This window comes from Frankia sp. CcI49 (assembly GCF_001983215.1).
In the GTDB taxonomy this organism is placed as follows: Bacteria; Actinomycetota; Actinomycetes; order Frankiales; family Frankiaceae; genus Parafrankia; species Parafrankia irregularis.
This window is the reverse complement of sequence record NZ_MOWP01000007.1, coordinates 57,672-114,213: the sequence shown is the minus strand read 5'-3', so window position 1 is coordinate 114,213 and position 56,542 is coordinate 57,672. Positions and strand designations below refer to the sequence as shown.

Below are 56,542 nucleotides of genomic sequence, written 5' to 3'. Positions count from 1 at the left end.
AGGCCGACCCGGGCCCGAGCGCTGGCTCGGACCCGGGTCGGAAGGTTGGTGGGTGGAGGAACAGGCGCTCGGAGCGCGGGCGCTCAGAAGCCCAGTGCCTGAGCGCGCCGCCGCACCTCCTTGCCCCGGTTCTCGACCATCGCGCTGACCGGCGTTCCAGGCAGGCTCGGATCCTCGCGGAACAGCCAGTCCAGTGCCTCGTCGTCGCTGTATCGGGCATCGAAGAGCACGGTGAGCAGGCCGGGCAGGCCCTTGAGCACCGCGCCGTCCTGGATGAACAGGGCGGGCACCTTCAGGACACCGTCGAACCGCTTCGCCAGAAGTGTGCGGTCGCGGACCATCTGGCGCACCCGCGTGACGGGCACGTCGAGTGCGTCAGCCACGTCGGGCAAGGTCAGCCAATCCATGGTCAAGAGTAAACACCCTGGAAGGGCCAAGTCAGGTCGGTGATACCTGGGTGCCGCCGGACGCCGCCGACCTGCGTGCCGCCTCCAGGAGCGACACCAGCGCCCGGGTTCGCTGCGCGCTGCCGTGCGCCAGCGGCCAGCCGGAGACCAGGTGGTCGGCGAACTCACGGTGGAAGAGCGCGGGGTCGGGGGCGTCGACGGGCAGCGTGACCCGCCGCCCGTCATGGCCGACGAGCACCGGCGAGCCCTTCGGCCGCGCGACCAGCGAGCCGGTCGTGCCGACCAGCTGGGTGCCGGGGCGCAGACCCGCGACGACGTCCGAGATCGTCACCTGCGCCTCGCAGCCGCCCGCGAACCGCACCAGGATCCGGACGTGATCAGCGTTGGTCACGTGATGCCAGACCCGCTTGTGCGCCGAGGCGCTGACCCATTCGACCTGGTCGTCGACAAGGTCGAGGATGCGCTCCAGCGGCGCGGCGCCACGGTCGAAGATCAGGCCGCCGCTGATCCGCTCGTCGTCATGCCAGCTGCCGGCGGGCCGCCGCAGCCCACCGGAGAAGATCTCGATCCACAGCAGCCCGCCGAGGTCGCCGCGCCGGACCGCCCCGCGCATCGCCCGGTGCGCCGGGTCGTTGAGGCCTTCGGGATAGCCGGCGAACACGCGGGACCGGCTGGTGGCGAGCGTGGTGAGCTCGTCCAGATCCTGGGTGCTCAGGCAGACCGGCGGGTGCACGAGCACCTGCTTGCCGGCCTCCAGCGCGCGCCGGGCCCACTCGACGTGGGTGTGGGTCGGGGTGGCGACGATCACCAGCCCGAGCTCGGGGTCGTTGACCAGGTCGTCCGGGTCGTCGACCCGCCGGGCGAACCGGTCGACGTCCTGGCCGGGGCCCGGGGACATCCCGCCGTCGCACAGCGCGGCCAGCGTCAGGCCGTCGACCGCGTCCAGAGCGGTGGTGTGCACCCCGAAGACATCCGGGGCACCGATGAGCCCGGCCCTGACCGACGCACCGTCGCGGACGCCGAGCGCGTGCCGCAGCCATCGCCCGACGAGCCGGTGGTAGCGGAGGTCGGCCAGCACCTGCGCGGAGGTGCCCAGGGTGAAGACACCGAGGCCGCTCGCGGGACGCCAGGTGCAGATCGGCTGATCGCTCATCTCGTGGCGGACGGTGAGCAGCCGTTCGACGTCCTCGGCGACCTTCTCGGGGACGATCCACGAGTCGCGCGGCGTGAAGGAGCCCAGCCGGGCGGCGACGGTCGCACCGTCCGGACCGGGGGCAAGCCGCAGCTCGTACGCGGGGGTCACCCGGCCGGGCGTGAGGCCGGACGCCTCGATGAGCGGGCTGTCCGGGGCCAGTGACCGGACCGTCGGCCCGGCCAGCAGCACCGGCACGGACTGCCGCGCGCGGTCGAGCAGGTCCTGTTCGACGTGATCCAGCGGCCGGTCGATCAGGACGAGCAGAGCATCGGCCGAACGCGCGGACGTGGGACCGAGACCGACCGCGCGAAGATGATCACCGAGCGCATTCACGCCAGGGAGGTTCGAAACCAGGTGAATGCTTGGCACGCCGGCACTTTAGTAGAAACTGCCTGGACGAGCACAGTGTGTGCATGTGGTACGCCCAGGCACTCACCGTTCCGTCCGGGCACACATCGCATCCATGCACACACTGTCCAGCAGCCACGCCTGCCGGGCGCGCGGCCACGCCGGGCCCGGCAGCTACGCCGGGCCCTCCAGCTGAACCAAGGCCTGCGACTACGCCGGCTGGGGGGCCAGCTCCTTCAGTGCGATTCCGGGGTCGCTGAACCTGGCGACGTCCGGCGCCGCGTCGGCCAGCAGCATCCGCCGGCCGGCGACCATGTCCAGCGGCCGGGCGACGGTGGCCAGGGCGACCAGGCGCCCGTCCGGCGCGAACCAGCCGGCGGACCAGCCGGGAGCCTTCTTGGCCCCGGGCGGGGCGACCGCGGTCGGATCGCCGCGCAGCACCAGGGTGCTGTCCGGGCCGGGCAGACCGGCGAACTGGATCATGCGCCCGAACTGCTGCGACCAGAAGTACGGCACCGGGTTGTAGATGTCGTCCGGCGACTCCGAGCTCGGCTGGCCGCCGGCGAGCGTCCGCAGCAGGGTGGCGACGGCGACCCGGGGCGACTCCTGGGCGCACTCCCAGTGCTCGACCCGCATCCGGCGCTCATAGCGGCGCGACCACCAGGCCGTGCAGTCACCGGCCCCGACGACCGACCCGGGCCGGTAGCCACCCGCGCCGCCGGCGCCGGGTACGGCCGACATCCATTCGTCGACGACGACGCCGCGGTCGAGCGCCAGCCCGGACGACTCCAGCCAGGAGACGTCGGGACGGACACCGACCCCGACGACCACGGCGTCGGCGGGCAGGAACTCACCGCCGGCGAGCTCCACACCGTCCGAACGGATCTGCGCGACAGCGGCACCGAGGCGCAGGTCGATGCCGGCGGCGGAGTACCAGGGCACGGTGTGCCCGCCGACCACCGGCCCGAGGGCCAGCAGCGGGCTGGCGCCGGCCTCGACGACGGTCACCGCCACCTCGTGCGCGGCGGCGTGCGTGGCGACCTCGGCCCCGATCCAGCCGGCGCCGACAACCACCAGCCGCGCCCCCGGGCGCAGCGTCTCCCGCAGCGCCCGGGCGTCGTCGATGGTGCGCAGCACCCGCTGGTCAGCGGAGCCCGGCAGCCGCACCGGGGCCGCACCGGTCGCGAGGACCAGCCCGTCGAACTCGATCGGGCCGCCGTCGGTCTCCAGCACACCCGGGCGCAGGCCCGTCGCGTGCCGGCCCAGCAGCAGCTCGACACCGTCGAGGTCGAACGGCAGGGTCGTGTCGTCCGTCCGGCCGGACAGCACCGCCTTGGACAGCGGCGGCCGGTCGTACGGCCTGTGCTCCTCGGCGCCGACCAGTGTGATCGCCCCGGAGAATCCCTGCTCACGCAGCTCGACGACGGTTCGCCCGCCCGCGAGCCCGCCACCGACGACAACGATGCGGTCCATCAGCCCACCTGATCCATGCATCCTGAAGCTATTGGCGCCTTTTCCTGGCGTCGCGCGGTAGTCGTTTCGACCACAGCGACGAGCGGCCCACACCACCGGGATATAGCATTTCCTGCCCGCCCGACGGTCACCGGGACGCGTCCACCAGCGGGAAGGCGTCCTTCCCTTACGCGGCCGACGCAGAGCAAGGTCAACGGCTCGACATCCTCTCCTACCTGCGTTTTTGACGTTCACAGCATCACTCCGGATCACACGGCTTTACAAGATCGTGCGGACTAAATGCGGACTGAGATCTTGGCACCGACCGCCCGGCACGCATCTCCGGCCGGCAACTACAGCGCGTTACCGCCACCGGAGCCGTGTAGGTCGGTCCGCGCACCCGGTCCGGGCCGGCTCGCCATCCACGCTTCGAAGGTCGACAGGCGCCACCGGGGGCGGTCCGGTACGGAGTCGTCATCCGGCGGGGGCAGACGCCCCTGACTGCGGTAGGCGTGGAGCGTTCCCGACTTCACGCCAGCGAGCCGCGCCATCTCTCCGTATCCGATCAGCGGGTCGTCGTCCTCTGCCATGGCCGAACCCTACTAGATAGCCCAGTGGGGTTGACTCTCATAGCCAGGCTAGTAAGGTTGCGCCGAAAGGCGGGCCCGCCTGGTGCTACCAACACCGGAACGGGCCCTCGATCCGATCCCCTGTGTCCTCAGGAGGCCCGAACCGTGCTGTCTACTGTCCCATCTCTCGTGTTCGCCGTGGCGCTGGTCGCCGCGGTGGTGCACCTCGTCCTGGCGCGGTGCGCGCGTCCGGTTCCGGCCGGGCCGGCTCCGTACGCGGTGAGCCGGTGCGCTGCCGGTGCGGTTGCGCCGGCGGTGCCGGTCGTCAGGCTCACCCCGACGGAGCGGGCGCGCGTGATCCAGCGCCAGGCGCAGCAGCTCGGCGACGGTGCGCCGGTGAGCCGTGCGCAGGTGCTCGCCGAGCTCCGGGCCGGCGGCGCCGGCTCTGCCGGTGACGGGCCGGTCAGCCCTCCCGTCACCCCCGACGCGGCCCCTGACGCGGTCGTCAGCTTCGCGGCGGCGGCCGCCGAGCTGCGGGTGTCGGTGGCCACGGTGCGCCGGTACGCGGCGCCGAGCTCGGGCAAGCTCGTCCGGCTCGGTGACGGCGTGTCCGCCGCGTCGCTCGGTGCCCTGGCGGGTGCCCGGTGAGCGCGGAGGACTCGTACCCGGAGCTGCCGGCGGAGTGCCGGCCGACCGAGGCCGACCTGACCAGGGTCCGCACGGAGTACGGCCGCTACCTCGACGACCCGAACGGGCAGCTCTACGCCGCGGCCACCGGCGCCCTGTACGGCGCCCTGCTCGATGTCATCGCCGGCCGGCCGCACTGCGAGGCCGGGGTCCGCTACGCCCTGGCGGTCCGCTTGGTCGCCACGGGCGGTGCCCTGTGACGGCCCCGGCCGGGGTGCCGGCCAGCCTGCTCACCCCGTCGGGCGCCGAGCTGGACGACGCGCGGGCGCGGATCGGCCGTCTCGCCGGCGACAGCGCGGACGGTGCGCTGTTCGCGCTGGGCCTCGAGGCCTCCGGCGCGGCGGGGAGGATCATCCGCGCCATGCGTCACGGTGACCTCGAGGCGGCCGCGCGGGGACTGCGCCAGCTGGCCGCGGTCGACCTGGCGGCCGCCGAGCGGCGCGCCGGCCGGCCGGTGACGGTGGTCTGCGCCGGCGGCCGGCCGGGTGATCCGGCGATCGGGGGTCTCGACGAGGAGATCGACCGCGGCCGGGACGTCGCCGGCGACCTGGCGGTGCCGGTGCGTACCCGGGACTACGCGGCCGGGTGGGCGGACGGCGCCGAGCGGGCGCTGTACGTGGTGACCGGCCGGCCGATCGCGGCCGGGGGTGTCCGGTGAGCGGCACGGCAGCTGGTCGGGCGTACGCGCGGCTCGCCGAGCTGGTGAACGATCCGCGCCCCGCGTACGCCCACGGCGCGGGTGACGCCTGCCGGGCCCTGGTCGACTGCGCACGCCGCTCCGACTGGGAAGCGATGCGCCACGGGCCGGCCGGGCTCGACGACCGGCCCGCCGACTACCAGGCGGGCGCGGTCGCGGCCGCGGGCGTGCTCCTGGACCTGATCGACGCGGTGCAGGCCGCCGACCCTGCCAGCGACCGCGCGGCGTGTGGTGCCCGGTGAGCGGCCCGGACGCCGGGGAGGACCTGGCGCGGCGGGTACACGTCGCCGCGGACTTCTCCGCGGTGGTCGGTGTGCTGCTGCGGATCGGAGAGCTCGACGGGCTGTCGCCGGCGAGCGTGGAACTGCTCGCCGGTCTCGGTGAGGTCGTCCACGGGATCACCCTCGGGTTGCAGATCGCGGACGAGGCGGCCGCGTACGCGGAGCTCGGTGTGGGCCCGCCACCGGCGCGCCGGCCGGGACTCGGCGGGCCGGCCGCGGCCAGGCTCGCCCGGCAGGTCTGGGCCCTGTACGCGGCCGCGGAGGATCGACGGTTCGGAGACGGGACGGTGCCGGATGCTGGTCGTTGAACGCGCCGACGCGCCCGGGGTGTGCGTCGAGGAGACGAACGAGGGCCTGGCCCTCGTGGTTCGGCCGGGCGTGCTCACCGCGCGGGACGTCCGCGCGCTCCGGGCGGTCCTGGCCTGCGTCGCCGGCCGGATCGTGGGTCCGCCCGCGACCGGCGGGGCGTAGCTCGCGTTCGTTCGTCCCGGAACGAACGGACGAACGAACGGATGCGGCGGGCTGGCCGGGCGTGGGACGCCCGGGCCCGGTCAGCTCGACGCGGCATCCCGCCAGCCGGGCCGGTGGGCGTCCATCCACGCTTCGACCTCGACGCGGCGCCACAGCCGGATCCGTGGCCGTTCGATCGCCGGTGCGGGGAACGTCCGATCCCTGCTGATCGCGTAGGCGCGGGAGCGGGACACGGCGAGCATCGCGCGAAGCTCGCTGAGGTCCACCCACTCGTCAGCCATGAGCAGGACTCTCGCTGTGAGCACGTGCTCTGAGTACGTTCTCTTCCCACGTACGCCGCGACTCGCTACCGTGCCCGTGAAGTCGCGCGCCGTACCTGGCGCCCCAGACGAAGACGGCCCCGCCCGGTGTGACGTACCGGAACGGGGCCCGGCCGGAGAGGACCCGACCATGACCGAAGTCTGCCCTGACCAGCCCCCGGACGACGAGCCCCCGCGCGGGGTGACCGTGCTCGCGAGAGACGGCGTCATCACGGTGACCGTCGATCGGGGCATCGAAGCCGGCGAGCTCGGGCTGAACCTCGCCTTCCTCGTGCCGTCACACGCCCGCCTGGACAGCGTCGACACCCTGCCCACGGGCGACGGCGCCGGCGGCGAACAGCCGATCCTGCGGTTCGTCTCCCGGCCGTCGTGACCACCGGCGCGTACCAGCTCGCGGGAGCACAGGGCCGGGCCACCGCAGCCATGGCCCGGCACCGGCCGGCACCGGAGCTGGTCGGACTGCTCGTGCTCGACGCAGAAGGCAACCCGTCGCGGATCGTGTCGCCGTTCGCGTCGGAGACGGTCGCGCGGCAGTGGGCGGCGGCCGAGCGGATCACCCTGTACACGCTGCTACCCGCGCAGATCGCGGGCCGGCGGCATTGAGCGGCCGCGTGGCCGTCGTCGATCTGCACCTGGCCGCGGGCATCGGCCGAGACGAGCTGATCGCCACGCTCCTCGAGCGGGTGCCGGCCGACGCACGGCTCACGCACGCGGCGACCTTCGGCGACGAACCGGACCACCTACTCACGTGGGAGACCGATCCGAGCGCCTGAGCCGGTCGCGCCAGCGGCCCGCCCCGCTGTCGGGACGGGCCGCTGTCCGCGTGGGACGTCAGACCTCGACGACGTCCCGCCGTGCGGCGCGCAGTCCGCGTACGGCGATGTGGTCGCCCGGGGCCGCGGCCAGGAAGGCGTCTACCCGCTCGACGACGGTGCGGGCCGGGGTGCCCATCGCCACCGAGGCCATGAGCGTCTCGTGCAGGATGTGCGCGCCCTCTTCCGGATCGGTGCGTGCCAGCACCCGGGCGTGACTCGCCCCCAGCGCGCGGGCGGTGTCCCGGCGCAGACCGGCCGGCACCGCCGTGACGGTCTCGTCGAGCACCGTGCGGGCGCGGCCGGCGTCGCCGATCCGGGCGTACACGTCGACCGCGGCCCGGGCCCACTCCAGCCGGGATACCGCACCTGGTGCGGGTGGGCCGACCATCGGCGCGGCGGCCGCGTCGACCAGGCGCTCGGCGGTGACCACCGCGGCCGCGGCCGCGTCGGTGTCGCCGCGGGCGGCGTGGGCTCGCGCGGCGGCCAGGTGCCCGCGCGGGTCGAAGGGGGAGATAGCCGCGGCCTTCCCCGCCGAGCTCGCGGCGGCGTCCGCCTGGCCCTCCTGCAACTCGACGGCCGAGCGGGTGGCGTACAGGTAGGTGAGCGCGTCCCGGTGCCCTGCCCGGGCTGACCGGGCCAGCGCACCGAGGATCGCGCCGCGGGCGGCCGCGGTCTGCCCGGCGTCGGTGAACGCCCGGGCCTGCAACGCCCCGATCCGTACCTCCAGCGTGAGCAGCTCGGCGCGGGCGCCCGACGTCATCCGCGCCGTGTCGAGCGCGAGCAGGCCGCGTAGGTGGGTGCCCGCGGTCGCGGCGGTCACGGCCAGGTCGCGGCCGCCGTAGCCGGCGAACAGATCGTCGATGACGTCGTGCGCGTGCTCGACGAACACGCCCCGCCCGCCTGTCATGAGCTCACCGGCCGGGACGAGGCCGAGACCGACCAGAGCCCAGAGCTTCCGCCTGCTGATGTCCACGGTGCACCTGCTGTCCGGAGGGATCGCCAGTACCCTCCGCACCCATCGTGCGCCCGGGATCGTCGTCCTGTCGGCCGTTCGCGCATGTCTCTCCCCGTGTCCGCCTGCCGTTCGCGCGGGACGGTAGCGGCGGGCGGATGTCAGCGCGGAGCAAACCGGTGAACAGGCCACGGCGAGCCCCGTGACGGCGCCGCACCCGGACAGCACACGACCCCCGTGATCAGCCGATCGCGGGGGTCGTGCGTGTTCCCGGGGCGGAGTCCGGTGCGGTCGCCCCTGGCGGCCGCGGGCGGGGGTCCTCCCCGGGACGTCTCAGGCGGCGGTGCAGATGACGCCCCCGTCGGGTAGCCGGCGAACAATCGTCCCGGCCGCACCGCTCACCGGGTGACGGTGGGTCGGTTCCGGCGGCGTCGACCGTGCGATCGGCGCCGGCCGGGCCGAAGGGCGCGCCAGCGACGGGCGGGCGGCCGCACGCTGGCGGGTGAGGGGACGTTCCCGGGCCGCACGGTCGCGCAACGATCGCAGGTAGGCCTGCCCGTCGAACGGCTCTTCCTCGCGGACATGGCCGGTCAGCCACTCCGCCCGCTGCTCCCGGTCGTGGGTGGCAAGGGCCCGGCTGAGCGCCGGGTCGTCCGCCAGGTCGACACCCCAGTCGGCGTCGTCGCGGCGACGCTGGGCACCCCAGCTCACCGAGGCGACGGAGACCGGCGGGCGCGGGCTGGCCATGTCGTGGGCCGCGRCCATCCGCGCGGGCGTGGCGAGGACCTCACACCGGTTGGAGCAGTACGGGCCGCCCAGCGGGTTGGCGTCCACCCCGCAGCCGCCACGGGCGCACCGGACCGTGGCCGAGCCCGGCGACCGGCCGTCCGCGCGGGCGAAATAGTCGCCGTGCCCGTCGTTGTAGTCCCACGTCATCGTGACTCCTCTCGCTGATGATCAGTGTGTCAGTACTCCGGGTCCGGGTCACCACCCGGCCACCACCCCATCGGAGCGGAGACAGCCCCCACCGGCTGCTCCGCTTCCGGTGGGGGCTCGGTGGCCGGCTGCACCGGAACAGCCAGGGCGGGCACCGGCGACGAGGCGAGGTCGACCGCGACCCGCCGAGGAGTGGCGCACAGCGGGCACGGCCGGCCCATCGTCGGATCCACCACCGACCCGCAGCCGAAGCAGGCATACGGCCCCCACGCGGAATCACCGATCGTGTCGACGTCGAGGTGCCGGCCGCATCCGTCGCAGGTGACCCGATCCACCACGGCGAGCACCCGCACCTGCGCGCCGCACACGCAGCGGTAGTCGCCCGACAGCGGGATCGGCCGGGCCCTCTTCGGCGTGGCGGCGATGGACGGCTTCGGCTCGCCGGCGTGCGGGGCGACCATCGGCCGCCGCGGCGCGCCGCAGGTGACACAGCCACCCCGCCCGGTCGACGTCGCCCCGCACACACACGTCAGGGTGCCGGCCGGAGGGTCGCCGAGCGTCTCCCAGGTGAACGAGTGGCCGCACCCCGGACAGTCCAACCGGGTCATGTCCGTACGGCGCACCGGCAGCGCCACCCCACACAGACAGCGGTAGTCCCCGGGCGCGATCCAGCGCGTCTCGGTCTCACTCACGGTCACAGCTCTCCTCCTCCAAAGTCGGTCCAGCAGGGTGCGCCGGACCCGGCCGGGCCGCGGCGGCGGCACGACGGGTCCGGTGTCGAGCTCGGCGGCCAGGCCCTCGAGCTCGGCGCCGAGAACGGCGTCGAGCGCGGCGAGAGCGGGCAGCGGATGGGGGCCCGCAGGGGCCGGCGAGGGCATGGGTCACGCTCCGTCAGGCAGGGCCGGCCGCTGTGGCGCGTCCCGAGAAAAAAAGAAGCCTGGCAGCGGGTCTAGGGGGTTGCCGGCTTCGCGATCGACCCGCGCGGCACCCGGCCCGCCAGGCTCCACGCAGCCGCACGAAGGCAAGCCGGGCGCCGACCCTCCACATGCGGAAGATGACCTTGTCTCACGGTCGCACTCAGCCCTTCGGATCATGCGTTGTTGATGTTGGGACACTGTCAGGCGTTGACCTCGACCGACACGGCGACGGTGACCGCGAGTGACGATCACGCGGACGCCTCCGGCCTGCCGTGGGGCGCGGCCCCCACGGCTTCCTCCCACACCGTGGCGAGCAGGTCGAAGGCGTGCGCACGCAGCACGCAGGCACAGCACGCCACCGACCGGCCGTCGTCGTCGTACTCCACCCCGGGCAGGTCATCGATCAGCGCAGCCACCGCCGTCTCCACCCCGACCCGGTATTCCGTCTGCCGTGCCTGGCGCCGCAGGTGGTGACGGTCCGGGGGCGGTGCCGGTGCGGCCGGCCGCTGCTTGCCACTGCCCTTCCTGCCCTTGCTCACCGGCCGCCACCCGCGCGCCGGCGGCCGGATCCACGCACGTGACGCAGCGGCCCGGACTTCGCCACCCGCAGCCACCCACGGCACCGCGGGCACAGCAACGCGAACAGCAGCAGCCGCCCGTGCCGGGTGCCGTACGGCGCGGCCCCGGCCTCCCGGCAGATCTCACAGCAGTGCGGCACCGCGGCCTGGCCCTCGACGTCGAGCGCACCCACGCACCGGCCGCACACGACCAGCCCCGGTTCCCAGGTCGCCGCGGCCACCGGCAGGCCGAGCCGGTAGGCCGGAGCGTGGTCGCACGTCCACACCTGCCCGTGCCGGTAGCGGGTCATCACCTCCGCCACCATCGCCCGGTACCACCGCGGCAGCCCCACCACCGGCACCACCGGAGGCGGGCGCAGCCCGGACGTCACTCGGCACTCTCCGCCCGCACGGCCGCGGCAACCAGCGCGTCCGCCAACGCCCGCGCGGCCGCAGGGCTGAACCACAGCGAACCCTCGCCAGCCATCGGGATCGCGTCCAGCGACACCCGCACCGCACCGCCCGCACGCACCGGTGCCACGATCGCGGTACCGCCACGCGGCCAGCCAGCATCCGAGTCCACCCGGGCAGGCTCCGCCAGCCGCACCCCGTCAACATCCGAACCGATCACGCTCTCGTCTCCTCCCTGCTCTCGTCTGCGCCACCACCGGCGAGCACCACAGCCCGCCCCATCACCGGGCACCTGGTCCCCCTCGACGTCCGTCCGGCCGCCGTCACCCGGGCCCGGCCGGTCACACGGGCCAACGCTCGACTCCCTGGTCCCCGTCGAGGTCCGAGCTCGGCGCCCGCGCCGCGGCCACAGCCGCCCGACACTGATCCGCCCACCACCGGTGCCGCGCCGCAGGCAGCCGCGGCCCGGACGAGGCCCACCACGGACGCGGCCCGCGTCGACGGGGCCGCTCGTCCTCGTCCGCCAGGCCGCCGAGCTCGGCACGCTCCCGGACGTCCTGCGAACTCGCCGGCGGATCGAACAGCACGCCCACCCCGCACACCTCCCGACATCGAACACACGTTCCCGATCGCCAGCATGATCGGAACCGTCGACACGGTCACGTGCCGGCCGGGACGGGCGCACCGTTGCTCTCGACGGCCAGCCAGGCGGGATCGGGCAGGTAGCCCGAGGAGTAGGCGTAGCCGCCATCCGCCCGCGCCGTCGGGTCGACCGCGCCGGCGAGAGCATCCAGTACCGCCCGGTGGAAGGTGTCCGCCGTCCGTTCCCGGGCCCCGGTCTCAGCCCACAGGAAGCGGGCGGCCGCCGGACTGTGCCGGCCGTCCGGCGCGGCCAGGTCAGCCGCCAGGGTGTCCAGTGCGCCGTGCCAGTCGCGGAGCATCCCGACGTACACCCGGACGACGTCCGCCAGGCCACCCGGACGCAGAGCGGCCTCGTCTCTGAGGCCGGCGGCATTCATCAGGTCGAACGAATCAGGAATGCCGTTCACCGCGTCGGAATACCCGCCGACGTAACCATGCTCTTCGATGGTCAGACCATCAGTGGAATACACGCGTCTTCCTTTCCTCGGTGATTCGCTCGGTGCGGCCGCGACGATGGCCGGACGTGGCGGTGGCGGGGTGGCCAGGGGTGGACGCCAGGGGTGGACGTTCAGGGGTGGCGGCCACCCCTGGCCCCACGAATCCGGCCATCTGCCGACACAGCCCACCATCACAACCAGGGACTTTCTGTGAGCAAGGGCCCGTCCAGCCCTGGCCAGGGGTGGACGCTGTCCACCCCTGCCACCCCTGGCCGTCACAGCCCCACACGGCGGTACTTCTTCCCCTGTTGACCTTGGTATTCGGTCTCTTCGACCTCGACCTGTCCGGCATCGACGAGGCGGTCGATGGCGTCGTCGAAGTAGTTCCGATGTCGCCGGACCGCGCCCCGTAGATCCGAGTGCGACACCCACGCATCGGCGCGCAGGAATCGGCGCATGATGGCGGCGCACGCGGCTTTCACGCCCTCGTCATCGGTGCGTCGTGTGACCACGACGGCCCGTTCTGCGTCGGCTTCGGCGCGCTCCCGGTTGCGGGCGGCCGCGGCCTGGCGGAGCGCTTCGACGATCGACCGGCGGGTCTGGTCGGACACGGCCATCACGACCCCGGCCAGCTGCCAGTCCTCCGCAGTGATCCGGGCGTGGCCGTCGAGCAGGCCGAGCGCGGCCGCCAGCTTCTCCCGGCACAGCAGCGCATGGCCGTCGAGCGCGTCAGCGTCCCCCCGCTGCCGCTTGCGGTGCGCTTCCCGGATCGTGGTCACCGCGACGTCGCAGACGTCGAGCACGTGCCGGCCCGATGTGAACGGGACGTCCTGCGGCCACCCCGGCCGGGCCCAGAGCATCGGCGCCGGCTCCGGCGGCGTGACGTCGGGCATGCCAGGGTCGGTGCCCGGCAGCCACAGGAACCGTTGCGGCGTACCCCCGGCCGTCTCCCGCTCGTTGAGCAGCGCTTCCGCCCGGCCGGGCTGGACCCCCACGACCAGGCCCATCCGGTAGTCGTGCGCGGACACCRTCAGCCGCTTGGACAGGTCGGCGTAGCCGAACCCCATCTCCTCGCCCATCCACCCCTGGCGCAGCATCGGCAGCAGCGTGGAGCCCTGGCGGCCGGTGAGCGCGGCGAACGTGTCGACCTCCGCGGAGGTGAACACCACCGACTCGGTGTGCCGGACGATCTCAGGTTCGCCGTCGCCGTCCCGGTCCCGGTGGACGTAGGACTTCAGCACCCCCTCACCCGACCCGATCCCCACCGTCGTGACGTCGCCGACGTCGACGGCGTCCCGGGCCGCCCCTTCCGCCGCGCCCTTCCCCCCGCCCGACGGGGCGACGATCGCCACGAACAGGTTCAGCGACACCTCCGACCCGATCACCGCGGGAAGGCGGTACGTCGGCGGGACCTGCGAGAGCACCCGGACCAGCACCACACCGAGCACCGCCCACGGGGACGCCATCCGGGCCCGGGCGAAATCCCGGACGTGCCGCAGCGCCTTGCGGGACGACCAGAAGGCATCCTCACCAGCCCCGGACAGCCCACCCGGGCCGGCGTCGACAGCGCCGACCCGACCGAGCTCCGCCGTGACCCAGGACGCGACAGCCGCCGCGTTCTCGCCGGCCGCGACCCGCGCGGCCGCGGCCGTCAGGATCTCCCCGCGCCGGCGGTCGTCCGCGGCCTGGCGCACCTGCGCCGCGTACCACCCCACACTCGCCGTGGTCGGGACCGCTTCGACGCACTCCGCCAGGTACACCGCTCCGACACCGAACCCGGGCGCGGCGTGCTCCGCTTCCGCTCGACGGTGCAGCTCCACGTGCACCGCGACCGGGTCTGTCGGGCCGTTCCGCGCCCACAGGTCACGCACGGCGTCGAAGATCGCCCGGTGTCCCTGGCGGTAGAAGTCCTCCCCCGACAGCACCCCCGCGGCCGCAACCACCGCGTCCGGGGTCGACATCATCGCGCCGAGGACCACCCGCTCGGAGTCGACAACCGGTGCCGTCACACACCCACCCGGCCGATCCGGGCGCGCTCGACGGCCAGGCGCCGGCCGGCACGTTCCCGCTCGCCTACCGCCGTCCGCAACGGTCGACCCGCGGCCGCGGCCAAGTGGCGCAGGCGCGCACGGGTCCGCTCCCGTTCGATGCGACCGGGTGTCCACACCGGCCAGGGCGACGGGCTATCCTCGTCCCGATCGATGCCGCCTGCAGCGTGTTGATCACCAGCCCCGGGGGACGTCAGCCCCCGGGGTTTCACGTTCTGGACCATCAGGCGGCGCCGTCCAGCTCGGCGTGCTCCTGGTCGGCAATCCACTTCTCGACCACCGACCGGCGGTAGCGGACAGTGCCCCCCATGGCGAAGCCGCGGGGACCAAACCCCCGATGTCTCCACTGGCGCAAGGTGCCCACCGGAATCTTGAGCATCGCGCCGACTTCGGCGGTCGTCAGGAACTCGTCCGACACGATCACTCCTCATGTGTACGTGCGTCCCTTAGCTGGGACGCACAAGAGCTGTATCGCCGTTCGCTGGCTGCCGTCAAGAGTCCCAAGTTTGGGACGCCCGCTGTATCGTTCGTCGCGTGACGGAAGTGCGGCCGTTCCGAGCGGTCATCGGCGAAGGGGTCCGCCGAATGCGCGAGTCGGCAGGCATCCGGCAGGACGACGTGAGCGCAGCGGCTCGCATCCACGGTCTGACCTGGTCTCGCGCCAAGGTGGCCGCACTGGAGGCAGGCGAGAAGGCGATCAGCGGTGAAGAGCTGATCTTGCTGCCCTTGGTCCTCACCGAGGCCTGCCACCGGCCGGTGATGCTGTCGGACCTGGTCTCCCCGGATGCTCGCGTAGCCCTCTCGCCGACGATCTCGGCAGCGGGCTACGTCGTACCGAAGATCCTCGCCAGCGAAGATCTCGATCAACTGCCAGCCGCCGATCTCGACTTTCCGACGCTGGCCGATCGGGCTTATCCCGGCCAGCCCCCCGAGGTCGCGGCCGGGAAGGTTCGCGCAGTCTGGGAGCGGTTCACGGCGGCGCAGGATCGACTCCACCAGTTCATCCCGGACGRCATGACGGCTGGTGAATTCGGCAGGCTCTTCGAAGGCGTGCCGTCCGAGGCCGAACGCAAGGCGGCGAAACGGCTCACCGAAGACCCTCACGTGATCCTCGGTCTGTCTCGCCTGCTATGGGGCCGGTCGCTCGCCGAGGAGCGAGACCGCCTCGTTGACAAGCGCGCGGACGCAGGTGCCGACTCGGCCCGGCTACGAGCCTTGCGCGGACGAGTGACGAGGCAGCTCGTCGAGCAGCTGGCCGCCGAGATCGACCGGCGGGCGGTGCAGCCGTGAGCGTCAAGAAACGCACCGACGGGACGTGGCGGGCCCGGTACCGCGACGCGGCCGGCAAGGAGCACGCCAAGCACTTCCGGCGCAAGGTCGATGCTGACGCCTGGGAGCGCGACCAGCGGGCCGCTGTCGACCGTGGCACTCATGTGGACCCTGCCGCCGGTCGGGAGCTGGTGCGCGTCTACGGCGAACGCTGGCGCGCTGCTCAGGTGCAGCATCGGCCGGCGACGGCCACCAAGGTCGAAGTCCTCACGCGCCTGCACATCTACCCGGTGCTCGGCGACCGGAGGATGGCCAGCATCCGCCGGTCGGACGTGCAGTCGCTCGTGACGTCCTGGACCACGAGCGCGAAACCCCGGTCGGTGGCGCTCCGGTACGCCTACCTGTCCGCGATCTTCAACAGCGCCGTTGCTGACGGCGTGATCGGCAAGTCCCCATGTTCGCGGATCAAGCTCCCGGAGATCACGAAGAAGGCAGTGATCCCGATGTCGGTAGACCAGGTGCTCGCGATCCACGACGCGATCGCCGAGCCGTATCGGCCCGCGATCCTGGTTGGTGCCGGATGCGGCCTGCGGATCTCCGAAGCGCTCGGTCTGACCAAGGACGAGGCGCGTTTCCTCACGCGAGATCTGGACATCCGGCACCAGCTCTCGGCGCGCAAGCCGTGGGCGCTGGTGCCGGTGAAGTCGAAGAACGGAGTCCGGAAGGTCCCGGCACCTCAGTTCGTACTCGACGCGCTGTCGCTGCTGACACCCGGGGAGATGCTCGGCACTCTGCTGCACCGCGGCGAGGCAGCGAGGGGTGAGCCCGTCGGAGCGTCGATGCTGCACGCCGCGTTCGCGGCCGCGGTCGCAGTGGTGAACGCGGCAGCCGAGAAGCGGACGCGTGATCGGAAGGCCAAGCGGACGACGGAGCCGGAGCTTCCATCCGTGCCGGCCGGGACGACGTTCCACGACCTTCGCCACACGTACGCGAGCACGCTGATCGACGGTGGGGAGTCCGTGACGGTCGTCGCGGCTCGGCTCGGCAACGACCCGGCCGAGACACTGGCGACCTACTCCCACATGTGGCCCGACAGCGAGGAGCGGACGCGCCGGATCGTGGACGCCGCATGGTCCCGTGAAGATCATGCGGACAAATTGCGGACCTCCGAGAACGGGGAGGCCCGCTGACCTGCGGCTATGCCTCCACGAGCGGGAAGGCGTCCTTCCAGACCGGCTCGTAGCCGGCCGCCACCAGCATCGCCGCGATGTCCGCCGGGGAGCGCTCGTCGGAGATCGAGAACTGTTCCTGGGCGGTGCCGGGCCGGCCGTAGCCGCCGGGCTCGGTGGACGAACCGGCGCTCATCGTCGTGACCGCGATGCGGGCCAGCCCGTCGCGCAGCGCCGCCGGCTCCCTCGTCGACAACGAGATGGCGACATCCGGCTCGAACAGCCGCAGCGCCGCGTGCGCCTGGACGAACTGGGCGTCGGAGACCACCACGGTGGGCGGGAAACCACTGGCACTCGGCTTGATCCTGGGCAGGGCCACGGAGACCTCCGTCCGCCAGAAGCGGCGGCTGAGGAACGAGGCGTGCGCGGCGAGCGCGAGGATGTCGGCCCGCCAGTCCGGTGCGAGCCCGAGCAGCACCCCCAGGCCCAGGCGCCGCACCCCGGCGCGGGCCGCCCGCTCGAACGAGGCCAGCCGGCGGTCGAAGTCGCGTTTCCAGCCGGCGACGTGGACCTCGGCGTAACGCGCCCGGTCGTAGGTCTCCTGGTAGTGGATGGCCCCCTCCAGGCCGGCCGCGACCAGCCGGGTGTAGGTGTCGTCCGACCAGGTCTGGGTCTCGATGCTGATCGAGGGGACGAACGGGCGCAGCCGCTCCACGACATCGACCAGGTAGTCGGCGGAGACCTCGATCCGGTGCTCGCCGGAGACCAGCAGGAGATGCCGGAAACCGAGGTCGACCAGCAGGCGCGCCTCCCCGACGGCCTCCTCCGGGGTCAGTGTGCGCCGCGCCACCTCCAGGCCCTTCGCGAAGCCGCAGTACGTGCAGGACGACAGGCAGGCGTTCGACACGTAGAGCGGGGCGAACATCCGCACCGCCCGCCCGAAGCGCCGCAGTGTGGTCGCCTGCGCGAGCTGCGCGAGCTCCTCCAGCCGGCCGGTGGCGGCCGGCGACAGCAGCACGGCGAGATCGGCGAGGCCGAGACGGCCGCCGGTGTCGCCGTGCGCGCCGCCACCCCGGCCAGCGGCGGCCGCCCGGCGCAGCACCGCGTCCACCTCGGCCGGGCCCGCCTCGCGGGCGGACCGGGCCAGGCCCGGGATGTCCGACGCGGCGAGCTCGTGGGCGAACAGGCCCGGCGGGCTGGCCATCAGGCGCCCCCGCCAACGCCGCTGCTCACGGTGCCGCTGCCGACCGCGCCACTGCTCACGGCGCCGCTGCTCACGGCGCCGCTGCCGACCGTGCCACCGGCGCCGTCGTCGGTGAGCGAGCCGAGGAAGCCGGTGAGCGGGGAGGACGCCGCGGCCACCGTCGCGCTACCCGGCCGCGCGCGACCGGCGAGATACCCCAGCCGCCCCGCGGTGGTCGCGAGCGCGAACGCGCGCGCCATCGTGACCGGATCGGCGCTGATCGCGATCGCGGTGTTGACCAGCACCGCGTCGGCACCGATCTCCATCGCCTCGGCGGCGTCGGACGGCGCGCCGAGGCCCGCGTCGACCACGACCGGGACGCCGGCGGTCTCGACGATCGCCTCGATCGCGTCCCGGGTCCGCAGGCCGCGGTTGGAGCCGATCCAGCTGCCGAGCGGCATCACCGTGGCACAGCCGGCCTCCTCGAGCCGGCGGGCGAGCACCGGGTCGGCCGAGCAGTACGGGAGCACGGTGAACCCGTCGGCGACCATCAGCTCCGCCGCGCGCAGCGTCTCGATCGGGTCGGGTGCGAGGGTGCGCGGGTCCGGCGTGACCTCCAGCTTCACCAGCGCGGTGCCGGTCGCCGCGCGGCCGAGCCGGGCCAGCCGCAGCGCCTCGGCCGCGTCGACCGCCCCGGAGGTGTTCGGCAGCAGCGTCATCCCGGCCGGGACGAAGTCGAGCACGTCGCCCTCTCCCGCCCGCGACAGGTCCACCCGGCGCAGCGCGATGGTGACGATGTCGGCGCCGGAGGCGACCAGGCTCGCCCGCATCAGCTCGTGGCTGGCGAACTTGCCGGTGCCCACCAGAAGCCGGCTGGCGTAGGCGGTGCCGGCGATCTGGAGGGGGTCCTCCCCGAGGCCGGCCGCAGCGGCCGCACCGGCCGTGCCGGCCGGACCTGCCTTGATGGCAGGACCCGTCGGCGTGATCTGTTGTGTCATCGAGCGATTCCTCCCCACGCGCGCATGACCGCGATCGGGTCTGCGGGTCGCCGACGGCATCCTGATCGGCCTCTCAGCCCGCGTCCGCGGGCTCCCCGGTCACGCCACAGTGTAAGCACCAGAAGTGGAGGTACCCAGCCAGTTCCCGCAGCTGGCGGCGGGGACGGCGGGGAAAGGGTGTGAGCCGCGCCGCGCCGGCCGAGGTGGGCCGCCCGCGCGGGCGTCGAGATTTCGCCCGGCCCAGAAGAAAATCCGCGACTGATCGCGCCACTCCGGCGCAGATTCGCCACTTTGTGACGAAAGTCCCGCCCGTTTGGGCGCCACTCCGACGGATTTGCGAAGTAAGACCACTGTCCGACGGTCGGAACGGCCGATCGTAAACTGTCCCCGTGGATGCCACGGTGACCGACCCTGTCATCGGTCGTCTTCTCGATGGGCGGTACACCGCCCAGGAGCGGCTTGCCGTCGGCGGGATGGCGACGGTGTACGTCGCGCACGACAACCGCCTCGACCGTTTCGTCGCGCTCAAGATCATGCACCCGAACCTCAGCCACGACCCCGAGTTCGTGGCCCGGTTCCACCGGGAGGCGAACGCGGTCGCCCGGCTCAGCACGCCACGCGTCGTGTCGATCCTCGACCAGGGTTCGGACCGGACGACGGCCGGCGTCCTGCACTACCTGGTCATGGAGCTGGTGCGCGGGCGGTCGCTGCGCGAGTACCTGACCACCCGCGGGCGGCTGACCGTGCCCGAGGTCGTCGAGATCTTCGAGCCCGTCGCGGAGGCGCTCGCCGCCGCGCACGCCGCCGGGATCATCCACCGCGACATCAAGCCGGAGAACATCCTGCTCGGTGACGACGGCCAGGTGAAGGTCGCCGACTTCGGGCTCGCCCGGCCGGTGTCCCAGCCGACCCAGGCGGTGACCGGCGGCGTCGTCATGGGCACCGTCGGGTACCTGGCACCCGAGCAGGTCACCCACGGCACCGCCGGCATGCGCAGCGACGTCTACGCCGCCGGCGTCATGCTCTTCGAGATGATCACCGGCCAGCTCCCGCACAACGGTGAGACGCCGATGTCGGTGGCCTACCAGTCCGTCCACGGTGACGTGCCCGCGCCGTCCTCGGTCGTGTTCGACGTCCCCGCCGAGCTGGACGCGCTCACGCTGCGGGCCACCGCACGCGACCCGAACCACCGGCCGGCCGACGGCGCCGCGCTGCTCGCCGAGCTGCGGGCGATCCTGCCCTACCTTCCCGCGCCCGGTGACGACGAGGAGTACCACTCCGGGTTCACCGGCCCGCTGCAGTCGCCTACCCCGCCGCGGGGCCCAGGAGCGGGGGCGTACCCGGGCGCCCTGCCGGCGCAGCCGCCTCGGCCACCGGTCGCGCCGACCAGCATGATCAGCACCGGCTCGGGCCAGGGCCGCCGCCGGCGGCCGCAGGAGGCCCGGTCCGGGCGGCTGCCCGCCGGCCCCGCGGTCATCGCCGGTGTCGTGGTGGTCTGCCTGGTCCTCGGCGTGGTCCTGTTCCGCGCGCTGCTGGGCGGCACCAAGCCCGAGGTGCCGCTGCTGCTCGGGCTGACCAAGGCGGCGGCCGAGAAGAACCTGAACGAGGCCGGCATCAGGTTCAAATACGGCCAGACGCTCGCCAGCGACACGTACGCCGAGGGCCAGGTCGCCGAGCAGGACCCGGAGACCGGCGCCAAGATCAGCGACGACACCGTCGTGACGCTTCGGCTGAGCAGCGGCACACCGAAGGCGGTCGTTCCTGCTCTCGCCGGGAAGACCGCCGAACAGGCCCAGGTCGAGCTGACCCAGGCGAAGCTCACGGTCGGCGGGCGCAACGCGGAGGCCAACGACACCGTCCCCGAGGGCCAGGTCATCCGAACCGAGCCGCAGGCCGGCACGGCGGTCGAGCGGAACACACCGGTGATCCTGTACGTGAGCTCCGGGCCGTCGACGGCGGAGATCCCCGGCGACCTCGTCGGGCTGACCTACGACGAGGCCAAGGCGAAGCTGGACGCGCTGGGCCTCAGCCTCACCGTGAAGCAGTCGCTGATCACCGACGACAGCGTGGAGCCGGGCCAGGTCGCGCGCACCTCGCCGAGCCCCGGCCAACGGGTGAACGCGGGTGCCACCGTCACCCTCTTCGTCGCCAAGGACTCCGACTCCGATTCCGACTCCGGTGGCGGCGACGGCAGCGGGGTCATGGTGACCGTGCCCAACGTCGTGGGCAAGTCCTGGTCGGACGCCGAGCGCATCCTGAACCGCGTCGGGCTCAAGGCTGCCCGGCAGGACTGGATCGCCAACAAGGTGAAGTCCCAGAAGCCGAAGGCCGGCAGCAAGATCGAGCGGGGAAGCACGGTCCAGCTTCAGATGGAGTGGGGCGTGACCAACTGACCCGGCCGGGCTGACCTGCCAGGCCGGGCGCCGCGCCGTCGGGAAACAGTCGGCGTCACCGCCTCCGCGACCCGGATCGGGTACATTCGATCTTCACTCGGGCCGTGAGCCGCGGTCCCGGAGTACCGGAGCCAGAACGCGGGGGGCGGCGTGGTGGCGAGTGGTGGGCCGCGCCGGCGGAGCGCGCGGGCAGACCGTGCCGCCGCGCTGCTCGACGGTGGGCGTCCCCCTCGTGACGAGTACGAACAGCAGCTGGCCCGAACCATCTCCACCCTGCGGGCGCTGCCCGTCCCGGCGATGTCACCCGGCACCCGCGCGGAGACCCGCGCCATGCTGCTCGCCCGCCTGAGCATCGCCGGTCTCACCGACGCCGCCGGCCCGGCCGTGACGACCGGCCCGATCAGCGCGCCCGAGCCGGTCAGCGCGACCAGCCCAACCGGCGCGCCCGGCCCGGCTGACACGGCCGACCCGGCTGACACGGCGGGTACGGCTGACACAGCGGGTACCGCCGGAACGAGGGGCACCGGCGCCGATCCGGCCCACCGGGCCACGATCGTCACCCGCCCCGACCGGGCACCTCTACGCAGAGCGGTGCGCTCCGCCCGTCCCGCGCTGGTCGGAGCGCTGGCCGCGTCCGTCGCCGCGGTCGGCGTCGCGGTGAGCTCCACCGATGCACTGCCCGGCGAGTTCCTGTACGGCGTGAAGCGCCATGTGGAGCAGCTCCAGGTCAGCCTCGCGGCCAGCCGGGTGGAACGGGCCAAGGCCCAGCTGGCGGTGGCCCGGACGAGGATGGACGAGCTCACCGCCGTCCTCGGTCAGGCCACCTCGGCCACGGGGGACGCCGCCACCGGCGCGGGTAGCCGAACCGGTTCGGGTCACGGCGACGCCGCGCGGCCCGGCTCCGCCGACGACCCGGTTGCGGCTTCGGAGGATGACCCGCTGGCCCGTCCTGGTGCCGGCGAGGCGGGGCTCGGCCCGGCGCTCGGGCAGCCCTGGCCGACCGGCACACCGGCGGCGCGGCCAGCCTCCCCCACGGCGTGGCCAGGCGCCGGCTCCGGCGCTGCCGGCGCACCGACGTCGGGCGGGCAGACCGCCGCCACGCCCCCGGCGGCACACGCCACGGCCGGCGGCGGGTCCGTCCGGGCGCGCGACCTGACCACGGCGGCTGCGTTGCTGCACGACTGGTGCACCGACGCGGCCGCCGGCAGCGAGGTCCTCATCGAGGAGATCCGTTCCGGGAACACGGACGCCTGGAAGACGCTCAACGAATTCAACACAGACCAGTCGACGCGCCTCGACGCACTGCTGGGCGTGCTCGGGAGCAACGCCGGCCCTGACGCGACCGAGGCACGCCGCATCATCAGCGACGTCGGCTCGGTACTGACCTTCACCTCCGCGCATTCCGGAGGGGCTCCGGCATCGGTCGGCTCCGGGAGCGGATCCGCCCTCGGGCCGGGCACCGCCACCGCGGGCGACGGGAACACCTCGGCGGGAACAGCGACGGCGGACCCCGGGCCAGCTCCCCGTCCCCCACGGGCGAGCACGGTCGGGCCGCCCCAGTCGCAGGCCGCCACACAGCCGGCACAGACTTCCCCGGAAGCGCCGGCGGTCGACGCCGCGGCCAGCGGCATCGCTCCCAGCCTGCCGCTGCCGGCACCGCCGTCAAGCTCAGCCGCTGACGCCGGTGCCGACGCCCGTACCGGTGCCGGTGCCGGGGCCGGTGCCGGTGCCGACGTCGGTGCCGACGTCGGTGCCGCCGGAGCAGAAGCGTCGTCCGGATCGGAGCCGGCGGCGCAGGCGAGCACCGACCCGGTGACGCCGCAGAGCGCCACCGCCACCCCGCAGGCTTCCGCCGGCCTCGACGCCGCGGCCTGGGCGGGAGCGCTGGAGACCGCCGGCCTCCTCGACGCCTCCAGGGACCTGGTGTCCTACGTCGGCGTCGGGTTCGGCGTCAGCTCCGACCCCGACGCGGGCTCCACGGGGGCCTCCGCCGACGGCACCGTGCAGACGGCCTCGCCGCATTCCGTCGCGTCCGACGGCGCCGCGGCTCAGGCGGGCGGCAACATGGCGGGCAACGTCGCGGCAGGCAGCGCGGAACCGGCGCCCACCACTGAACCGGCGCCCGCCACTGAACCGGCGCCTGCCACGGAGTCGGGGACCACCGTGCTCGGAGCTACGACCTCATCCGCCGACGCACCGGGCCAGACGCAGACGACCCCCGCCGAATAGTCGTCGGCAGGGGTCGTCGTCGGCCGGCACCGCCGCGCGGGCCGGCGCCGCTCAGCGGTGGTGGCGGGCGTCCCGATCGGCACGGGTCTGCTGGAGCATCTCCGCCACCAGGAAGGCCAGCTCAAGTGCCTGCCCGGTGTTCAGCCGCGGGTCACAGGCGGTCTCGTAGCGGCCACCGAGATCAGCCTCGCCGATCTGCTCGGCACCGCCGAGGCACTCGGTCACGTTCTCCCCGGTCAGCTCGATGTGCAGCCCACCCGGGTGGGTGCCCAGGCCCCGGTGCACCTCGAAGAACCCGAAGACCTCGTCCAGGACGTCGTCGAAGTGCCGGGTCTTGACCCCACTGACGTCCTGGGTGTTGCCGTGCATCGGGTCGCAGGACCACACCACGGGATGCCCGGCGGCGTTCACCTTGTCGATGATCGGGGGCAGCACGTCGCGGACGCGCTTGGCGCCCATCCGCGCGATCAGCGTGAGCCGCCCGGGGATGTGCTCCGGGTTGAGCCGCTCGGTGAGGGCCAGGACGTCGTCCGGTGAGGCGGTGGGGCCGACCTTGCAGCCGATCGGGTTGCCGACCCGGGACAGGAAGTCGACGTGCGCGCCGTCGAGGTCACGGGTGCGCTCGCCGATCCAGATCATGTGCGCCGACAGGTCGTAGACCTCGCCGGTCGACTCCTCGGTACGGGTCAGCGCACGCTCGTACTCCATGAGGAGGCCCTCGTGGCTGGTGAAGATCTCCACGCCGGTCAGCGCCGCGGTCCGCTCGAGGTCGATCCCGCAGGCCGCCATGAACGCCAGCGCACGCTCGATGTCGACAGCCATCAGCTCGTACCGGCGGCCGGCGGCCGAGTCACGGACGAAGGCCTTGTTCCACTCGTGCACCTTGGACAGATCCGCGAAGCCGCCGGTCGCGAAGGCCCGGACCAGGTTCAGCGCGGCGGCGCTCTGGTGGTAGGCGGCGACCATCCGCTTCGGGTCCGGGCGGCGGGCCTCCGGCGTAGCCGCGATGTCGTTCACCGCGTCGCCCCGGTAGGAGGGCAGCCCGGTCGACGACTCGATGTCGGCCGAACGCGGCTTGGCGTACTGCCCGGCGATACGCGCGACCTTCACCACCGGGGTGCTCGCGCCGTAGGTCAGCGCGACCGCCATCTGCAGCAGCGTCTTGACCTTGTCACGGATCTTGTTGGCCGTGTTGGCGGCGAACGTCTCCGCGCAGTCGCCGCCCTGGAGCAGGAACGCCTCGCCGCGGGCGACCATCGCGAGCCGGTCGGTCAGCGAACGCACCTCGGGCGCCGTGACCAGCGGAGGCAGCCCTGACAGCTCGGCGAACGCCGCCGCAAGCTCGCCCTGGTCGGGCCAGGAGGGCTGCTGCTTGGCCGGAAGGGTCCGCCAGATGTCCAGGTCATTGCTCACGAGTCACCAGGGTACGGGTCTGTCGGCGAGAACTCCCGTGCTTTCGTCCGTCGCCCGCCGGACCGTCGCCCGTCAGACAGCCGAACCACCCGGACCGCCCGCCAGGCCGGCGGTCCGGATGATTCAGGTGGTCTGGGTGGATCGGCGCGGTACGGGCGCCGCGGCGCTGGTGCGCTGTCAGCCGAAGAAGACCTCGGCCTCCTCGTACAGGTGCTCAGGCACGGTCTTGAGCTCGCCGGTGGCCTCCGCGAGGGGCACCCGCTCCACCCTGGTCCCGTGCAGGGCGACCATCACGCCGAAGTCGCCGTCGTGCGCGGCGTCGACGGCGTGCAGCCCGAACCGGGTCGCCAGCCAGCGGTCGAAGGCGGTCGGCGTCCCGCCCCGCTGGACGTGGCCGAGGACCGTCGCCCGGGTCTCGCGGCCCGTCCGCCCCCGGATCTCGGTCTCCAGCAGCGCGGAGATCCCCTGCAGCCGCACATGGCCGAAGGCGTCCAGCTCGCCCTCCTTCACCATCATGGTCCCGGCGATCGGAGTGGCGCCCTCCGCCACCACGATGATCGGTGCGTAGCTGGTGGCGAACCGCTGTTCGACGAAGGCGCAGACCTTGTCGATGTCGAACGGCCGCTCCGGGATCAGGATGACGTTCGCCCCCGCGGCCATGCCGCTGTGCAGCGCGATCCAGCCGGCGTGCCGGCCCATGACCTCCACCACGAGGACACGGTGGTGGCTTTCGGCCGTCGTGTGCAGCCGGTCGATCGCCTCCGTGGCGATGTTCACCGCCGTGTCGAAACCGAACGTGTAGTCGGTGGCGGACAGGTCGTTGTCGATCGTCTTCGGTACCCCGATCACCGGGATACCCTCCGCGTGCAGGCGGGCCGCGGCGCCCAGGGTGTCCTCACCGCCGATGGCGATCAGGGCGTCGACGCCCGTGCGCCGCATCGTCTCCCGGACGCGGGCCGGACCGTCCGCCGAGGCGAACGGATTCGTCCGGCTGGAGCCCAGGATGGTGCCGCCGCGGGGCAGGATTCCGCGCACGGCGGCGATGTCCAGGGGCATCGTGTCGTTCTCCAGCGGGCCGCGCCACCCGTCCCGGAATCCGACGAAGCTGTGGCCGTAAAGGCCGACTCCTTTGCGGACGACGCCGCGGATGACCGCGTTCAGTCCGGGGCAGTCGCCACCGCCGGTCAGCACACCGATCTTCACAGCCAGGGCCCTCTCTTCCCGAGTCGCCCCCGATCCCTCGCACTTCCGGCGGCAGCCTAGCCCGCAGCCGCCCAACCTCGACGCCATTCAGAAACTCGGCGTGGCATGTCAAACACTCTCAGTAATATTGGACGTCCGGCGGCAGGCAGGTCGAGGCAAACACGGGACGTCGAGGCGAGCGCGGGGACGGCCCGAGCACGCGAAGACACGTCCGAGTGCGCGAAGGGACGTCCGCGGGAGCGCGGGGCCTGGTGGAGCGGGGCCTGGTGCAGCGGGGCCTGGTGCAGCGGGGCGGGGCCCTGGGCGGCTACCCGGACGGCGCGTCGGCGACGATCCGCTGGCGCAACGCGCTGAGGACCTGCCAGCGGGCGAGGTTGTGCCGCGCGTCCGCGAGCGCGTCGTGCGCGTCGGGCGGCGGCGGCGGGAGCGTCGGGCTGCCGACGTCCTCCCACAGCTGCCGCAGGTCGTGGGTGAACCGCGGCAGCCGCCGCGGCAGGGCCGGCATCTTCCCGAAGAGCTGGCAGAGGACCACATGATCGTAGGCGGCGTACCAGGCCCACAGCTCCGGCGCACCGTCCGCGGTCAGGAAGCGGACCACCTCGTCCCGGATCCGCTCCCGCGACATCCAGCTCGGGCTCGCCGGCGGAGGCAGCCGGTCGAGGACGTTGCGCCGCACCCAGGGGACGGCGTGGGCCGGATCGAACTCGGTGGAGACGGCGTAGAACTCACGCTCGCCGTCCTCGCTGACGATCCCGATGCTCACCAGGTCAAGCCAGTGATGGCCGGAATCGTCGCGTTCGATGAACTCGGTGTCGTAGAAGAATCGGCCGCCCACTCGTCCAGTGTGCCCCGCGGGTCGAAGGGCGCCGCCGCGGGCATCCCCGCCGGCCGGGGGCACCCGCGCGGACCGTCCGGTCAGCGGCGCCGAAGGCGCAGGAAGAGCGGCCCGAGCACGGCCGCGGTCAGCGCCGCACCGAGCAGCGGAAGGACCAGCAGCAACAGCGGGGAGTCGGCATCGTCGCCACCGCCACTGCCGACGCCGGCGCCACCGCCTCCGCCGGCTGCGGCCTCGCCGGCCGCGGCGTCGTCGGCCGCCCGCGACCCCTGCGTGGCCTGTGCCGAGTGCGCCGCGCCCGACGAGCAGTTCACCGCACCCGCCCGGGCCGGCGCGACGGGAGCGGCACCGGCTGCCGGTGCGACCTCCACGCTGACCTCGGCCGCGCCGGCCGAGGCGACGACGCACAGAACGCCCGCGCCGGGCGCCGAGGTGACCTGGCCACCGGTCACCCGGACCTGGTAGCCCGACGAGTAGCTCCACCCCGGCACGACGATCGCGGTCGCCGTGCCGGCCGGGAAGGCGCCGCGCACCGCCGAGGAGGTGCGGTAGGTGAGGCGGAACACTCCCGAGGCGTCGCTCCCGTACGACTCCGGAATGCCCGCCACCGCGGCCGGGTAGGGCCGGACGACCTCCGCCGGAGGGGTGGCCGCGGCCCGCACCTGGCCGGCGCCGATGCCGGTCCTGGGACGGCCGGTGACCGGCTCGTCGTAGAACCAGCCCAGGTTGAACACGTCGCCGGCGTCGGCCAGCGCCCCGACCCGGGCCCGGGAGCCGTCCGCCCAGCCGGTGATGTACCCGGCCGCGCCGTTCGCGGCGACCCTGGCCGCCGGGTCGAACGGTGCCGCCTGGGCGACCCACAGCGTGTGGTTGGGATCACTGGAGCGCAGGGTGGCGGCAAGGTCCTCGGCGGCCGTCGAGGTCGGCACCTCGAAGCCGATCAGCCCGCCGACCGCACCGAACCGGCCCGCGAGCCGACGCAGCCCGGCCGCCAGATCGGACGTCGAGGGCGTGTAGCCCGCACTGCCGGGAACGATGCCGATYACGACGAACAGGCCGTGGTCGGTGAGGTCACGCACGACGGCCCCGACCTGCTCCAGCCCGCCCTGTTCGGGGTCACCCGCCGGCGGCCGCTCACCGTTGGGCGGGAACCGGCCGCCGGCCGTCATCGGCACCTCGATGCGGCTGCCGGTGAAGCCGTAGTCGATCCACCGGGCCATGTCGGCGGCGGTCGGCACCGTCCCCGCGGGCACGGTGACGCCGCGGGGCAGCACCACCCGCCCGGCGGTGTCGGTGAGGAAGCTGCCTGTTCGCGACACGGTGCCGGCGGGCGGCTGGGCCGCACCGGCCGCCTGCGCGGTGCCCGGCGCGGAGGTCGCCTCAGCGCGCCCGACCGGCCCGGCGCCGACAGCAGGGATGATCGGGACGGCAAGCAGCAGCAGTGCCAGCAGCGGCACCGCCGCGACCGACCGGCCGGTCCGACGCCCGGCCCGACGGCTGGATCTCCTCGSCAAAAACCCCGTCACGCCACGCACGGTGCAATCTTGCCGTGCCCTCCCCAAACGGGTCAGACCGGCCTGGGGCAGCGGCCTGGGAGCCGCCTGGGGCAGCGGATTCGGGCGCGGTTGTGCGTGGTCAGGAACCGGAGACCGGTGCCCGCTCGGGGTCCTTCCCCGCACGGGTGGCCGGCCCCTCCCCGACAACCGGCGGCGCGGCCACAACCGAAGGCTCCGCCACCACCGGCGACTCGACCACGACCGGCGGCTCGGCCGCGGCCGAGGGCTCGACCACGGCCGAGGGCTCCGCCTGGCCCCGGCCCGCCTCCCTGGCCTGGGCCTCACGGGCCGCGGCGAGCTCCTCCTTGCGCCGCTGCGCGTACATGTCGACGTACTCCTGGCCGGACAGCGACATCAGCTCGTACATGATCTCGTCCGTCATCGACCGGAGCACGAAGCGGTCGTCGGCCATCCCGGCGTACCGGCTGAAGTCGAGCGGACGCCCGATCCGGATTCCGACCCGGCGGATGCGCGGCATGAACTGGCCCGGCGGCTGGACCTCGAACGTCCCGATCATCGCCACCGGAATCACGGGCACACCGGCCTCCAGAGCCATCCGCGCGACGCCGATCTTCCCGCGGTAGAGCCGGCCGTCCGGCGAACGCGTGCCCTCCGGGTAGATCCCGAGCAGCTCGCCGGAGCCGAGCACCCGCACACCGGTACGCAGCGCGCCCTCACTGGCCCGGCCGCCACTGCGGTCGATCGGGACCTGACCGACCCCCTTGAAGAACTTCCGCTTGCTCCAGCCCTTGAAGCCGACCCCGGTGAAGTAGTCACTCTTCGCGAGGAAGGTGATCCGCCGAGGCACCACCAGCGGCAGGAAGAAGGAGTCCAGAAAACTCAGGTGGTTACTGGCGAGGATCGCCGGCCCCCGGGTGGGCACCTGGTCGAGACCCTCCACCCACGGCCGCCAGAACAGCCGCAGCACCGGCGTCAGGATGGCCTTGACGACCCAGTACAACACGCAAGCTCCCCGCTTCGTCGCACCGCCGCCCGCCGGCGGCATTCCCGGACGCTCGCGCCCGGCCTCACCCATACCCAACGGGGAACGGGTGGAACGGGTTGCCCGGGGTGACCATATGGACCCCTCACGACATCGTCCACCACACGGCATCGTCCACCGACGGTGCCGACGTCGGAGTGTCATTCTCCGGCCGCCTCGCGGAGCTGGGAGGCCGGGTCCGTCCGAACATCGGGCGGGGACCACGCCCGGCGGCAGAGAAGTCACGCACGGAACACACCGGACGATCAGTGGCCCGGCCGAGAAGTCAGGAAAAGCACGCGACCATGGCCAGTCGGGCCCTGGCATGCGAGCATGCAATTGTCGGTGTCGGTTCTCCCGCAGCCAGAGGGCGCGCCGGGCCACCCCTGACCACCCCTGTGCTGGGGCCGACCGGCGGCATGTCGGGCTCAGCAGCCATGGTTCGGTCGGCCGGCCCTCACGCGACTCCGGGTGCGCTGCCCGTACCGTCACCGGGAGTGCCCACCCCATGATCTGCGGCGGGTGCGTCGTGGGCACTCGACGCGGAGGGAGGGGATAGCCAATGGCGGGAGTCCCGGAGTCGGCGGTCCTGCCTGGCGCCGAGCCTTTCGATCTTCGCGGTGCGGGCCCGGCCGATGCGGGCGCGGGCCCGGGAGCTGCCGGCGGCGACGGCGGAACCGGTGTGCTGCTCGTGCACGGCTTCACCGGCTCGCCGCACAGCATGCGCCCGTGGGGTGAGCACCTCGCCGCCGCCGGTCTGCGGGTGAGCTGCCCGCGACTGCCCGGCCACGGCACCCGCTGGCAGGACATGGCCCGCACCACCTGGCATGACTGGTTCGGCGCCGCCGACGAGGCCTTCGGCGAACTGAGCCGTACCTGCGAGCGGGTCTTCGTCATGGGGCTGTCGATGGGCGGCACCCTCACGCTCCGCCTCGCCGAGGTGCACGGGGCCCGTGTCGCCGGCGCGGTGACCGTCAACGCGAGCCTCGGGACGGACCGGCGGATCGCCGCGCTGGCGCCGCTGCTCTGGCGGGTCATGCCGACCGTCCCCGGCGTCGCGGGTGACATCCGCGCGTCCGGTGTCCGGGAGGTCGGCTACACACGGGTACCGACGAGGGCGTTCGCCTCCCTGCGCGAGCTGTGGGCCGTCACCCGTGCGGATCTCGGGCGCATCGTGTGCCCGGTGGTGGCCTATCGCAGCGTCGTCGACCACGTGGTCGAGCCGACGTCCGGCCGGCTGCTGCTCGAGGGGATCACGTCGGCACCCGTGGAGGAACGGCTCCTGCACGACAGCTACCACGTGGCGACGCTCGACAACGACAAGGAAACGATCTTCAAAGGAAGTGTGGAGTTCGTCACCACCCAGCCCGAGGCCGCGGCGCGATGACCGACCACGTCTCCGGTCCCGGGCCGCAGGACGCGGACCCCGACCGCGTTCCCACGGAGCCCGGCAGCCCCACCGCCCCGGCGGGGGACGGCCCGACCAGCCTGGGCGACAGCCCTTCGTCTGCTGCCGCCGCGGACACCGGCGACGCCGACACCCGCAGCACGGACACCGGCAGCACGGACAGCGGCGCCGGCGAGCGGCGTTCCCCGGCCACCGACGAGGCGGCCTTCCTCGACCTGGTCGCTCGTTTCCACGAGGAGCCGGCGGGCAGCGAGCAGTCGTGGCCGGCCGCCGAGGACCTCGACGAGCCCCGGCGGTCACCGATCATCATCATCAGGCCGTCCGGCCGGCGCCCGGACGGGATGCCGCCGGACGGGCGTCACCTCGCCGAGGACGACCCGGGCGAGCGGACCATCCCCCCGTCCCCGGCGGCACCGTCCTCGTCCACGTCCCCGTCCCCGTTCACCGGTGGCGACGTCGATCGCGCTCCGACCGGCGAAGCGGACCGCGACCGGGACGGCGACCGGGACCGGGACCGGGACCGGGACGGCGACACGCCGCCGAGCGGCTCCAGGCCCGGCGACATCGACCGGCTTGACGAGGCCGTGCGGGCGGCGTTGCGGCCCGCCGGCGGCGCGGACCCGTTCTCCGCCGGCGAGGACTCGGACGAAGACCACTACATTCCGCCGCCGGCGCCGCCGATCCCGCGGATGCGGCCGGGCACCCGCTGGGCGCTCGGCTCCATCGCGCTCGGCGTGGCGATCCTGGTGGTGCCGTCCCTGATCGGGATGGTGCAGGCTCGATCGCGGGACGTCGCAGGCGTCCTGCTCATTCTCGGCGGCGTCGGGACGCTGGTCGCCCGCCTGGGTGACCGGCCCCCGACGGACTTCGACGGACCGGACGACGGCGCGGTCGTCTGATCACGCCGGTGGAACACCGGGCGGTCCCGCGGGCCGCCCGGTCCATCGGCATTTGCACGACCGGCATTTGCACGACCGGCGCAGCCTTCCGCAGTGGCGTGAGGCAGCGCGACTGGCGGACCGGCAGGACAGGCGAAGGGCGGCTGCGTGCGTTTTCATGAGCAGGTCGAGGTGCACGGGCACCTCATGGACACCGGTGTGCTGGCACGGGTGTTGGACGACGTCCTCGCCTACGGCGGCGACTACCGGGTCGACAAGATCGACCTTGGGCGGACCCACGACGACGAGTCCCACGCCGTCATCACCGTCGGGGCCGACTCCGCGTCCACCCTCGCGCGGATCCTGATGCGCGTCCAGGTCCACGGGGTGAACAAACTGGTCTCCGGCGAAGCCGTGACCCGGCCCGCCGAAGCCGACGGTGTCTTCCCGGAGGACTTCTACTCGACGACGAACCTCGAGACCGTCGTGCACCTCGGCGGCCAGTGGGTACCCGTCGAGCACCCGGAGATGGACTGTGGGCTCATCGTCTCCGGCGGCCGGGTGCGCACCGTTCCGGTGGCCGACGTCCGCGCCGGTGACATGATCGTCTGTGGTGCCGACGGGGTGAAGGTCGTGCTGCCCGTCGCCGACCACTCGACCCGGGTGCACGGCGAGTTCGCGTCGATGTCGTTCAGCTCCAGCGCGGCACGCCCGCAGGCGGTGCTGGTCAAGACCGTCGCCCGCCAGATCCGCGAGATCAAGGCGGAGGGCTACCAGGTCCTGTGGGTCGCCGGGCGGGCCGTGGTGAGCACCGGGGCGTCCCGGGCGATGACCGCCCTGGTCGAGGCGGGCTTCGTCGACGTGCTGTTCGGCGGGAACGCGCTGGCCACCCTCGACCTCGAACGCGCGCTGTTCGGCAGCTCGTTCGGCCTCGGCAGCCCGCACAGCCGGCGGGTGCAGCGCGGCAACGAGCAGCACATCCGCACCGTGAACACGATCCGCCGTGCCGGGTCGATCCGGGCGGCGGTGGAGAGCGGGCTGGTCACCGAGGGGATCATGCACGCGATGGTGAAGGCCGGGAAGTCGTTCGTCCTGGTCGGCTCGGTCCGGGACGACGGCCCGCTGCCCGACGTGCACACCGACATCCTCGCCGGTCAGCGGGCGATGCGGGCCGCGCTGCGTGGCGTCGGCTTCACCGTGATGGTCGCGACCACCCTGCACTCGGTCGCGACCGGGAACATCCTGCCGGCGTCGGTGCCGGTGGCCTGCGTCGACATGAACCCGTCGACGGTGACCGGGCTGACGGACCGGACATCGGCCCACGCCCTCGGCGTGGTCGCCGACGCGGGCCTGTTCCTCGAGCAGCTCGCCACCGAGCTCGTCCCCGACTACCACGCCTGACGCGAACGATCTCGCCGTAGCCGCAGCTGGAAGATCTGAGGATTCTGATCGTTCTGACGACCACGATCCTCATATCCTGCCCGGCAGCGGCGGCGTCTCGGACGTAACGCCGGTCGCCGCGGCGACGCGGCTAGCTTCGGGCGAGGTCGGCGGCACCGACGATGCCGGCCGCGGAGCCGAGCGTGGCGACCACCACGTCGGCCTCCGGCCGGTGACCGCGGCCGGACAGCACCGAGCGGAACCGGGTGCGTGCCGGGCCGACCAGCAGCTCGCCCGCGTCCGAGACGCCACCGCCGACGACGAAGCGGCTCGGATCAAGGACCGCGGCCAGGTTCGCGAGACCCTGGCCGAGCCAGTGACCGACCTGCTCCAGGCAGGCCAGCGCGGCCGGGTCACCCTGCTGCGCGGCGGCCGTGACATCCGGGCCGGTCAGATCCGCGGCCTGGCGCCCGCCCAGCATCGGCAGAGCCGCCTCGGGCGACTCCGCCGCGATCTCACGAGCCGCCCGGACGACCGCCCGGCCGCTGGCGTACTGCTCCCAGCAACCGGTGTTCCCGCAGCCGCACTCGTGCCCACCGGGAACCATCTGCATGTGGCCCATCTCCGCGCCGATCCCGAACGCGCCGCGGTGCAGCAGCCCGTTCAGGACGATGCCACCGCCGATGCCCGTCCCGACCGTGACGCAGACCAGGTCGGAATGGCCGCGGCCCGCGCCGAAGCGGTACTCGGCCCAGGCCATGGCGTTCGCGTCGTTCTCGACCACCACGGGCAGGCCGACACGGTCCGCCAGCACCTGCCGCAGCGGCTCGTCCCGCCACGCCAGGTTGGGCGCGAAGAGCACGGTGGAGCGATCCCGGTCGATCCAGCCCGCGGCGCCGACACCGACCGCGCGGATCTCGAAGCTCTGCCGCAGCTCGGCCACCAGCTCGACGACGGTTCCGGCGACCTCGGCCGGATCATGGCTCGGGGTCGGTCGCCGCGTGGAGGCCAGCACCGTCCCCTGGGCGTCGATGACACCGGCGGCGACCTTGGTCCCGCCGATGTCCACCCCGATCGCCAGGTCCCTGTCCCCCATGGGGGCGGCCGCCGACCCGGTGGTCACTGGGCGCTCACCTCACATTTATCTTCTGCACGCGGGGTCGGGCCGACCCCTGGGATGTTGGCTGGGATGTCGCTGTCGTCCGGCTCTCGGCCGGTTCGTCACGGTGATCAGCATTCCAGGCCCCCCAGGCCGCGCGGACGGCGGCACCGAGCGACGTCGCGGCGGAGAGCAGGTGGCCGGCGACCTCGACGACCTCGGCGTGCTCGCCGCGCAGACCGGCCAGGAGCCGACAGACCGGGCACACACAACACGGCCAGTCGTGGCCCTGCTGCGCCGGGCCCGATCCGGCGTCCGCACCCGCCTTCGCGCCCGAGCCCGCCGCCTCGGCATCCAGGCCGGGCTCCGCGCCCGGGCCGTCCTCCGCAGCTTGGTCGGTCTCCGCGCCTTGGTCGGCTTCGGCGGCAACCTCGGAGACGTCCTCCGGCGAGCGGGGTCCGTCCTGTGCGCGGGGTCCGTCCTGCGCACGCGGATCGCGGTCCGCGGCCATCCATTTCTGGACCGCCGCCGCCAACAGGGCGGCCTCCTGCGCGAGCGATCCGACAACCTCTCGCGCGGTTCCCTCGCCCGGACCGCCACCGGGCCGCTCACCCGCGGGTTCGCCCGCTGATCCACCCGAACCCGGGCGAGCGCCCGCGCCCGCGGGGCCGCGCAGCGTCGACTCGCTCACGCGCGGACCCACTGTGCCGGGTCGGGCACGAACGACACCGTCAGCCGGTCCTCGGCGAGATGGGCGCCGAGGACGTCGCACCGGCGCAGCGCGGCCGGCAGCGAGACATGCCGGCGATCCGCTCCGACGCTGACGACGAGATCGTCCCCGACGCGGGCGAGATCCACCTCCGACCGGTGGACGAACGGCAGCTCGAACGACATCTCGTAGCCGGACTCGGTGCGTTCCACCCGTGGGGTGGCACCGTCCTCGCCGCGGTGCGTGCCGAGCACAGCGGCCGGGTCCCGCCCGTCGTAGGCCGCGGCGCCGAACGCCGCCAGCTCCTCAAGCCCGAGCGGCTCACCGGCCCGGTAGGCCGCGGCCAGCACCGGCAGCGGGGCGACCAGCTCCGCGATCTCGGCGAGCTGGTCGCGGTGCGCCGCCGCCCATCCCGCGCGCCACGCGTCGCCACCGTCCTGGCCGATCACCCGGTTCACGATCACCGCGTCCACCCCGATGCCATGCAGGGACAGCCCGCCCAGGGTGCGACGGGTCTGCGCGAGCGCGGACGTCTCGGGAGTCAGCACGAGCCGCACGCTGGTCACCGCCGGGTCCGCGAGCAGGGCGCGCATCTCGTGCGCGAGCGCCGCCAACCCGGAGACAGCCTCGTAGGCGGGCCCGGCCATGGCGGCGAGGCGCCCGACGAACCGGCCCGACAGTGGCACGGGCAGCGGCAGCCCCGGTCGCATCCAGCGGGCGAGCGCCCCGTCGGGCGGGCCCAGCCGCCGGCAGCCCCAGGCGAGCGTCTCCGGGCTGGCGAGCAGCCGCAGGGCGGCACTCGCCGGTCCCGCGTCGACGACGACGACGTCATAGCGGTCGGCCCTGATCCGGTCGCGCAGCTCCAGCAGCGTCAGCGCCTCCAGGGCACCGGGCAGCCGCAGGAGCTCCTCGACCTCAAGCGGGTCGAGGTCGGGGCCGGAGTCGGGCAGCCCGGCGGCGATCAGCGCGCGGACCCGCGGCCACCGCTCGGCGAACGCGTGCCGCAGATCGGTCTGGAGGGCGAACAGCCCGGATTCGAGCTCGACCTCGGCCGGCCCCAGCGGATGGTCCAGGACACCGGCGAGGCCGGCGGCCGGGTCCACGGAGACGACGAGAGTCCGATAGCCGCGCTGGGCCGCGAGGGTGGCGGTCGCCGCGGCGACCGTCGTGGTCCCGCCCCCGCCCTTGCCCGTAAGGAGCACACACCGCACCGGTGGTCAGCTCTCCGCGAGCTTCTCGACGTGCTTCTTCAGGTCCTTCAGCGCCGCGTCGACGATGCCGGTCTGGACCTTGCGCCGCAGAATGCCGGGGATCTTGACCTTCAGCTCCACCGTGAGCTCGTAGGTCACCTCGGTGCGACCGTCGCCGAGATCACGCAGGGTGTAGCCGCCGTCCTGGGCGGACATCGTCTGGCCGGAGACGAGGCTCCAGCTGACCTGCTCGTCGCCCTTYCAGACGTACTCGTTGACGAACTCGTCCTTCACCACGACCGCGTTGATCCGGAACCGGGCCTGCTGCGGACGGCCTTCCGGCCCCACCGCGAGGATCTCGGCCTCCTCGATCTGCCCCACCCAGGTCGGGTAGGCGGCGATGTCCGCGATGGCCCCCATGACGACAGCCGGCCGGGCATCGATGACGATCGACGACTGCGCGTGATCCGCCATAAGCCGTCCGCACCTCCACATCTCATCGCCCCGGCGGAGACAGCGGGCCGGTCGCGAGGCCGCACGCTGTGACCGGCGGTGACTACTGACCCGCGCCGCAGGGCACAGGACGAATGCCCGATCGATCGTTGAGGCTACCGGAATCCCGGCGGCTCGCCGGTCGGCCTACCACTCGAGGACGTACGGCGTGCCCCGCGCGTTGAAGTGGCCCACGTTCACACAGCGGGTGGTACCGATTTCCAGCTCCGCGACCAGCGGCTGGTGCACGTGCCCGAACAGCACATACCGCGGCCGGGTCGCGTGGATCGCCTCCAGCACGGCCTTGCTGCCACGCTCGAAACGCTCGGCGACGGTGTCGTAGACCAGTTCGGGGACATGCGGCGGGATGTGGCAGCACAGGACGTCCACCGCCCCCACGGCGGCCACCTTCGCCGCGTAGGCGTCGTCGTCGATCTCGAACGGGGTGTTCATCGGCGTCCGCAGGCCGCCACCGACGAAACCGAAGGTCAGGCCGCCGATCTCGACGGTCTGGCCGTCCAGCAGGGTCACCCCTTCGCGCAGGAAGTCGGGGTAGAGCTCCGGCAGGTCCACGTTGCCGTAGGTGAGGTAGGTCGGCGTCGGGAAGGCGGCGAACATTGCCGCGTACTGGCGCCGGATGGCGGCTTCCACGACGGCCGACCGGTTGCCGTCGACACTCGCCCACAGTTTGCGGGACCATTCCCGCGCCTCGTCGAACCGCTGCTCGGTCCGCAGCTCGATCATCCGGCGCACCGCCTCGGCGCCGAAGAGGTCGCCCATGATCCCGCGGCTGTGATCCCGGTAGTCGATGAACAGGATCAGATCGCCCAGGCAGATGAAGGCGTCCGCACCCACGGCGGCGCCCGGGATCGCGTCCGACCGCCCGTGGACGTCGCTCACCACATGCACCCGCACCTCAGAGAGCTTAGGTCAGGGACACTTTCCCGCACCAACCGTCAGCCCGTGGCGCGACGTGACGTCGGCGCCCGAACCGGGCCGCTCGGTGCAACCGGGAAATCGCAACCAGGGAATTGAGGCTGCTCGCCGTGGCGCGACTCACAGGCTAACGTCACTTGACCCGCTGTCGTCACAAAGATGACAGCCACCCCTCAACCTCCCCACCAGCGGCCCCGCCCCCGTCACACCTGCCCAGCACACCTGCCCCGGCCCGACCACGGGCTTGACCACCGGCCTCCGACACCCCCACCGGACGGCCCCGTCATCCTGAGGAGCTCCCGTGCGCGAGTACGCCTCCCCCGCCCAGGTCACCGTGGCGGACGACCTGACGCTGAGCGACGCGATCTTCACCAACGCACAGCGCGTCCCGAACAAGGTCATCGTCAGGCACAAGGTCAACGACGCCTACGTCGACATGACCGCGAGCGAGTTCCGCGATCTGGTCGTACGCACCGCCGCCGGGCTCGTCGCCCRCGGCCTGCAGCCCGGCGACCGCTTCGCGATCATGAGCCGCACCCGGTACGAGTGGACGGTCCTCGACTACGCGGTGTGGGCGGCGGGTGGCATCACCGTGCCGATCTACGAGACCTCGAGCGCGGCGCAGATCGAATGGATCATGTCCGACTCGGGGACCGTGCTCGCCGTGGTCGAGTCCGACSAGCACGCGGCACTGGTGGCCGAGGTCCGCGACCGGCTGCCCGCCCTGCGGGAGGTCCTGGTCCTCGACCAGGGCGCGCTCGACACCCTGGGCGAGGCCGGGGCGGGCACCGGGGTCGGCGCCGAGGAGCTCGCGGCGGCGCGCTCCGACATCACGGCGGACAGCATCGCCACGATCATCTACACCTCGGGCACCACCGGCCGGCCCAAGGGCTGCGAGCTGTCGCACCGCGCGCTGCTGTTCAACGCCCTGGCCAGCGCGGAGGCGATGCCGAACCACTTCACCGAGGACGCGTCGACGCTGATGTTCCTGCCGTTGGCGCACGTGCTCGCCCGCACCATGCAGTGCACGATCATCAACAACGCCCGCTGCATCGCCTACACACCGGACACCAACACGCTGCTGGCCGACCTCGCCAAGGTCCAGCCGACCTTCATCCTCGCGGTGCCGAGAGTCTTCGAGAAGGTGTACGCCGGAGCCCGGGCGAAGGCGCACGCCGACGGAAAGGGCCGCATCTTCGACGCGGCCGAGGCCACCGCGGTCGCCTACAGCCGCGCCCTCGACCAGGGCGGCCCGGGCCTGCCGCTGCGGCTGAAGCACGCGGTGTTCAGCCGTCTCGTCTACAGCAAGCTGCGGGCCGCGCTGGGCGGCAACATGACCCACGGGATCAGCGGCGGGGCTCCGCTGAACGTCCACCTGTGCCACTTCTTCCGCGGCATCGGCTTCCTCATCCTGGAGGGCTACGGCCTGACCGAGTCCACCGCCGCGGCCACGGTGAACCGGCCGGAGTCGCTGAAGATCGGCACCGTGGGCCTCCCGCTGCCCGGGGTCACGGTCCGCATCGCCGACGACGGCGAGGTGCTGCTGCGCGGCGACCTGGTGCTCAGCGGCTACCGCAACAACGAGACCGCCGGCAAGGAGGCCCTGGACTCCGACGGCTTCCTGCGCACCGGTGACCTCGGCTCGCTCGACGAGACGGGGCATCTGCGGATCACCGGCCGGAAGAAGGAGATCCTGGTGACCGCCGGCGGCAAGAACGTCGCCCCGGCGCCGCTGGAGCAGCGGATCGGCCAGCACCCGCTGGTCGGGCAGGCGGTGCTCGTCGGCGACCAGCGGCCGTTCATCGCCGCCCTCATCACCCTGGACCCCGAGGCGTTCGCCACCTGGCTCAAGGCCAACGGGCGCCCGGCGACCGCCACCCCCAGCGACCTCGCGAACGACCCCACGCTGGTGGCCGAGATCCAGCAGGCCGTGGACGCCGCGAACGCCACGGTCTCCCACGCCGAGGCGATCAAGAAGTTCGTGATCCTCCCGTACGACTTCACCATCGCCAGCGGCGAGCTGACCCCCAGCCTCAAGGTGAAGCGCAACGTGGTGATGGAGCGTTTCGCGGACACGGTGGAAGCCATCTACGCGACCCCCCGCGTCACCACCTGACGCCGCACGACCGACTGCCCGACCGCCCGGGCCGACGGCCAGCCCGACCGGGCGGTGGGCTCGGCCGGGCGGAAACACCTGTTCAGGCGAGCAGCAGCTCACGCAGCTGGCTCGCCAGGACGTCCCATCGCCAGCGCAACTCGACCCACGCGCGCCCCGCCGTGCCCATCGACCGGGCCCGGTCCGGGTCGGCCAGGAGATCACCGACCGCGCGGACCAGCCCGCGCAGGTCCTGGCCGTCGACGACGACTCCGGTGCGCTGGTCGAGGACCGCGTCGGGGGCACCCCCGCTGCGCCCGGCGACGACCGGCAGGCCCGTCGCCGACGCCTCCAGGTAGACGATGCCCAGCCCCTCGACCTCCAGCCCGGCCCGCCGGTTGCGGCACGGCATCGCGAACACGTCGCCGGCCGCGTAGTGGGCCGGCAGCTCCTCCCAGGGCACCGAACCGGTCAGCACCACATGGTCGGCCACGTCGTTCTCACGGATGAGCCGGGCGAGCTCCTGCCGGTACGGCCCGCCACCGACAAGCAGCAGCGCGGTGCCCGGGACCCGCCGACGCAACGCCGGCAGCGCCCTGATCAGCATGTCCTGACCCTTGCGAGGCACCAGCCGGCTCACGCACACGACCACCGGACGACCGTCGAGCTGGTAACGGCGGCGGATCTCGTCCCGGCCCTCACCCGGGCGGAACAGCGCGGGATCAACCCCGCTGGGCAGCCTGGCCAGGTCAGGGCGCGCACCGAGGGCCGGCGCGAGGCGCGCCCGGGTGTAGTCGGTGAGATAGGTGACGACGTCGGTGGTCGACCCGATCCGCCGCAGTAACTGCCGCGGCCCGGGCAACGCCGCCCAGCCCACCTCGTGGCCGTGGGTGCTCGCGACCACCCGCCGGGCGTCGATCTCGCGACGCAGCCGGGAGCCCAGCAGGCCGAGCGGCGCGGCCGCACCGAACCACAGGGTGTCGCACTTCTCGGCCCGGGCGATCTCCCGGGCCCGGCGCAGCACATCCGGTGTGGGCAACATCAGGGACGTCGGATGCCGGATGACGGGGAAGGGCGCCGCCGCGTCGAACTCGGCGGCTCCGCGCCAGGCCGGTGCGTACACGACGACCTCGTCCGATGGAAGGCGCGAGGCGAAGTTGTGCACATACGCCTGGATTCCGCCCGGACGCGGCGGAAAATCGTTGGTCACCGTGAGCACCCGCACGCGGTCATGCTCCCGCATCACCCGTGCCAGGGGCCGCGTGGGACGCGCTAGTTCTCGCCCGGCGTCCGAACTTCACCCAGCCCGACGACACCAGGCATCCATCCGCACACGGATCGCTGCCGTTCGGACTGTTGACCTGCCCGGCACACCGCCGCGGACATCAGCCAGAAACCGGACGACCGCGGGGTGACACGCCCGGAACGGATCAGGCCGCCTCGAAGCCGCGCGGCATGCGAATCAGGCCGCCGGCGGCCAGCACCGCCAGCGCCCGGCGCTCGTCGTCATCCCACTCCGGCGCTCCGCTCGGCGTGGCCAGCAGAAAGGTCATCACACAGCCCTCGCAGGCGGCCTTCTGCGCTGTGCACGTGTCGCAGTCGATCAGCATCGCGCTCACCTCTCGCCCTCACGGCGCCGGCTGCGCACCGGCCAGCCCGCACCGGCCTCGCGGCCACGCCGAAATCGGACACCAGTTCGACAGGTGTCACGCTAGAGCGGGGGTACGACAGTTTTCCGCGACGGTTTCCGGCGACGCTTGTCGGCGGCGCTTGTCGGCGGCGCTTGTCGGCGGTGTCAGCGGTCCAGGCGGGAGAGCAGGGCGTCCGAGGAGACCGTGCGCGCCCCCACGGCCGCGCAGTTGTCCGCTACCTCGCGATCGGACGTCACGACCGCGACCGGGCGGCCCTGCGGCTCAGCCCGCACGAGACGCCGGATCTCGTCGTCGGCGAGCTCGCCGGCCTGGCTGAACACAACCCGCACGCCGCGCGGCATGGCCACGCCGACCGGGCGGGCGAGGACAGCCGTCGCGTCGAAGACGACCGTCACCTCCGTGTCCGGCGACCGGCCCGCGAGCGCCCCGAGACCGGCCAGCAGCCGCGCCCGCTGCGCCTGCAACGTCAGGCTGCCGTAGCCGCGCTTGGTGACGTTGTACCCGTCGATGATCAGATGCAGGCCTGGAATCGCGAGGACGTCGTCGATGATGGTCGGGTCGTCCTCGGTGCGCCCCCGCCCGCCGACGCCGGAGAACGGATCGAAGGCCCGCCCTCCCTCGGAGCGCACGAGCAGGTCGGCCGGCCGCGCGACGGTCGTCGGCAACGACAGCTCCCGCCGGACACCGTTCGCCGCGGCCATCAGTGTGTCGAGCAGCACCCGCAACCGTGCCTCGTCCATGCTGCGCGACTCCCGGTTGTCGCGACGGGTCGCGGAGGCCGCGGCCTCCAGATCAGCGACCTTCGCCCGCAGCCGCCTCGCCTCGGCCTCGGCCTCGCGGGCGGTCTGCAACGCGGCGTCCCGTGCCGCCTCCGCGGCCAGGCTGATCTCCCGCGCCGTCACCTCGGCCCGCCGCACCCGATCGGCGGAGGCCCGCAGCCGGCGACGGCCCTCCTCCACGTCCGCCCGGGCCTGCTCGAGCTGGCCCCGCAGCTGCTCCTGCTCGGCGCGCGCCAGCCGCCGGACGGCCTCGATCTGTTCCTCGAGGCGGCGGATCTCCTGCGCCGCCGCGTCGATCCGCGCCGAGGTGACCTCCTGCGCCGAGGATCGGGCCGCCTCCTCGACGAGCACCGCCCACTCCGCGGTCCGCAGGATGTAGGCGATGGCCGCCACCTGAGCGGGCGGCGCGGCCGGCGGCGGACCGTCCGGGGCGGTCACAGCGGCGACGAGGTCCGGGTTCGTCCGACGCACCCAGTCCGCCACCCGGCCCCGGAAATGGGCGTCGTTCTCCATCGCGGAGGCCAGCGGCACGGCACCGAGACGGGCCCGTCGTGACGGCTTGAAGCGGCGCACGGCGAGCAGGCTGGGCGGGACGACCGACTCCGCGAGGTCGGCCAGCGTGTCGGCGGCGTAGGCGACGACCTGCGCTCGCACATCCGCCGGCAGTGTGTCGTTCATCCGACAGCTCCGGCTCGCCTGGATTGTCCGACCTGTCCAGCCGAAGAAGAAACCAGCACGAATCCCCGCCGGCCCCCCGGCTCAGACACGCCACGGGTCGGGACGCCGACCACCCGCAGCCGGTCTGACGCGCGAGGCGATTCCACGGGCACGGGGACTCCGGAACGAACGACGACAGCGACGGTCCAGAGTATCGGTCGGTGCACCCACGCCTCCCCGACGCCTGAGGTCGCCCGGCCACTGCCGGTATCTCCGCGTTTCCCCGGCCGTGACCTACTCGGGCGCAGCCGGTCCCCCCTCGTTCCCTGCAGGTCCACCCTCGCCCGCCCGCCCACCGCCTGCCCGTCCACCCTGACCTGCCGGCCCTCCCCGACCTCCCCACCCACCCTGACCTGCCTGCCCACCCGGATCGACGTCCACCCGCGCCGCGGGAACACGTACCGAACGACACCCCTCACCGAACGGCGTCCAGGAACAACAGTGCGCGGCGATCAGCAATGAGGCCGGCCGTGAACGCAACGCGCCAGACGCAAACAGCGACGAGTCCGACCAGAAAACGGGCGGCATTGTGCGTCCAGAGTGCGCCGAGCGCGGTCCCTCCGCGTCCCGACCGGAGCAGCAACAGCTTCACCAAGACCGCTAAGGGCGGAAAAGAGGGCCATTGTCCGCGTCGATATACGTCTTATGTAACCTCGCCGTGGTTATTTGTGCTCCGCCTCGTTGGACGCGCGACGGCGGCCGTCGAGAGGACCTGTGTGACCGACCAGAACCCACCCGGCCAGCCTGCTCCCGGCCTGGACAACCAGGAGACCCAGCGGGCTCCCAGCACCTCGTGGCAACAGCCGGCAGGCGCTGGAGGCCCGGCGGCCAACGCCGGTGCGACACCTCCGCCCGCGCCGGTGCCGCAGTGGGGAGGTGGCACCCCGGCTCCCGGTCAGGAGGGCGGCTGGCCGTCGCCGCCGCCCGCCGGCGCCTGGGGGGCGCCGCCGCCCGCCGGTCCGACCCCGGAAAGCTCGTGGCCGGGTGCCGGGCAGTCGCAGCCACAGCAGCAGTGGCCACCGCAGAGCTCTGACACCCCCTGGGGCCAGCAGGCACCGCCCGCCACCGGCTGGCAGCAGCCCGCCGGGCAGGGGCAGCAGGGTGTTCCGGCCGGCGGCTGGCCGCAGCCCGGCGGCTACCCCGGCCAGTACCCACCGGCCGACTACCAGGGTCAGCCCGGCCAGTACCCACCGGCCGGTTTCTCCGGCGCGCCCGACCAGTACGCGCAGGCCAACTACCAGGGCTACCCGCCGCAGGGCCCGCCGTCGGCGCAGCCCGGGCCCGGGCAGTTCCAGGAGCAGCCGGGACAGTGGCCCCAGCCCGCAGGGCCCACGCCGGCTCCGCGGCGGCGCAACCCCGCGGTGATCATCGTTCCGCTGGCGGTTGTCGCCGCGGTCGTTCTGGGCCTGGTCATCGCGTTCGCCGCCAAGGGCGGCGACGATGACTCCGACCAGACCGTCGCGGCGTCCACTCCCGCCACGGTCACGCTACCCAGCCTCGGGGCGAGCGGTGCCGCGGTTCCCGGCGGTGGAGCCGCGCCGGGCACCGCACCGCCCGCGGGCGGTGCCGCCGCCCCGCAGCCGTCGGCGCCCGGAGGCTGCACGCCGCTAACCCCCGCCAACCCGCCTGCGGGCGTGGCCGGGCTGGGTGGCTCGTCGTCGGTCACCGGCAAGGGCACGTCCTCGTACAGCACCTTCGACGCCAAGGCCACGCTGAACTCGGTCTGCACCTCGACGGCGAGGGTTGAGGAGTACGGCGACCCGCCGGTCCAGGGAGCCTTCTACGTCCTGAACGTGACCGTGGAGGTCAGCGCGGGCGACATCTCGGCCGCTCCCGACGACTTCTACATCCAGACCACGGACGGCAGCCGGTACGACGGTGAGTTCAGCTCGCTCGTGCCCAAGCTCTACACCAGCAACGTCAAGGCCGGCCAGAAGGTCACCGGGTTCGTGCTCATCGACGCGCCCCTCGGCCACTTCACGCTCAACTGGGAGCCGCTGTTCGCGGTACAGCCCGCGAAGTTCCAGCTCTGACCCTGACCTGACCGTCGGCGCACCGGCTCCACCGCCGGTGCGCCGGCTCGGCCGCCGAGGCTGGGGCTGCTGCCGAGCCACCCGTTTTTTCATCTCGAGAGGGACGAAACGGGCGAGAGTTCGCCTGGCAACCCGCAAGAAGTGAGGATTTTTGTCGTTGGAACGACCAAAATCCTTCACTCTTGCGACTCGCCAAACCGGGCCACCGGGACTGCCAGCCAGGACGACCGCCTCCCACCCGGACTCCACCGCCGGTTCAGCACGACACACCGAACACCCACGGAGGCTTGGTGGACCGCCCCCGAGCCGCAGTGCTTCCGAACTGGCGGATGATCAGGACTGGCTGTGGCCCTGCGCCACGAGCGCCGCGCGCAGCCGCTCGGCCGCGTCGTCCATCACGGCCGGGTCGGGGTCCCGGTCGGCGAGCGCGAAGCTCAGCTGCGCCTCCGACTCGATCGGGATCAGGTGCACGTGGGTGTGCGGAACCTCCAGGCCCGCKAGGATCGCGGCCACCCGGCGCGGCTTGAAGGCCGCGTCCATCGCCCGCCCGATCGTGGCCGCGGCGGACCACACTGACCGCACCACCTCGTCGGGCAGGTCGATCCAGTGGTCGATCTCCAGCCGGGGCACCACGAGCGTGTGACCGGGGCGGACCGGTGCGATCGAGAGGAAGGCGACCGAGACCTCGTCCGAGTAGACGATGCGACCGGGCAGCTCGCCGTTGATGATCCGGGTGAAGACACTGGCCATAGCGGGACCCTACCGAGATCGCCGCCACCGCACGCTCGTCGCGACACGACAACAGCTATCGAATTGCACTTTTGTAACAAAACGGAGAATGCGCACACTGTACTCACGAGTAGGACACGCCGGATCCCCACCGGTGCACCAACTCGCCCGGCCATGCGGAATGATGCTTCAGGTGGCCAGGTTTGAGACGAACGGCATCAAGGTCGGTCGAATCAGTGTCGACTGTAGCGATGTGGGCACTATGGTCCGTTTCTGGTCCGCGGCCCTGGGCTACGAGGTGTCGGAGCAGGCACGCGACGCCGCCCTGCTGCACCACCCCGCGGGAGCCGGGCCCAAGCTCCTGCTCCGGCAGCGGGCCAGGCAACGGTCCGTGCGCTGGCCGGGGCGCCGCGGTGGCCGGCGCGACGAGCACGGCACAGCGCAGGACGAGGACCCCAACCGCCTGCATCTGGAGCTGTTCGCCGCCGACGCCGAGCGGGTCGTCGGCTGGCTGGCCACGCTGGGGGCCCGCAAGCTGTCCCGATACGAGTCGCACGGCGAGACCGGCTACGTGCTGCGCGATCCGGAGGGCAACGAGTTCCGCGTGATGAACGCCGGGCCCACGGCGTTCGCCCGCCCGTTCTCCTGAGGCCGGGGCCGCCCCCTCCCCCGAGGCCCGACCCGAGGCCCGACCCGATGCCCGGGACGGGCCCTGGCGGGAGCTGTCGTACCCGCCGCCTAGGGTGTGCCCGTGTGCCCTGTTCCCGCCCGTTCCGGTGCAGCTCCGCGCCAGGCGAGTCTCGCTGAGCTCGGCCGCCCGCTGTCCGACCTGACCTTCGTCGTCGTCGACCTGGAGACCACCGGTGGTTCCCCGGCGACATCCGAGATCACCGAGATCGGCGCGGTGAAGGTCCGCGGCGGGCAGGTTCTGGGCGAGATGTCGTCCCTGGTCCGGGCGTCCACGCCGATCCCCGCGGTGGTGTCGGTGCTCACCGGGATCACCGACAGCATGCTGGCCACCGCGCCGACCCTCGACGAGGTCGTGCCGACCTTCCTGGAGTTCTCCCGCGGGGCGGTGCTCGTCGCCCACAACGCCGCCTTCGACCTCGGCTTCCTGCGCGCGGCGGCGCAGGCGTGCGGCTATCCCGTCCCGGCCTGGGAGCACCTCGACACGGTGCTCATCGCCCGCCGGGTGGTGACCCGGGATGAGGCCCCGAACTGCCGGCTGGCATCGCTGGCCACGCTGTTCGGCAGCCCGACCGAGCCGAACCACCGGGCCCTGGCCGACGCCCGGGCCACCGTCGCCGTCCTGCACGGGCTGTTCGAGCGGCTGGGCAATCTCGGCGTCACGACGCTGGAGGACGTGCGGGAGTACAGCGCGCGGGTCTCCCCCGCCCAGCGGCGCAAGCGCCACCTCGCCGACGACCTGACGACCGGCCCCGGCGTCTACGTGTTCCGCGACGGTACCGACCGCCCGCTCTACGTCGGTACGTCCCGGTCGGTGCGCTCCAGGGTGCGGACCTATTTCACCGCCAGTGAGCCGCGCAGCCGGATGGCCCAGATGGTCGCGCTCGCCGAGCGGGTGGACGCGATCGGGTGCGCGCACGCGCTGGAGGCAGAGGTGCGCGAGCTCCGGCTGATCGCCGAGCACAAGCCGCCGTTCAACCGCCGGTCCCGCCATCCGGAGCGGGCGGTCTACCTGCGCCTCACCGAGGAGCCGTTCCCCCGGCTGTCCCGGGTGCGCTCCGTCGGCGACGGTGTGACCTACCTGGGCCCTTTCGGCAGCACCCAGGCCGCCCAGGAGGCCGAGATCGCCCTGCTGGCGGCGGTGCCGCTGCGCCAGTGCTCGACCCGGCTGTCACCGAGCCGGCCGACGGCCGCCTGCGCGCTGGCCGAGCTGGGCCGGTGCGGGGCGCCCTGCGACGGCCGGCAGGGCGTCGCGGAGTACGCCGAGGTGGTGGGCGCCGCCCGGGAGGCGATGAGCGGTGATCCGGGAGCCGTCCAGGAGACGCTGGAGGCGCACATCGCGCGGCTGGCGGCCGAGCAGCGGTATGAGCAGGCCGCCGAGGTCCGCGACCGCCTCGCGGGCTATCTGCGCACCGCCGCGCGCCGGCAGCGCCTCGCCGCGCTCACCGGCATCCCGGAGATGGTCGCCGCGGCGCCGACCGCCGAGGCCGGGTGGGATCTCTCGGTGATCCGCCACGGCAGGCTCGTCTCCGCGGCGACGGTGGCACGTGGTGTGGACCCGAGGCCCTGGGTCGACGCGGTCGTCTCGACCGCGGAGACCGTCCGCCCCGTGCCCGGGCCGACGCCGTGTGCCCTGGTGGAGGAGACCGAGCGGATCGGGCGCTGGCTCGCCGCGCCGGGCGTCCGTCTGGTCCGGCTGGAGGGGGAATGGAGCTGGCCGGCGCAGGGGGCGATCCGCGCCGCGCTGCGGTACGCGACCTGACCAATGACCACGGCGGTGCCCAGGCGGAAGCAGGCCCCCGACATGACGAAGGGCCGCCCCTCGTCAGCGACGTGGGGCGGCCCTTCGCAGGCCTCGGCGGGTCTTCGGCTCCTCCAGGCGCCGGAGCTCCGCGCGCGAACGGTGCGCGGAGCTCCGCGATACGCGGCGGTCAGTGCTTGGTCTGGCCACCGCCCCCGTGGGAACCCGTGCCCGGAGCCGCCGGCTTCTCGGACTCCTCGGTGAAGAAGCCACCGACGGCCGCGCCGGCGCGGCGCACCAGGCCCTTGCCGTGCTCGCCCTCGCCGGCCCCGATCGCCACCGGGATCCGGTCCGTCGGAACCTGCGGGTAGTCCGAGACCGGCGGCGGCTTCGGCCGGTGGTCCTCCACGAACTCGCCGTTGGCGAGCTGGCGGATGATGCCGGTCTCGATGCCGTGGTGGTCGATCTCGTGATCCCGCTCGTTCAGCGAGATGCACAGCTTCTTGGTGACGACATAGGCGATCGGCGGGACCACGATGAGCCCGATCCGGCCCGCCCACGTCATCGTGTTCAGCGAGATGCTGAACGTGTGGGCGATGATGTCGTTACCACCGGAGATCCACAGCACCAGGTAGAAGCTGAGGCTCATCGCACCGATCGCGGTGCGGGTCGGAGCCTCCCGCGGGCGCTGCAGCAGGTTGTGCGACTCCTTGTCCCCGGTGAACTTCGTCTCCAGGAACGGCCAGAGCGCCGCCAGCGTGAACAGGATGCCGGGCAGCACCGCCGTCGGCCACAGGACCGCCGGAATCGTGTGCCCGAGCCCGCGGAACTCCCACGGCGGCATGAGCCGGGTCGATCCGTCCAGGAAGCCGATGTACCAGTCGGGCTGGGACGCCGAGCTGACCTTGGCCGGGTCGTACGGCCCGAACGTCCAGATCGGGTTGATCTGGGCGAGACCRCCGAGCAGCGCGAGCACCGCGAAGGTCAGCATGAAGAAGCCACCGGACTTCACCGCGAAGACCGGGAAGACCCGGTGACCGACCACGTTGTGCTCGGTCTTGCCCGGGCCGGGGAAGTCGGTGTGCTTCTGGTGCCACAGGATGCCCATGTGCGCGCCGATCAGCGCGAGCAGAATGCCGGGCACGAGCAGGATGTGCACCACGTAGAGCCGCGGGATGAAGTTCTCACCCGGGAACTCCCCGTTGAACACCAGGAACGACGCCCAGGTCCCGATGACCGGGATGGACTGGGCGATCGACGCCGCGATCCGCAGACCGGTGCCGGAGAGCAGGTCGTCCGGCAGCGAGTAGCCGGCGAAGCCCTCGACCAGCGCCAGGGCCAGCAGGCCGATGCCGATCAGCCAGTTGACCTCACGCGGCTTGCGGTAGGCGCCGGTGAAGAACACCCGCATCATGTGCGCGATGATCGACGCGACGAAGACCAGCGCCGCCCAGTGGTGGATCTGGCGGAACACCAGCCCGGCGCGGGTGTCGAAGCTGATGTCCAGCGTCGACGCGTACGCCCGGCTCATCTCGACGCCCTTGAGCGGGACGTACGAGCCGTTGTAGATGACCTCGACGTTCGACGGGTCGAAGAAGAGGGTCAGGTAGATACCGGTGAGCAGCAGGACGACGAAGCTGTAGAGCGCGATCTCACCGATCAGGAAGGACCAGTGGTCCGGGAACACCTTGTTGAAGTTCCGGCGGATCGCGCTCTGGGTCCCGAACCGCTCGTCGATGGCCCGGTTGACCGCGCGTGCCGGCGTGGGCCGCTTCTGGAACTTCGGCGTGGGTGCGGATGCGGTGGTCATGAGCGCTCCCAGAACGCGGCGCCGACGGGCTCGGTGTAGTCGCCGTTGCGGGCGATGAAGTAGCCCTCGTCATCCACCGCGATGGCGAGCTGCGGCAGCGAGCGGCTCGCCGGCCCGAAGATCGMCCGGCACCCGTCCGGCACGTTGAACACCGACTGGTGGCAGGGGCACAGCAGGTGGTGGGTCTGCTGCTCGTAGAGGCTGACGGGGCACCCGGCGTGGGTGCAGATCTTCGAGTAGGCGACGTGCCCGTCCACGGCCCAGTCCTCGCGGCCCGGGCGCGGCTTGTTCACGCCGGGCTCGAGGCGGATGAGGATCGTGGTGCTGTCCGCCTTGGTGTGGACGTCCAGCTTGGGCTCGTAGGAGATGCTGCCGTCGGCCTCCTTCACCGGGATGGCCGGGAGCACCGTCTCGATACCGCCGATCGCGATGTCACCGATCTTGACGTAGCGACCCTGCAGGTTGACCAGACGGGCGCCCTTGACCCAGTGGGTGTGGTCGAGCTTCTTGCCGGGCTTGCTGTTGGTCAGGTTCAGCAGCGGCACGACGACCAGACCACCGAGGATCGTCCCGGCCGCCAGCAGGCTGCGCCGCAGCAGCGGGTACTTGGCGAGGCCGGAGTCGGCGAAGCCGAGGGCGACCTCCTCCTCGGTGAGGGCGATCTCCTCCTGCGAGGAGGTGAACTCGTGCCGCTCCTGGACCGCGTGCTCGTGCGGCATGAGGCGCTTGGCCCACAGGATCATGCCGACCCCGAGGCCGCCGATCGCGAGCCCGAGCGCGGTGCCCATGGCGGGCGTGTAGTACTGCTCGTGCTTGTCACCGACGAAGTTGGTGACGATGAAACCGACGGTGCCGACGATCGAGATGGTGAACCAGAAGGCGATGAGCCGCTCGGCGCGCCGCGAGGCACGCCGGTCGTACTCCGCGGAGTGCGGCGCGCGGGGAGTGATACCCCCGCCGCCGCCACCGCCCTCGCCCTGCACCGTCGCGGTGGCGGTACCGCCGGATCGCACGACCGACGTCTCCGGGGCACTGGAGGAGTCGGTCGGGTGCGGGGGTGTGCCGAGCACCTCGGGGCCGTCATGTCCCCCGGAGGGGACGTCCGGGCCACCGGCTCGGGGGTCGGCGGGGTCCTTGGGACGCCCGGACGTGTCGACCGGGTGCTTCGTCCGCTTGAAAACGCTGCTCATCGAGTCCTGGTCTGATTTGTCGGCCGACTCTCCCTGATAGCCGGCGTAGTGCATACGACGCTGCGGCGAGTCTGGTGGCAGCTCGCCGCCGGCATCGGCACCGGACTCCGGCCCGGTCGGACCCTGGTTCGCGCTCACAGCTTCTGCCTCGCGCCGATCCAGAGGCAGACGCCGAGCAGCGCGCCCAGACCGATCACGATCGCGACCAGGCCCTCGGGGACGGGGCCGTACTTGCCGAGCGACGAACCGCCGGGAGCCGGCGAGTCCTGGAGGTGGCGGACGTACGCGGCGACCGCGACGGCCTCCTCATCGGTGATCTGACCGGACCCGAACACCGGCATGGACTCCGGGCCGGTCCGCATCGCCTCGACGACCTGGTCGGGGGTGGCCTGGCTGAGCGACGGCGCGAACTTGCCGTAGGTCAGCGGCGCACCGGCGCCGGCGGCCTGGTGGCACTGCGCGCAGTTCGTCAGGAACAGCTCACCGCCCTCGGCGAGATCGGCGTCGTTGAGGTCCTCATCCGTCAGGTTGGGCTTCTCAGGGCCACCGCCGAGCGACTGGATGTAGGCCGCAAGCTGGTCGATCTGCGTCTGCGAGTAGAGCGGGTCCTTGCGGTCGGCCTGCGCGGCGGGCGCGGCGAGCGGCATGCGCCCGGTCGACACCTGGAAGTCCACCGCGGCCGCGCCCACGCCGATCAGGCTCGGGCCCTCGGTGGAACCCTGGGCGTTCAGGCCGTGGCAGGTCGCGCAGCCCTGCGAGTAGAGGAGCTTGCCCTGGCGCACGGCCTCGTTCGCGCTCGCAGTGTCCGCCGCGTTGCCACCGGGAGCGAGCACCGTCCACAGCACCCCCGTGGCCAGCAGGCCGAAGAGCAGGACGATGGACGACGACCGCCGACGGCGGCGCGCGGAGGCGGACCGGGAGCGTCGACCGAACCTGGCCGAGACGAGCCGGGGTCTGCCGGTCGCGCCCGCGGACGACGACGCCGCGGATTCGGATGCCTTGGATGTGGTCATGTCGCTCACTGGAGGAGGTAGATGGTGGCGAACAGGGCGATCCAGACGACGTCGACGAAGTGCCAGTAGTACGACACGACGATGGCTGACGTCGCCTTCTCAGGCGTGAAACGCCCGTAGGTCGACCTGGCCAGCACCAGAACGAAGGCGACCAGCCCACCGATCACGTGCAGCCCGTGGAACCCGGTGGTCAGGTAGTACACCGACCCGTAGCCGTGCGACGCCAGGGTGAACTCGTTCTCCTTGAAGTACTCCCAGGCCTGCCCGCCGACGAAGACGATTCCCATCAGCAGGGAGATGAGGTACCAGCGGCGCAGCCCGAAGACGTCGCCGCGCTCGGCGGCGAAGACTCCCAGCTGGCAGGTGACGCTGGACAGGACCAGGATCACCGTGAAGAAGAGTGCATACGGGACGTGCAGGTGCACAGGGCCGATCTCGGACCCGGCCGGGTCGCCGGTGACCGGCGGCCAGTTGCCGCTGTTGACCGAGCGGATCGTGTAGTACATCGCGAACAGCGCCGCGAAGAACATCAGCTCCGACGACAGCCACACCACTGTGCCGACCGAGACCATCGAGGGACGGTTGGCCGCCGGGTGCGCTGGAGGAGCCTTCTCGAGGACAGGGGCTGAGGCCACGACGGTCATTCTGGCATGTGACGCCGCACGCGCCACCGTAGGTTCGACAATCGGTAGGACTACAGGGCGTCGATGACGCGCCGAAGCCGCCCGTCGAAGATCGAAAACTGCGCGCAGCACGCTCGAAAGGCCTGCTAATACGCAGGTTCTGGCACGTGATGAGGTGTCGCGCACACCTTGCGCCCGGTTTGGGACCCGCCAGTTGTTGTGTCCCTCACCCGTGGCGGCCCGGCGCGCCGACGGTGGCCCGGACGGCTCAGTCCGCGAGTGCGACGAGCGCCCGGATGCCCTCCGCGGGGAACGTGATCCCCTCGTCCGCACCCGGGTCGACGGCGAGCATGAGGTCTTCGGAGGGCCACATCCGCAGCAGGGCCGCAAGCGGCACCCGCCGGTACCGGCCGACCCCGGGCAGGGCGTCGGTGAGCCGCTGCTCCGAGGTGAACGTCGGCACGAACTGGCTGCCGTCCGGCTGCTCGGCGACCGGGAGCTTCACCACCCGGGCGTCGCCGTTGTCCCGGCCGGGGTCGCTGAGGTCCGGCACGAGGACGTCTGAGGTGGCGAGGGCGCCCAGCGCGGCGGAGTCGTCCTCATCGCGGGCCAGCCGGTGCAGCGCCTCACCGGCCCGCGTCGTCACGCCGTGGCCGGGCGTGCCGGGCTGGCTGAGGTACTGGTTGAAGCGCTGGCTGAAGTCATCGTCGCGGCGGGCGTGGTCATCGGTCACGAAGCCGCTCCCCTCGGGCCGGGAACGAGTCTGTCCTGACTCGCATACCCGGCCCGGGCCAGGATGAACGGGCGACCGGGCCGGCGCCGCCACGAAGGTCTGGCCGGCCGCGAAGCGGTCAGCGGACCGGTCAGCGGCTCGGCAGCGCCAGCTCAGCTGCTCGGCAGCGCGAGGTCCGCGATCAGGCTGCGGCGGGTGGCGCCGGTGATCGGTGTCGAGTCGTTGTAGGCCGGGTGGTCGACCACGAGCTCGGCGGGGACCTCGGGATCACGGAAGGCGTCCCTGGTCTCGTCCGTGAGCGGGAACCGGAACATGTGCACCGAGACCGTCTCGCTCGGGGAGTTCGGGTCCTCGTCGATGCCCGGGATCTCGACCGCGGGCACGGTGACGCCGCCGATCTCCAGCGAGATCCGGCGCTGGACACCGTCCAGGCGGCGCAGCTCGTCACGCACGGCGTCGAGCTGGTTGAGCTCGATGAACATCGTGGCGGTGAGGACATGGCTGGAGGGCAGCAGCCGCGAGTAGACGTCGATCTCGTGGGCGACCTCGCCCGGCGCGCTGAGCCGCTCGGTGTAGACCATCTCCTGCACCTGGTACTGCAGGGTCTGGGCGTTCTCGAACTCGAACAGCAGGATGTCGCCGACGCGGACCCGCCGTTCGCTGCGGATCGGGATCATCCGGGCCCGGGCCTCGTTGCGTGACGCCGCATAGGACCGATGGTCCGTCGTGATGTCGGCGGTGGTGAACGCCATCGTGCTACCTCCTGCCCCGTCGGGTGGGCGTGTGCGGGTGGGCATGTGGCCCTGGGCGGTGTGACTCCGGACAGGGAACCACCGTGCGGACCGGATCACCGCCGGCCGGGGGCGGACACGGACGTCCGACGCCYGCCCCCTTCCGTGCGACGAGCGGATGCGCCAGCAGGCGCGGGCGCCGATCAGGCGTCCGCGGTCTCCTCGGCGTTCACCGCGTCGAGGGCCTTCTTGAAGCGGCCGGCGTGGGTCTTCTCGGCGCGCGCGAGAGTGGCGAACCAGTCGGCGATCTCCTCGAAGCCCTCCTCGCGGGCGGTCTTCGCGAAGCCCGGGTACATCGCGGTGAACTCGTAGGTCTCTCCGGCGACGGCGCTCGCCAGGTTCTTCGCGGTGGTGCCGACCGGCTCACCCGTGGCCGGGTCGCCGACCTCGGCGAGGAAGTCCATGTGCCCGAACGCGTGGCCGGTCTCGCCCTCGGCGGTGTCACGGAAGAGAGCGGAGGCGTCGGTCAGGCCCTCGATGTCGGCCCGGCGCGCGAAGTACAGGTAACGACGGTTGGCCTGGCTCTCGCCGGCGAAGGCCTCCTTGAGGTTCTCGTGGGTCTTGGTGCCTTCAAGCTTCGGCATGCGAAACTCCTCCAGTTACAGGATTCGGGTGTTCTGTTACGCCCACCGGCCCGGGTCCTGGCCCGCATCGGTGGTCTGACAATCCGGGCACAGCCCTCGGAACTGCAGGTCGTACCCGGTGATCGTGAAGCCGGACCGGCGCGCGATCTCGGCCACCATCCCGTCCGGGACGGGATGGTCGATATCCGCGGCCCGACCGCACCGCTCGCACACGGCATGGTCGTGCCGGCTGGTGTTGGCGTCGTACCTGGCGGCCGTGCCGTCCCCGAGGCTCAGTTCAAGGGCGTGCCCGGTCGCCACCAGCAGCGCGAGCGCGCGGTACACCGTGGCGCTGCCGATCCCAGGGGCAGCGACCCGCACGCGCTCGTAGACCTCGGCCGCCGTGGGATGGTCGTCGGCGGCCTTCAGCACCTCCAGCACGGCACCGCGCTGGGGGGTGAGGCGTAGTTCGGTTCGCTCCGGCATGGATCACGCCCGTCATCGGTTGGCGCCCGCCCGCGCACAGCCCCGGAGGAGAGGACCGCCCGGGCAGGCGCTGGGACAAACTGTCGACCCTTTTCCCTCTCTCGGGGTGCACGGTCACGGGTGCCGCGAGTCCGAGTCCGCGAGAGAAAAGGGTCGTTGAGAACGAGTCTCAGTATCACTCTTCGGGCGGCCTGCTGGCAAACCTCACCGGAGGTGAATCGCCCGGCCACTCCAGGCCATCCGCCCCCGCCGCCGAGTACGTCCGCCGGACGGCCAAGACCGTACCGTTCGGCCCCCCGGGCCCCGGTGCCGGATGGGGTGCGCGACCGCGGGCCCACGAACAGATAGCCTTCGGGACGGATACCGGGATGGTGAGACCCGTGACACCACGGCCGGGGCCTCTCGGCGTGATGTCCGAGGTCCGACGCCGGCAACCGGTGCCCACGCAGTGCCGGTACCGGCAGTCGCCTCCCGATCGCCGCCACAGCGGTCGCCCGCCAGAAAGGCCCGTGGACGCCATGAGCACCGTCCTCGTCTACGCGAGCAAGCCGGACGTCCGAGAGCGCGTCCTGGCCGCGGTCGGGCGTCGCCCCGCAGCCGACCTCGACGAGATCGAGTTCGTCGAGGTGGCGGACGCCGAGACGCTCATCGACGCCGTCGACCACGGCGAGGCCGACCTCTGCATCCTCGACGCCGAGGCGACCCCGTCCGGCGGCATGGGGCTGTCCCGGCAGCTCAAGAACGAGGTCGCCGACTGCCCGCCCACCTTGCTGCTCGTCGCCCGGCGCGACGACCGCTGGCTCGCGACCTGGTCGCAGGCGGACGGGGTCGTGGGCCACCCCGTCGACCCCGGCACGCTCACCGACGAGGTCGTCCGGCTGCTGCGGGCCCGGGCCGCCGGCACGGTCTCGCGTCGGCCGGTGGTCAACACCCGGGCGCACTAGCCCCAGCACGCATCGTGACCGAGCCATTTCCATCGTCGGCTCGAACCTGCGGTATCCCCAACCATGCCTCGTGAGATGGAAATGGCTCACCCACAGACGGAAGTCGTCATGACGAGCACCTCGGCCAGCGAGAACTGGCCGGACCTGATCAGCATGCTGCTCGCCGGCCAGCCGCTCACCACCGACCAGACCGGGTGGGCGATGGAGCAGATCATGGCCGGGCTGGCCACCCCGGCCCAGGTCGCGGGCTTCATCATCGCGCTGCGGGCCAAGGGTGAGACCGCCCAGGAGATCGGCGGGCTGGTCCGCACGATGCTGAGCATCGCCGAGCCGCTCCCCCTCGCCGAGGAGCTGCGGGCAGCGGCCGTCGACACCTGCGGCACCGGCGGGGACCGCTCCAACACGGTGAACCTGTCGACCATGGCCGCGATCGTCACCGCCGGCGCCGGGGTCACCGTCGTCAAGCACGGCAACCGGGCCGCGTCCTCGGCC

The 56,542-nt window shown here is 72.7% G+C and carries 61 protein-coding genes and 1 riboswitch (1 of these 62 running past the window's edge); of the genes, 22 read left to right on the top strand and 39 right to left on the bottom strand.

Annotated features, from left to right (window positions below; translation table 11 throughout):
* Window positions 1-83: 83 nt before the first annotated feature.
* The 4 genes from CcI49_RS06910 to CcI49_RS06895 form a co-directional block, all read right to left on the bottom strand.
* A complete protein-coding gene (locus CcI49_RS06910) occupies window positions 84-407 on the bottom strand; it encodes an Rv2175c family DNA-binding protein (RefSeq protein ID WP_054566728.1) in 324 nt (107 codons plus the stop codon).
* 31 nt (window positions 408-438) lie between these two features.
* A complete protein-coding gene (locus CcI49_RS06905) occupies window positions 439-1,971 on the bottom strand; it encodes a Gfo/Idh/MocA family oxidoreductase (RefSeq protein ID WP_076825107.1) in 1,533 nt (510 codons plus the stop codon).
* 189 nt (window positions 1,972-2,160) lie between these two features.
* Window positions 2,161-3,423, bottom strand: a complete 1,263-nt coding sequence (locus tag CcI49_RS06900) for an FAD-dependent oxidoreductase (protein ID WP_054566726.1) — start codon at window positions 3,421-3,423, stop codon at window positions 2,161-2,163.
* A 332-nt stretch (window positions 3,424-3,755) separates the two neighbouring features.
* Complete coding sequence (locus CcI49_RS06895; protein WP_076825105.1) at window positions 3,756-3,992, bottom strand: MarR family transcriptional regulator; 237 nt, start codon at window positions 3,990-3,992, stop codon at window positions 3,756-3,758.
* 144 nt (window positions 3,993-4,136) lie between these two features.
* Between CcI49_RS06895 and CcI49_RS06890 the strand changes: the two genes are divergently transcribed.
* The 6 genes from CcI49_RS06890 to CcI49_RS42455 are packed head-to-tail and all read left to right on the top strand — an operon-like array spanning window position 4,137 to window position 6,107.
* Window positions 4,137-4,619 (top strand): hypothetical protein, encoded by a 483-nt coding sequence (locus CcI49_RS06890; protein WP_131831024.1) that lies wholly within the window; start codon window positions 4,137-4,139, stop codon window positions 4,617-4,619.
* Window positions 4,616-4,858 (top strand): hypothetical protein, encoded by a 243-nt coding sequence (locus CcI49_RS06885; RefSeq protein ID WP_076825101.1) that lies wholly within the window; start codon window positions 4,616-4,618, stop codon window positions 4,856-4,858. Before CcI49_RS06890 ends, CcI49_RS06885 begins: the two co-directional genes overlap by 4 nt.
* Window positions 4,855-5,316 carry a hypothetical protein gene (locus tag CcI49_RS06880; RefSeq protein WP_076825099.1) on the top strand — a complete coding sequence of 154 codons (462 nt, stop codon included), beginning with the start codon at window positions 4,855-4,857 and terminating at the stop codon, window positions 5,314-5,316. Before CcI49_RS06885 ends, CcI49_RS06880 begins: the two co-directional genes overlap by 4 nt.
* Window positions 5,313-5,597 carry a hypothetical protein gene (locus CcI49_RS06875; protein ID WP_076825097.1) on the top strand — a complete coding sequence of 95 codons (285 nt, stop codon included), beginning with the start codon at window positions 5,313-5,315 and terminating at the stop codon, window positions 5,595-5,597. Before CcI49_RS06880 ends, CcI49_RS06875 begins: the two co-directional genes overlap by 4 nt.
* On the top strand, window positions 5,594-5,944 hold the full coding sequence (locus tag CcI49_RS06870) for a hypothetical protein (protein ID WP_076825095.1): 351 nt from the start codon (window positions 5,594-5,596) through the stop codon (window positions 5,942-5,944). The genes CcI49_RS06875 and CcI49_RS06870 overlap by 4 nt, the downstream gene beginning before the upstream one ends.
* Window positions 5,931-6,107: a hypothetical protein gene (locus tag CcI49_RS42455; protein ID WP_198955464.1), complete on the top strand. Its 177-nt coding sequence runs from the start codon at window positions 5,931-5,933 to the stop codon at window positions 6,105-6,107. Before CcI49_RS06870 ends, CcI49_RS42455 begins: the two co-directional genes overlap by 14 nt.
* An 80-nt stretch (window positions 6,108-6,187) precedes the next feature.
* On the opposite strand, the gene CcI49_RS06865 is transcribed toward CcI49_RS42455, so the two are convergent.
* The gene (locus CcI49_RS06865) at window positions 6,188-6,388 is read right to left on the bottom strand and encodes an AlpA family phage regulatory protein (protein ID WP_076825094.1); all 201 of its coding nucleotides are present in this window, start codon (window positions 6,386-6,388) and stop codon (window positions 6,188-6,190) included.
* 169 nt (window positions 6,389-6,557) lie between these two features.
* Between CcI49_RS06865 and CcI49_RS06860 the strand changes: the two genes are divergently transcribed.
* The 3 genes from CcI49_RS06860 to CcI49_RS41965 are packed head-to-tail and all read left to right on the top strand — an operon-like array spanning window position 6,558 to window position 7,200.
* A complete protein-coding gene (locus CcI49_RS06860) occupies window positions 6,558-6,800 on the top strand; it encodes a hypothetical protein (protein ID WP_131831023.1) in 243 nt (80 codons plus the stop codon).
* The gene (locus CcI49_RS06855; RefSeq protein WP_241839936.1) at window positions 6,797-7,030 is read left to right on the top strand and encodes a hypothetical protein; all 234 of its coding nucleotides are present in this window, start codon (window positions 6,797-6,799) and stop codon (window positions 7,028-7,030) included. Before CcI49_RS06860 ends, CcI49_RS06855 begins: the two co-directional genes overlap by 4 nt.
* 8 nt (window positions 7,031-7,038) lie before the next feature.
* Entirely contained in the window at window positions 7,039-7,200 is a 162-nt protein-coding gene (locus tag CcI49_RS41965) for a hypothetical protein (RefSeq protein WP_158230719.1), read from the top strand.
* Window positions 7,201-7,258: 58 nt separating this feature from the next.
* On the opposite strand, the gene CcI49_RS06850 is transcribed toward CcI49_RS41965, so the two are convergent.
* The 10 genes from CcI49_RS06850 to CcI49_RS06805 form a co-directional block, all read right to left on the bottom strand.
* Window positions 7,259-8,215: a hypothetical protein gene (locus CcI49_RS06850; protein ID WP_076825092.1), complete on the bottom strand. Its 957-nt coding sequence runs from the start codon at window positions 8,213-8,215 to the stop codon at window positions 7,259-7,261.
* A 312-nt stretch (window positions 8,216-8,527) separates the two neighbouring features.
* Window positions 8,528-9,130 carry a hypothetical protein gene (locus tag CcI49_RS06845; RefSeq protein ID WP_076825091.1) on the bottom strand — a complete coding sequence of 201 codons (603 nt, stop codon included), beginning with the start codon at window positions 9,128-9,130 and terminating at the stop codon, window positions 8,528-8,530.
* A gap of 29 nt (window positions 9,131-9,159) precedes the next feature.
* A complete protein-coding gene (locus tag CcI49_RS06840; protein ID WP_076825090.1) occupies window positions 9,160-10,008 on the bottom strand; it encodes a hypothetical protein in 849 nt (282 codons plus the stop codon).
* 287 nt (window positions 10,009-10,295) lie between these two features.
* On the bottom strand, window positions 10,296-10,586 hold the full coding sequence (locus CcI49_RS06835; protein ID WP_076825089.1) for a hypothetical protein: 291 nt from the start codon (window positions 10,584-10,586) through the stop codon (window positions 10,296-10,298).
* Window positions 10,583-10,996 (bottom strand): hypothetical protein, encoded by a 414-nt coding sequence (locus tag CcI49_RS06830; protein ID WP_131831022.1) that lies wholly within the window; start codon window positions 10,994-10,996, stop codon window positions 10,583-10,585. The genes CcI49_RS06835 and CcI49_RS06830 overlap by 4 nt, the downstream gene beginning before the upstream one ends.
* On the bottom strand, window positions 10,993-11,235 hold the full coding sequence (locus CcI49_RS06825) for a hypothetical protein (RefSeq protein ID WP_131831021.1): 243 nt from the start codon (window positions 11,233-11,235) through the stop codon (window positions 10,993-10,995). The genes CcI49_RS06830 and CcI49_RS06825 overlap by 4 nt, the downstream gene beginning before the upstream one ends.
* Before the next feature lie 121 nt (window positions 11,236-11,356).
* Entirely contained in the window at window positions 11,357-11,608 is a 252-nt protein-coding gene (locus CcI49_RS06820; protein ID WP_076825079.1) for a hypothetical protein, read from the bottom strand.
* Between the two features lie 66 nt (window positions 11,609-11,674).
* Complete coding sequence (locus tag CcI49_RS06815) at window positions 11,675-12,127, bottom strand: hypothetical protein (protein WP_076825078.1); 453 nt, start codon at window positions 12,125-12,127, stop codon at window positions 11,675-11,677.
* Between the two features lie 242 nt (window positions 12,128-12,369).
* Complete coding sequence (locus CcI49_RS06810; protein ID WP_076825077.1) at window positions 12,370-14,103, bottom strand: DnaB-like helicase N-terminal domain-containing protein; 1,734 nt, start codon at window positions 14,101-14,103, stop codon at window positions 12,370-12,372.
* A gap of 262 nt (window positions 14,104-14,365) precedes the next feature.
* On the bottom strand, window positions 14,366-14,560 hold the full coding sequence (locus CcI49_RS06805; RefSeq protein WP_083749362.1) for a helix-turn-helix domain-containing protein: 195 nt from the start codon (window positions 14,558-14,560) through the stop codon (window positions 14,366-14,368).
* 116 nt (window positions 14,561-14,676) lie between these two features.
* Here CcI49_RS06805 and CcI49_RS06800 point away from each other — a divergent pair, with 116 nt between their 5' ends.
* Together CcI49_RS06800 and CcI49_RS06795 are read left to right on the top strand one after the other, a co-directional pair.
* Window positions 14,677-15,432 (top strand): helix-turn-helix transcriptional regulator, encoded by a 756-nt coding sequence (locus tag CcI49_RS06800; protein ID WP_131831020.1) that lies wholly within the window; start codon window positions 14,677-14,679, stop codon window positions 15,430-15,432.
* Window positions 15,429-16,601 carry a site-specific integrase gene (locus CcI49_RS06795; protein ID WP_076825075.1) on the top strand — a complete coding sequence of 391 codons (1,173 nt, stop codon included), beginning with the start codon at window positions 15,429-15,431 and terminating at the stop codon, window positions 16,599-16,601. Before CcI49_RS06800 ends, CcI49_RS06795 begins: the two co-directional genes overlap by 4 nt.
* Window positions 16,602-16,608: 7 nt before the next feature.
* Here CcI49_RS06795 and thiH read toward each other — a convergent pair whose 3' ends face one another.
* Both thiH and CcI49_RS06785 read right to left on the bottom strand, forming a co-directional pair.
* Window positions 16,609-17,784: a 2-iminoacetate synthase ThiH gene (gene thiH, locus CcI49_RS06790; RefSeq protein ID WP_076825074.1), complete on the bottom strand. Its 1,176-nt coding sequence runs from the start codon at window positions 17,782-17,784 to the stop codon at window positions 16,609-16,611.
* Window positions 17,784-18,761, bottom strand: coding sequence for a thiazole synthase (locus CcI49_RS06785; protein ID WP_076825073.1), 978 nt, complete (start codon window positions 18,759-18,761; stop codon window positions 17,784-17,786). Before CcI49_RS06785 ends, thiH begins: the two co-directional genes overlap by 1 nt.
* A riboswitch (TPP riboswitch) is annotated at window positions 18,756-18,869 on the bottom strand. Its footprint overlaps the gene before it by 6 nt.
* Before the next feature lie 293 nt (window positions 18,870-19,162).
* Here CcI49_RS06785 and pknB point away from each other — a divergent pair.
* Together pknB and CcI49_RS06775 are read left to right on the top strand one after the other, a co-directional pair.
* Window positions 19,163-21,154 carry a Stk1 family PASTA domain-containing Ser/Thr kinase gene (gene pknB / locus CcI49_RS06780; RefSeq protein ID WP_083749361.1) on the top strand — a complete coding sequence of 664 codons (1,992 nt, stop codon included), beginning with the start codon at window positions 19,163-19,165 and terminating at the stop codon, window positions 21,152-21,154.
* 150 nt (window positions 21,155-21,304) lie between these two features.
* On the top strand, window positions 21,305-23,383 hold the full coding sequence (locus CcI49_RS06775) for a DUF5667 domain-containing protein (RefSeq protein WP_076825071.1): 2,079 nt from the start codon (window positions 21,305-21,307) through the stop codon (window positions 23,381-23,383).
* A gap of 51 nt (window positions 23,384-23,434) precedes the next feature.
* Here CcI49_RS06775 and CcI49_RS06770 read toward each other — a convergent pair whose 3' ends face one another.
* From CcI49_RS06770 to CcI49_RS06750, 5 genes are all read right to left on the bottom strand, one after another.
* Window positions 23,435-24,796: a 3-deoxy-7-phosphoheptulonate synthase class II gene (locus tag CcI49_RS06770; RefSeq protein WP_054566721.1), complete on the bottom strand. Its 1,362-nt coding sequence runs from the start codon at window positions 24,794-24,796 to the stop codon at window positions 23,435-23,437.
* A gap of 177 nt (window positions 24,797-24,973) precedes the next feature.
* Complete coding sequence (locus CcI49_RS06765) at window positions 24,974-25,999, bottom strand: 6-phosphofructokinase (protein ID WP_054566720.1); 1,026 nt, start codon at window positions 25,997-25,999, stop codon at window positions 24,974-24,976.
* A 307-nt stretch (window positions 26,000-26,306) separates the two neighbouring features.
* Complete coding sequence (locus CcI49_RS06760) at window positions 26,307-26,834, bottom strand: polyadenylate-specific 3'-exoribonuclease AS (RefSeq protein WP_054566719.1); 528 nt, start codon at window positions 26,832-26,834, stop codon at window positions 26,307-26,309.
* Window positions 26,835-26,914: 80 nt separating this feature from the next.
* Window positions 26,915-28,360: a hypothetical protein gene (locus CcI49_RS06755; RefSeq protein ID WP_241839935.1), complete on the bottom strand. Its 1,446-nt coding sequence runs from the start codon at window positions 28,358-28,360 to the stop codon at window positions 26,915-26,917.
* Window positions 28,361-28,469: 109 nt separating this feature from the next.
* Window positions 28,470-29,354, bottom strand: coding sequence for a lysophospholipid acyltransferase family protein (locus CcI49_RS06750; protein WP_076825067.1), 885 nt, complete (start codon window positions 29,352-29,354; stop codon window positions 28,470-28,472).
* A 580-nt stretch (window positions 29,355-29,934) separates the two neighbouring features.
* On the opposite strand from CcI49_RS06750, the gene CcI49_RS06745 reads away from it, so the two are divergent.
* The 3 genes from CcI49_RS06745 (at window position 29,935) to CcI49_RS06735 (ending at window position 33,059) form a co-directional block, all read left to right on the top strand.
* On the top strand, window positions 29,935-30,759 hold the full coding sequence (locus tag CcI49_RS06745; RefSeq protein ID WP_054566716.1) for an alpha/beta fold hydrolase: 825 nt from the start codon (window positions 29,935-29,937) through the stop codon (window positions 30,757-30,759).
* Window positions 30,756-31,679 carry a hypothetical protein gene (locus CcI49_RS06740; protein ID WP_076825065.1) on the top strand — a complete coding sequence of 308 codons (924 nt, stop codon included), beginning with the start codon at window positions 30,756-30,758 and terminating at the stop codon, window positions 31,677-31,679. Before CcI49_RS06745 ends, CcI49_RS06740 begins: the two co-directional genes overlap by 4 nt.
* A gap of 147 nt (window positions 31,680-31,826) precedes the next feature.
* Window positions 31,827-33,059 (top strand): hypothetical protein, encoded by a 1,233-nt coding sequence (locus tag CcI49_RS06735; RefSeq protein ID WP_054566714.1) that lies wholly within the window; start codon window positions 31,827-31,829, stop codon window positions 33,057-33,059.
* A 130-nt stretch (window positions 33,060-33,189) separates the two neighbouring features.
* Here the strand turns inward: CcI49_RS06735 and CcI49_RS06730 are convergent, their stop codons facing one another.
* From CcI49_RS06730 to CcI49_RS06710, 5 genes are all read right to left on the bottom strand, one after another.
* A complete protein-coding gene (locus CcI49_RS06730) occupies window positions 33,190-34,161 on the bottom strand; it encodes an ROK family glucokinase (protein ID WP_054566713.1) in 972 nt (323 codons plus the stop codon).
* Between the two features lie 7 nt (window positions 34,162-34,168).
* On the bottom strand, window positions 34,169-34,828 hold the full coding sequence (locus CcI49_RS41430) for a hypothetical protein (RefSeq protein ID WP_131831019.1): 660 nt from the start codon (window positions 34,826-34,828) through the stop codon (window positions 34,169-34,171).
* The gene (locus CcI49_RS06720; RefSeq protein ID WP_277872692.1) at window positions 34,825-36,057 is read right to left on the bottom strand and encodes an ArsA family ATPase; all 1,233 of its coding nucleotides are present in this window, start codon (window positions 36,055-36,057) and stop codon (window positions 34,825-34,827) included. Before CcI49_RS06720 ends, CcI49_RS41430 begins: the two co-directional genes overlap by 4 nt.
* 6 nt (window positions 36,058-36,063) lie before the next feature.
* A complete protein-coding gene (locus CcI49_RS06715) occupies window positions 36,064-36,510 on the bottom strand; it encodes an SRPBCC family protein (protein WP_076825061.1) in 447 nt (148 codons plus the stop codon).
* Window positions 36,511-36,675: 165 nt separating this feature from the next.
* Complete coding sequence (locus tag CcI49_RS06710; protein WP_076825059.1) at window positions 36,676-37,443, bottom strand: metallophosphoesterase; 768 nt, start codon at window positions 37,441-37,443, stop codon at window positions 36,676-36,678.
* 322 nt (window positions 37,444-37,765) lie between these two features.
* On the opposite strand from CcI49_RS06710, the gene CcI49_RS06705 reads away from it, so the two are divergent.
* Window positions 37,766-39,580: a long-chain fatty acid--CoA ligase gene (locus tag CcI49_RS06705; protein WP_076825058.1), complete on the top strand. Its 1,815-nt coding sequence runs from the start codon at window positions 37,766-37,768 to the stop codon at window positions 39,578-39,580.
* A gap of 82 nt (window positions 39,581-39,662) precedes the next feature.
* Here CcI49_RS06705 and CcI49_RS06700 read toward each other — a convergent pair whose 3' ends face one another.
* The 3 genes from CcI49_RS06700 to CcI49_RS06690 all read right to left on the bottom strand — a co-directional run bounded on the left by CcI49_RS06700 (window position 39,663) and on the right by CcI49_RS06690 (window position 42,668).
* A complete protein-coding gene (locus CcI49_RS06700; RefSeq protein WP_076825057.1) occupies window positions 39,663-40,784 on the bottom strand; it encodes a glycosyltransferase family 4 protein in 1,122 nt (373 codons plus the stop codon).
* 205 nt (window positions 40,785-40,989) lie between these two features.
* The gene (locus CcI49_RS06695) at window positions 40,990-41,169 is read right to left on the bottom strand and encodes a hypothetical protein (protein WP_054566708.1); all 180 of its coding nucleotides are present in this window, start codon (window positions 41,167-41,169) and stop codon (window positions 40,990-40,992) included.
* Window positions 41,170-41,354: 185 nt separating this feature from the next.
* Complete coding sequence (locus tag CcI49_RS06690; RefSeq protein ID WP_054566707.1) at window positions 41,355-42,668, bottom strand: NYN domain-containing protein; 1,314 nt, start codon at window positions 42,666-42,668, stop codon at window positions 41,355-41,357.
* 755 nt (window positions 42,669-43,423) lie between these two features.
* Here CcI49_RS06690 and CcI49_RS06685 point away from each other — a divergent pair.
* A complete protein-coding gene (locus CcI49_RS06685) occupies window positions 43,424-44,740 on the top strand; it encodes a DUF4352 domain-containing protein (protein ID WP_054566706.1) in 1,317 nt (438 codons plus the stop codon).
* A gap of 333 nt (window positions 44,741-45,073) precedes the next feature.
* Here the strand turns inward: CcI49_RS06685 and CcI49_RS06680 are convergent, their stop codons facing one another.
* Complete coding sequence (locus tag CcI49_RS06680) at window positions 45,074-45,490, bottom strand: HIT family protein (protein WP_054566705.1); 417 nt, start codon at window positions 45,488-45,490, stop codon at window positions 45,074-45,076.
* Between the two features lie 160 nt (window positions 45,491-45,650).
* Between CcI49_RS06680 and CcI49_RS06675 the strand changes: the two genes are divergently transcribed.
* Both CcI49_RS06675 and CcI49_RS06670 read left to right on the top strand, forming a co-directional pair.
* Window positions 45,651-46,118 (top strand): VOC family protein, encoded by a 468-nt coding sequence (locus tag CcI49_RS06675; protein WP_054566704.1) that lies wholly within the window; start codon window positions 45,651-45,653, stop codon window positions 46,116-46,118.
* A 102-nt stretch (window positions 46,119-46,220) separates the two neighbouring features.
* Window positions 46,221-47,918, top strand: a complete 1,698-nt coding sequence (locus tag CcI49_RS06670; protein ID WP_076825056.1) for a DEDD exonuclease domain-containing protein — start codon at window positions 46,221-46,223, stop codon at window positions 47,916-47,918.
* Window positions 47,919-48,087: 169 nt separating this feature from the next.
* On the opposite strand, the gene CcI49_RS06665 is transcribed toward CcI49_RS06670, so the two are convergent.
* From CcI49_RS06665 to CcI49_RS06630, 8 genes are all read right to left on the bottom strand, one after another.
* The gene (locus CcI49_RS06665) at window positions 48,088-49,707 is read right to left on the bottom strand and encodes a ubiquinol-cytochrome c reductase cytochrome b subunit (protein ID WP_054566702.1); all 1,620 of its coding nucleotides are present in this window, start codon (window positions 49,705-49,707) and stop codon (window positions 48,088-48,090) included.
* Window positions 49,704-51,035: a Rieske 2Fe-2S domain-containing protein gene (locus CcI49_RS06660; RefSeq protein WP_076825055.1), complete on the bottom strand. Its 1,332-nt coding sequence runs from the start codon at window positions 51,033-51,035 to the stop codon at window positions 49,704-49,706. The genes CcI49_RS06665 and CcI49_RS06660 overlap by 4 nt, the downstream gene beginning before the upstream one ends.
* Entirely contained in the window at window positions 51,032-51,910 is an 879-nt protein-coding gene (locus CcI49_RS06655) for a c-type cytochrome (RefSeq protein WP_076825285.1), read from the bottom strand. Before CcI49_RS06655 ends, CcI49_RS06660 begins: the two co-directional genes overlap by 4 nt.
* A gap of 5 nt (window positions 51,911-51,915) precedes the next feature.
* A complete protein-coding gene (locus CcI49_RS06650; RefSeq protein WP_006543969.1) occupies window positions 51,916-52,554 on the bottom strand; it encodes a heme-copper oxidase subunit III in 639 nt (212 codons plus the stop codon).
* 247 nt (window positions 52,555-52,801) lie between these two features.
* Window positions 52,802-53,266 (bottom strand): SseB family protein, encoded by a 465-nt coding sequence (locus CcI49_RS06645; protein WP_235497894.1) that lies wholly within the window; start codon window positions 53,264-53,266, stop codon window positions 52,802-52,804.
* 152 nt (window positions 53,267-53,418) lie between these two features.
* Window positions 53,419-54,018 (bottom strand): DUF3501 family protein, encoded by a 600-nt coding sequence (locus tag CcI49_RS06640; protein ID WP_054566700.1) that lies wholly within the window; start codon window positions 54,016-54,018, stop codon window positions 53,419-53,421.
* 182 nt (window positions 54,019-54,200) lie between these two features.
* Window positions 54,201-54,641 carry a rubrerythrin family protein gene (locus CcI49_RS06635; protein ID WP_054566699.1) on the bottom strand — a complete coding sequence of 147 codons (441 nt, stop codon included), beginning with the start codon at window positions 54,639-54,641 and terminating at the stop codon, window positions 54,201-54,203.
* Window positions 54,642-54,677: 36 nt separating this feature from the next.
* Window positions 54,678-55,106: a transcriptional repressor gene (locus tag CcI49_RS06630; protein WP_076825054.1), complete on the bottom strand. Its 429-nt coding sequence runs from the start codon at window positions 55,104-55,106 to the stop codon at window positions 54,678-54,680.
* Window positions 55,107-55,624: 518 nt separating this feature from the next.
* On the opposite strand from CcI49_RS06630, the gene CcI49_RS06625 reads away from it, so the two are divergent.
* A complete protein-coding gene (locus CcI49_RS06625; RefSeq protein WP_054567222.1) occupies window positions 55,625-56,050 on the top strand; it encodes a hypothetical protein in 426 nt (141 codons plus the stop codon).
* A gap of 108 nt (window positions 56,051-56,158) precedes the next feature.
* Window positions 56,159-56,542, top strand: the beginning of a protein-coding gene (gene trpD / locus CcI49_RS06620; protein ID WP_054566698.1) for an anthranilate phosphoribosyltransferase. It continues 810 nt past the right edge of the window; 384 of the gene's 1,194 nt are visible here — the first part of the coding sequence; its start codon is at window positions 56,159-56,161; its stop codon lies off the right edge, out of view.

What these genes read in the sequence shown, in the direction of transcription:
- CcI49_RS42455 (WP_198955464.1), top strand. Translation starts at nt 5,931, where the DNA reads ATGCTGGTCGTTGAACGCGCCGACGCGCCCGGGGTGTGCGTCGAGGAG.
- CcI49_RS06785 (WP_076825073.1), bottom strand. Translation starts at nt 18,761, where the DNA reads ATGACACAACAGATCACGCCGACGGGTCCTGCCATCAAGGCAGGTCCG.
- CcI49_RS06740 (WP_076825065.1), top strand. Translation starts at nt 30,756, where the DNA reads ATGACCGACCACGTCTCCGGTCCCGGGCCGCAGGACGCGGACCCCGAC.
- CcI49_RS06635 (WP_054566699.1), bottom strand. Translation starts at nt 54,641, where the DNA reads ATGCCGAAGCTTGAAGGCACCAAGACCCACGAGAACCTCAAGGAGGCC.
- CcI49_RS06690 (WP_054566707.1), bottom strand. Translation starts at nt 42,668, where the DNA reads ATGAACGACACACTGCCGGCGGATGTGCGAGCGCAGGTCGTCGCCTAC.
- CcI49_RS06675 (WP_054566704.1), top strand. Translation starts at nt 45,651, where the DNA reads ATGATGCTTCAGGTGGCCAGGTTTGAGACGAACGGCATCAAGGTCGGT.
- CcI49_RS06625 (WP_054567222.1), top strand. Translation starts at nt 55,625, where the DNA reads ATGAGCACCGTCCTCGTCTACGCGAGCAAGCCGGACGTCCGAGAGCGC.
- CcI49_RS06695 (WP_054566708.1), bottom strand. Translation starts at nt 41,169, where the DNA reads ATGCTGATCGACTGCGACACGTGCACAGCGCAGAAGGCCGCCTGCGAG.
- CcI49_RS06640 (WP_054566700.1), bottom strand. Translation starts at nt 54,018, where the DNA reads ATGGCGTTCACCACCGCCGACATCACGACGGACCATCGGTCCTATGCG.
- thiH (WP_076825074.1), bottom strand. Translation starts at nt 17,784, where the DNA reads ATGGCCAGCCCGCCGGGCCTGTTCGCCCACGAGCTCGCCGCGTCGGAC.
- CcI49_RS06860 (WP_131831023.1), top strand. Translation starts at nt 6,558, where the DNA reads ATGACCGAAGTCTGCCCTGACCAGCCCCCGGACGACGAGCCCCCGCGC.
- CcI49_RS06655 (WP_076825285.1), bottom strand. Translation starts at nt 51,910, where the DNA reads ATGACCACATCCAAGGCATCCGAATCCGCGGCGTCGTCGTCCGCGGGC.
- CcI49_RS06630 (WP_076825054.1), bottom strand. Translation starts at nt 55,106, where the DNA reads ATGCCGGAGCGAACCGAACTACGCCTCACCCCCCAGCGCGGTGCCGTG.
- CcI49_RS06910 (WP_054566728.1), bottom strand. Translation starts at nt 407, where the DNA reads ATGGATTGGCTGACCTTGCCCGACGTGGCTGACGCACTCGACGTGCCC.
- CcI49_RS06865 (WP_076825094.1), bottom strand. Translation starts at nt 6,388, where the DNA reads ATGGCTGACGAGTGGGTGGACCTCAGCGAGCTTCGCGCGATGCTCGCC.
- CcI49_RS06650 (WP_006543969.1), bottom strand. Translation starts at nt 52,554, where the DNA reads ATGACCGTCGTGGCCTCAGCCCCTGTCCTCGAGAAGGCTCCTCCAGCG.
- CcI49_RS06895 (WP_076825105.1), bottom strand. Translation starts at nt 3,992, where the DNA reads ATGGCAGAGGACGACGACCCGCTGATCGGATACGGAGAGATGGCGCGG.
- CcI49_RS06840 (WP_076825090.1), bottom strand. Translation starts at nt 10,008, where the DNA reads ATGCCCTCGCCGGCCCCTGCGGGCCCCCATCCGCTGCCCGCTCTCGCC.
- CcI49_RS06745 (WP_054566716.1), top strand. Translation starts at nt 29,935, where the DNA reads ATGGCGGGAGTCCCGGAGTCGGCGGTCCTGCCTGGCGCCGAGCCTTTC.
- CcI49_RS06900 (WP_054566726.1), bottom strand. Translation starts at nt 3,423, where the DNA reads ATGGACCGCATCGTTGTCGTCGGTGGCGGGCTCGCGGGCGGGCGAACC.